At 40.0% G+C, this 57,671-nt stretch carries 53 protein-coding genes, 1 tRNA gene, 1 pseudogene and 1 CRISPR repeat array (1 of these 56 only partly in view); of the genes and pseudogenes, 7 read left to right on the forward strand and 48 right to left on the reverse strand.

Going from position 1 to position 57,671, the window contains the following annotated elements; genetic code table 11:
* A CRISPR array of direct repeats spans positions 1-5,683; the repeat unit is 30 nt; unit sequence ATTCACATTCCACCATGTATCTATTAAAAC.
* Positions 5,684-5,851: 168 nt separating this feature from the next.
* The 17 genes and pseudogenes from cas2 to GT641_RS07735 all read right to left on the reverse strand — a co-directional run bounded on the left by cas2 (position 5,852) and on the right by GT641_RS07735 (position 19,164).
* Positions 5,852-6,130 (reverse strand): CRISPR-associated endonuclease Cas2, encoded by a 279-nt coding sequence (cas2, locus tag GT641_RS07655; protein WP_008401184.1) that lies wholly within the window; start codon positions 6,128-6,130, stop codon positions 5,852-5,854.
* Between the two features lie 3 nt (positions 6,131-6,133).
* Complete coding sequence (cas1b, locus tag GT641_RS07660; RefSeq protein WP_008401183.1) at positions 6,134-7,126, reverse strand: type I-B CRISPR-associated endonuclease Cas1b; 993 nt, start codon at positions 7,124-7,126, stop codon at positions 6,134-6,136.
* Positions 7,127-7,138: 12 nt separating this feature from the next.
* Positions 7,139-7,633, reverse strand: a complete 495-nt coding sequence (locus GT641_RS07665; RefSeq protein WP_044945175.1) for a CRISPR-associated protein Cas4 — start codon at positions 7,631-7,633, stop codon at positions 7,139-7,141.
* A gap of 9 nt (positions 7,634-7,642) precedes the next feature.
* Entirely contained in the window at positions 7,643-10,012 is a 2,370-nt protein-coding gene (gene cas3, locus GT641_RS07670) for a CRISPR-associated helicase Cas3' (protein ID WP_161117228.1), read from the reverse strand.
* A gap of 29 nt (positions 10,013-10,041) precedes the next feature.
* Positions 10,042-10,749: a type I-B CRISPR-associated protein Cas5b gene (gene cas5b, locus GT641_RS07675; protein ID WP_243000418.1), complete on the reverse strand. Its 708-nt coding sequence runs from the start codon at positions 10,747-10,749 to the stop codon at positions 10,042-10,044.
* Entirely contained in the window at positions 10,733-11,611 is an 879-nt protein-coding gene (cas7i, locus tag GT641_RS07680; RefSeq protein ID WP_161117229.1) for a type I-B CRISPR-associated protein Cas7/Cst2/DevR, read from the reverse strand. The genes cas5b and cas7i overlap by 17 nt, the downstream gene beginning before the upstream one ends.
* Positions 11,604-13,286 carry a type I-B CRISPR-associated protein Cas8b1/Cst1 gene (gene cas8a1, locus GT641_RS07685; RefSeq protein ID WP_243143717.1) on the reverse strand — a complete coding sequence of 561 codons (1,683 nt, stop codon included), beginning with the start codon at positions 13,284-13,286 and terminating at the stop codon, positions 11,604-11,606. Before cas8a1 ends, cas7i begins: the two co-directional genes overlap by 8 nt.
* 19 nt (positions 13,287-13,305) lie before the next feature.
* Positions 13,306-14,028, reverse strand: a complete 723-nt coding sequence (cas6, locus tag GT641_RS07690) for a CRISPR-associated endoribonuclease Cas6 (RefSeq protein ID WP_119962634.1) — start codon at positions 14,026-14,028, stop codon at positions 13,306-13,308.
* Positions 14,029-14,580: 552 nt separating this feature from the next.
* A complete protein-coding gene (locus tag GT641_RS07695) occupies positions 14,581-14,973 on the reverse strand; it encodes a pyridoxamine 5'-phosphate oxidase family protein (RefSeq protein WP_117785333.1) in 393 nt (130 codons plus the stop codon).
* Between the two features lie 35 nt (positions 14,974-15,008).
* Entirely contained in the window at positions 15,009-15,629 is a 621-nt protein-coding gene (locus GT641_RS07700) for a flavin reductase (RefSeq protein ID WP_008401174.1), read from the reverse strand.
* A gap of 239 nt (positions 15,630-15,868) precedes the next feature.
* Positions 15,869-16,498 carry a manganese catalase family protein gene (locus GT641_RS07705; RefSeq protein WP_021943636.1) on the reverse strand — a complete coding sequence of 210 codons (630 nt, stop codon included), beginning with the start codon at positions 16,496-16,498 and terminating at the stop codon, positions 15,869-15,871.
* A complete protein-coding gene (locus tag GT641_RS07710; protein WP_008401169.1) occupies positions 16,499-16,762 on the reverse strand; it encodes a spore coat protein CotJB in 264 nt (87 codons plus the stop codon).
* 3 nt (positions 16,763-16,765) lie between these two features.
* Positions 16,766-17,089: a spore coat associated protein CotJA gene (locus tag GT641_RS13185; RefSeq protein ID WP_243143718.1), complete on the reverse strand. Its 324-nt coding sequence runs from the start codon at positions 17,087-17,089 to the stop codon at positions 16,766-16,768.
* Between the two features lie 231 nt (positions 17,090-17,320).
* Positions 17,321-17,780, reverse strand: a pseudogene (gene tnpA / locus GT641_RS07720) (IS200/IS605 family transposase).
* Positions 17,781-17,995: 215 nt separating this feature from the next.
* Positions 17,996-18,421 (reverse strand): hypothetical protein, encoded by a 426-nt coding sequence (locus GT641_RS07725; protein ID WP_161117230.1) that lies wholly within the window; start codon positions 18,419-18,421, stop codon positions 17,996-17,998.
* Positions 18,422-18,596: 175 nt separating this feature from the next.
* Positions 18,597-18,914 carry a type II toxin-antitoxin system RelE/ParE family toxin gene (locus tag GT641_RS07730; RefSeq protein WP_021943634.1) on the reverse strand — a complete coding sequence of 106 codons (318 nt, stop codon included), beginning with the start codon at positions 18,912-18,914 and terminating at the stop codon, positions 18,597-18,599.
* Entirely contained in the window at positions 18,904-19,164 is a 261-nt protein-coding gene (locus tag GT641_RS07735) for a type II toxin-antitoxin system prevent-host-death family antitoxin (protein WP_117785330.1), read from the reverse strand. Before GT641_RS07735 ends, GT641_RS07730 begins: the two co-directional genes overlap by 11 nt.
* 195 nt (positions 19,165-19,359) lie before the next feature.
* Between GT641_RS07735 and GT641_RS07740 the strand changes: the two genes are divergently transcribed.
* Complete coding sequence (locus GT641_RS07740; RefSeq protein ID WP_119962630.1) at positions 19,360-19,938, forward strand: nucleoside recognition domain-containing protein; 579 nt, start codon at positions 19,360-19,362, stop codon at positions 19,936-19,938.
* Between the two features lie 295 nt (positions 19,939-20,233).
* Complete coding sequence (locus GT641_RS07745; RefSeq protein WP_161117231.1) at positions 20,234-20,758, forward strand: nucleoside recognition domain-containing protein; 525 nt, start codon at positions 20,234-20,236, stop codon at positions 20,756-20,758.
* A gap of 31 nt (positions 20,759-20,789) precedes the next feature.
* Here the strand turns inward: GT641_RS07745 and GT641_RS07750 are convergent, their stop codons facing one another.
* The gene (locus tag GT641_RS07750; protein ID WP_161117232.1) at positions 20,790-22,595 is read right to left on the reverse strand and encodes a metallophosphoesterase; all 1,806 of its coding nucleotides are present in this window, start codon (positions 22,593-22,595) and stop codon (positions 20,790-20,792) included.
* A 260-nt stretch (positions 22,596-22,855) separates the two neighbouring features.
* On the opposite strand from GT641_RS07750, the gene GT641_RS07755 reads away from it, so the two are divergent.
* Positions 22,856-24,472 carry a CTP synthase gene (locus GT641_RS07755; RefSeq protein WP_119962627.1) on the forward strand — a complete coding sequence of 539 codons (1,617 nt, stop codon included), beginning with the start codon at positions 22,856-22,858 and terminating at the stop codon, positions 24,470-24,472.
* A 487-nt stretch (positions 24,473-24,959) separates the two neighbouring features.
* Here the strand turns inward: GT641_RS07755 and GT641_RS07760 are convergent, their stop codons facing one another.
* The 3 genes from GT641_RS07760 to GT641_RS07770 form a co-directional block, all read right to left on the reverse strand.
* Complete coding sequence (locus tag GT641_RS07760) at positions 24,960-26,831, reverse strand: heavy metal translocating P-type ATPase (RefSeq protein WP_161117233.1); 1,872 nt, start codon at positions 26,829-26,831, stop codon at positions 24,960-24,962.
* 103 nt (positions 26,832-26,934) lie between these two features.
* Positions 26,935-27,153 carry a heavy-metal-associated domain-containing protein gene (locus tag GT641_RS07765; RefSeq protein ID WP_161117234.1) on the reverse strand — a complete coding sequence of 73 codons (219 nt, stop codon included), beginning with the start codon at positions 27,151-27,153 and terminating at the stop codon, positions 26,935-26,937.
* Between the two features lie 24 nt (positions 27,154-27,177).
* On the reverse strand, positions 27,178-27,540 hold the full coding sequence (locus GT641_RS07770) for a metalloregulator ArsR/SmtB family transcription factor (RefSeq protein ID WP_347562869.1): 363 nt from the start codon (positions 27,538-27,540) through the stop codon (positions 27,178-27,180).
* Positions 27,541-27,841: 301 nt separating this feature from the next.
* Between GT641_RS07770 and GT641_RS07775 the strand changes: the two genes are divergently transcribed.
* On the forward strand, positions 27,842-28,042 hold the full coding sequence (locus GT641_RS07775) for a DUF378 domain-containing protein (RefSeq protein ID WP_008401155.1): 201 nt from the start codon (positions 27,842-27,844) through the stop codon (positions 28,040-28,042).
* A 641-nt stretch (positions 28,043-28,683) separates the two neighbouring features.
* Here the strand turns inward: GT641_RS07775 and GT641_RS07780 are convergent.
* The 5 genes from GT641_RS07780 to GT641_RS07800 all read right to left on the reverse strand — a co-directional run bounded on the left by GT641_RS07780 (position 28,684) and on the right by GT641_RS07800 (position 32,942).
* Positions 28,684-29,625 (reverse strand): type II CAAX endopeptidase family protein, encoded by a 942-nt coding sequence (locus GT641_RS07780; protein ID WP_161117236.1) that lies wholly within the window; start codon positions 29,623-29,625, stop codon positions 28,684-28,686.
* Between the two features lie 69 nt (positions 29,626-29,694).
* Positions 29,695-30,075 (reverse strand): RidA family protein, encoded by a 381-nt coding sequence (locus GT641_RS07785; RefSeq protein ID WP_008401150.1) that lies wholly within the window; start codon positions 30,073-30,075, stop codon positions 29,695-29,697.
* Positions 30,076-30,176: 101 nt separating this feature from the next.
* The gene (gene aroB, locus GT641_RS07790; RefSeq protein WP_161117270.1) at positions 30,177-31,289 is read right to left on the reverse strand and encodes a 3-dehydroquinate synthase; all 1,113 of its coding nucleotides are present in this window, start codon (positions 31,287-31,289) and stop codon (positions 30,177-30,179) included.
* A 94-nt stretch (positions 31,290-31,383) separates the two neighbouring features.
* Positions 31,384-32,217, reverse strand: coding sequence for a S1-like domain-containing RNA-binding protein (locus GT641_RS07795; RefSeq protein ID WP_161117237.1), 834 nt, complete (start codon positions 32,215-32,217; stop codon positions 31,384-31,386).
* Positions 32,214-32,942, reverse strand: coding sequence for an acyl-ACP thioesterase domain-containing protein (locus tag GT641_RS07800; RefSeq protein WP_008401147.1), 729 nt, complete (start codon positions 32,940-32,942; stop codon positions 32,214-32,216). The genes GT641_RS07795 and GT641_RS07800 overlap by 4 nt, the downstream gene beginning before the upstream one ends.
* A 214-nt stretch (positions 32,943-33,156) precedes the next feature.
* Between GT641_RS07800 and GT641_RS07805 the strand changes: the two genes are divergently transcribed.
* Positions 33,157-33,229 (forward strand) — tRNA-Gln (locus GT641_RS07805).
* A gap of 447 nt (positions 33,230-33,676) precedes the next feature.
* On the opposite strand, the gene GT641_RS07810 is transcribed toward GT641_RS07805, so the two are convergent.
* Positions 33,677-34,528, reverse strand: coding sequence for an amidohydrolase family protein (locus tag GT641_RS07810; RefSeq protein WP_008401146.1), 852 nt, complete (start codon positions 34,526-34,528; stop codon positions 33,677-33,679).
* 284 nt (positions 34,529-34,812) lie between these two features.
* Between GT641_RS07810 and GT641_RS07815 the strand changes: the two genes are divergently transcribed.
* Positions 34,813-35,547, forward strand: coding sequence for an N-acetylmuramoyl-L-alanine amidase (locus tag GT641_RS07815; protein WP_161117238.1), 735 nt, complete (start codon positions 34,813-34,815; stop codon positions 35,545-35,547).
* Positions 35,548-35,773: 226 nt separating this feature from the next.
* Here the strand turns inward: GT641_RS07815 and GT641_RS07820 are convergent, their stop codons facing one another.
* The 21 genes from GT641_RS07820 to GT641_RS07920 form a co-directional block, all read right to left on the reverse strand.
* Positions 35,774-38,044: a glycoside hydrolase family 3 C-terminal domain-containing protein gene (locus GT641_RS07820; protein ID WP_161117239.1), complete on the reverse strand. Its 2,271-nt coding sequence runs from the start codon at positions 38,042-38,044 to the stop codon at positions 35,774-35,776.
* Positions 38,045-38,182: 138 nt separating this feature from the next.
* Positions 38,183-38,743, reverse strand: coding sequence for an NUDIX hydrolase (locus GT641_RS07825; RefSeq protein WP_161117240.1), 561 nt, complete (start codon positions 38,741-38,743; stop codon positions 38,183-38,185).
* Between the two features lie 94 nt (positions 38,744-38,837).
* Positions 38,838-39,572 carry a GntR family transcriptional regulator gene (locus GT641_RS07830; RefSeq protein WP_119962619.1) on the reverse strand — a complete coding sequence of 245 codons (735 nt, stop codon included), beginning with the start codon at positions 39,570-39,572 and terminating at the stop codon, positions 38,838-38,840.
* Positions 39,562-40,323 (reverse strand): GntR family transcriptional regulator, encoded by a 762-nt coding sequence (locus GT641_RS07835; protein WP_161117241.1) that lies wholly within the window; start codon positions 40,321-40,323, stop codon positions 39,562-39,564. The genes GT641_RS07830 and GT641_RS07835 overlap by 11 nt, the downstream gene beginning before the upstream one ends.
* Before the next feature lie 123 nt (positions 40,324-40,446).
* Positions 40,447-42,066, reverse strand: coding sequence for a phosphoenolpyruvate--protein phosphotransferase (ptsP, locus tag GT641_RS07840; protein ID WP_161117242.1), 1,620 nt, complete (start codon positions 42,064-42,066; stop codon positions 40,447-40,449).
* 28 nt (positions 42,067-42,094) lie between these two features.
* Positions 42,095-42,352 (reverse strand): HPr family phosphocarrier protein, encoded by a 258-nt coding sequence (locus tag GT641_RS07845; RefSeq protein WP_117785315.1) that lies wholly within the window; start codon positions 42,350-42,352, stop codon positions 42,095-42,097.
* Between the two features lie 18 nt (positions 42,353-42,370).
* On the reverse strand, positions 42,371-43,384 hold the full coding sequence (locus GT641_RS07850; RefSeq protein ID WP_008401137.1) for an SIS domain-containing protein: 1,014 nt from the start codon (positions 43,382-43,384) through the stop codon (positions 42,371-42,373).
* A gap of 22 nt (positions 43,385-43,406) precedes the next feature.
* Positions 43,407-43,838, reverse strand: coding sequence for a secondary thiamine-phosphate synthase enzyme YjbQ (locus tag GT641_RS07855; RefSeq protein ID WP_119962616.1), 432 nt, complete (start codon positions 43,836-43,838; stop codon positions 43,407-43,409).
* Entirely contained in the window at positions 43,835-44,695 is an 861-nt protein-coding gene (locus tag GT641_RS07860; protein WP_347562871.1) for an amidohydrolase family protein, read from the reverse strand. Before GT641_RS07860 ends, GT641_RS07855 begins: the two co-directional genes overlap by 4 nt.
* 18 nt (positions 44,696-44,713) lie before the next feature.
* Positions 44,714-45,544, reverse strand: coding sequence for a PTS system mannose/fructose/sorbose family transporter subunit IID (locus GT641_RS07865; protein WP_161117243.1), 831 nt, complete (start codon positions 45,542-45,544; stop codon positions 44,714-44,716).
* Positions 45,534-46,328 (reverse strand): PTS sugar transporter subunit IIC, encoded by a 795-nt coding sequence (locus tag GT641_RS07870; protein ID WP_044945156.1) that lies wholly within the window; start codon positions 46,326-46,328, stop codon positions 45,534-45,536. Before GT641_RS07870 ends, GT641_RS07865 begins: the two co-directional genes overlap by 11 nt.
* Positions 46,329-46,350: 22 nt before the next feature.
* Positions 46,351-46,818 (reverse strand): PTS sugar transporter subunit IIB, encoded by a 468-nt coding sequence (locus GT641_RS07875; protein ID WP_008401131.1) that lies wholly within the window; start codon positions 46,816-46,818, stop codon positions 46,351-46,353.
* Between the two features lie 36 nt (positions 46,819-46,854).
* Complete coding sequence (locus tag GT641_RS07880; protein ID WP_117785312.1) at positions 46,855-47,265, reverse strand: PTS mannose transporter subunit IIC; 411 nt, start codon at positions 47,263-47,265, stop codon at positions 46,855-46,857.
* A complete protein-coding gene (locus GT641_RS07885; RefSeq protein WP_161117244.1) occupies positions 47,262-48,389 on the reverse strand; it encodes an SIS domain-containing protein in 1,128 nt (375 codons plus the stop codon). The genes GT641_RS07880 and GT641_RS07885 overlap by 4 nt, the downstream gene beginning before the upstream one ends.
* A 210-nt stretch (positions 48,390-48,599) precedes the next feature.
* Positions 48,600-49,691, reverse strand: a complete 1,092-nt coding sequence (locus GT641_RS07890) for a GGDEF domain-containing protein (protein WP_161117245.1) — start codon at positions 49,689-49,691, stop codon at positions 48,600-48,602.
* A 266-nt stretch (positions 49,692-49,957) separates the two neighbouring features.
* Positions 49,958-50,527: an indolepyruvate oxidoreductase subunit beta gene (locus GT641_RS07895; protein WP_008401121.1), complete on the reverse strand. Its 570-nt coding sequence runs from the start codon at positions 50,525-50,527 to the stop codon at positions 49,958-49,960.
* Positions 50,527-52,266, reverse strand: a complete 1,740-nt coding sequence (gene iorA, locus GT641_RS07900) for an indolepyruvate ferredoxin oxidoreductase subunit alpha (protein ID WP_161117246.1) — start codon at positions 52,264-52,266, stop codon at positions 50,527-50,529. The genes GT641_RS07895 and iorA overlap by 1 nt, the downstream gene beginning before the upstream one ends.
* A 188-nt stretch (positions 52,267-52,454) precedes the next feature.
* Entirely contained in the window at positions 52,455-54,290 is a 1,836-nt protein-coding gene (locus GT641_RS07905) for a VWA domain-containing protein (RefSeq protein WP_243143719.1), read from the reverse strand.
* A gap of 176 nt (positions 54,291-54,466) precedes the next feature.
* Positions 54,467-55,282 carry a hypothetical protein gene (locus GT641_RS07910; RefSeq protein WP_161117247.1) on the reverse strand — a complete coding sequence of 272 codons (816 nt, stop codon included), beginning with the start codon at positions 55,280-55,282 and terminating at the stop codon, positions 54,467-54,469.
* Entirely contained in the window at positions 55,279-55,797 is a 519-nt protein-coding gene (locus GT641_RS07915; protein ID WP_161117248.1) for an RNA polymerase sigma factor, read from the reverse strand. Before GT641_RS07915 ends, GT641_RS07910 begins: the two co-directional genes overlap by 4 nt.
* A 130-nt stretch (positions 55,798-55,927) precedes the next feature.
* Entirely contained in the window at positions 55,928-56,776 is an 849-nt protein-coding gene (locus GT641_RS07920) for a hypothetical protein (protein WP_161117249.1), read from the reverse strand.
* Between the two features lie 188 nt (positions 56,777-56,964).
* Here GT641_RS07920 and GT641_RS07925 point away from each other — a divergent pair, with 188 nt between their 5' ends.
* Positions 56,965-57,671: the 5' portion of a GTP pyrophosphokinase family protein gene (locus GT641_RS07925; protein WP_347562872.1), read on the forward strand. 34 nt of this gene lie beyond the right edge of the window; only the first 707 of its 741 coding nucleotides appear in the window; it begins with the start codon at positions 56,965-56,967; the stop codon falls past the right edge of the window.

Below are 57,671 nucleotides of genomic sequence, written 5' to 3' on the forward strand. Positions count from 1 at the left end.
ATTCACATTCCACCATGTATCTATTAAAACAAACACCGTGCGCCCCGGTGCGTTCGTGATTAACTCATTCACATTCCACCATGTATCTATTAAAACGTGTTGGATACCTCCGTAGATGGTCGAATTGTACAAATTCACATTCCACCATGTATCTATTAAAACGGCGTTCGATTCACTCCTTTGGAATTGTTTCTTGTTGATTCACATTCCACCATGTATCTATTAAAACGCAAAAAAATTTGCGTACCGAAATATGTCAAAATCATTCACATTCCACCATGTATCTATTAAAACAAAACGACACGATCATAACTATACCGCTCACCTCAACATTCACATTCCACCATGTATCTATTAAAACGAATTAGGACACAATGCTTTTTCAGGTGCTTATTCGCAATTCACATTCCACCATGTATCTATTAAAACGCTGTTCCGTTTTTTAAAGATTTTGAGATTTTTTTATTCACATTCCACCATGTATCTATTAAAACTGTAGCCACAAAACCAAAACAGTATGAACAGGACTAATTCACATTCCACCATGTATCTATTAAAACTAAATGACACAACATACGCAAACGGTTTTTTGCCTATTCACATTCCACCATGTATCTATTAAAACAAAAAAAGGCAATATGCGGGGATTTGCTGGGTTGAATTCACATTCCACCATGTATCTATTAAAACTAGGAACTACCAATATCATAATCGGTGGTCTGGACATATTCACATTCCACCATGTATCTATTAAAACCAAAAAGATTTGCATACCGAAATATGTCAAAATCATTCACATTCCACCATGTATCTATTAAAACTTAAATGACACAACATACTCAAACGGTTTTTTGCCAATTCACATTCCACCATGTATCTATTAAAACAATATGAACCTGCAAGCCCATACTGTTTATACCATTATTCACATTCCACCATGTATCTATTAAAACCTGTTGCACTTTCAGTTTCTGAACCAGTGCGTGTATATTCACATTCCACCATGTATCTATTAAAACTATATGAACCAGAAAACTTGTCTGCATTAATGTCGATTCACATTCCACCATGTATCTATTAAAACTCAAGTTCCTGCTGTGTTATGTAGCCACGTTTTAAATTCACATTCCACCATGTATCTATTAAAACCAAGGTTGTTGCATTTATGTATGATGATCTTGCTATATTCACATTCCACCATGTATCTATTAAAACAGTTATGCAAACTTAAAATTTTAACTCCGGATTTTATTCACATTCCACCATGTATCTATTAAAACATCGTCATCTGTTGCGCCTGCAGATAAAAGTCCGTATTCACATTCCACCATGTATCTATTAAAACCAACCGCCATACACATCAGGTGAAAACTCAATAGGTATTCACATTCCACCATGTATCTATTAAAACCACTAGGTACGCAGTGTGAATTATACTTGCCTTACGTATTCACATTCCACCATGTATCTATTAAAACAAAGATTATGTACATAAATCACTATTTTTTCATTCATTCACATTCCACCATGTATCTATTAAAACTAAAATTCGGTGATTTTGTTTTAGATAATTTTGTTATTCACATTCCACCATGTATCTATTAAAACTGGCTTGCCCTCTTCAAATACCTTTGCCCTGACTTTATTCACATTCCACCATGTATCTATTAAAACTTTCATAACCGATTGCCCCACGACAATATATTCAGATTCACATTCCACCATGTATCTATTAAAACTCAGATATTTTTAAAAGTGAATCAACAAATTCCTGATTCACATTCCACCATGTATCTATTAAAACCGGTTGTATACCAAACCACTTACATATAGAGTCAGTATTCACATTCCACCATGTATCTATTAAAACCTGACCTTTCTTAAGTACACCACCTTCTGCAAGCTGATTCACATTCCACCATGTATCTATTAAAACTAAAATCTCTGATAACTGTTGCGCGGTTAATATTGATTCACATTCCACCATGTATCTATTAAAACGATTATAAAAGAGACGAAAGGATATTTTATGAATAATTCACATTCCACCATGTATCTATTAAAACTAAGTGTATCCCGGCGGTATGTAAAAGCATTATCTAATTCACATTCCACCATGTATCTATTAAAACTTGATTTGCAAAATCAAATATAATCTCGTCACGAAATTCACATTCCACCATGTATCTATTAAAACTTTTTCATTGTTTTGTCCTCCTTAATTTGTTTCACTATTCACATTCCACCATGTATCTATTAAAACCACTCGGTACGCAGTGCGAATTATATTTGCCTTACGTATTCACATTCCACCATGTATCTATTAAAACAGAATTGGGAATGAGTGAGGAACAGTTGTATAATCATTCACATTCCACCATGTATCTATTAAAACGACGTTCAGTCAGATGGAAGTCCAGCCGCTGCACATATTCACATTCCACCATGTATCTATTAAAACTGAAAGGAGATCAAAATGACATTTTTAGCAACATCATTCACATTCCACCATGTATCTATTAAAACTATGACCCTCGTGATGCATGGATGTATTCCTCATTCATTCACATTCCACCATGTATCTATTAAAACCCGGTTCGGGAGATCGAGCACAACTTAATTCGTTAATTCACATTCCACCATGTATCTATTAAAACTAGAGCAGCCAAAACAGGACGTAACTATCTTTGTTAATTCACATTCCACCATGTATCTATTAAAACCTATAATAGCTGTTTTTTTGCTGTTAAGAAAAACTATATTCACATTCCACCATGTATCTATTAAAACTTTAATTCCTCATATTCCTTTTTCCAGATATCATTATATTCACATTCCACCATGTATCTATTAAAACGATTACATTCTTTGGAACAGTGATCGTATAACTATATTCACATTCCACCATGTATCTATTAAAACGAGATTTCACTACATTGTCATTTCCGAGACTGGATAAATTCACATTCCACCATGTATCTATTAAAATGTTATCTGATGTGTGACTTGTGCCAAAACCACCATTATTCACATTCCACCATGTATCTATTAAAACCGAAGCGGTCATAGACAAGTCCGATAACATTAGTTAATTCACATTCCACCATGTATCTATTAAAACAGTGGTCATTTGTGCCATTTTCCCGCTAAAATTAATATTCACATTCCACCATGTATCTATTAAAACAAAGAAGAAAAGAAAGAAGAAAAAGAAAAGTTTTTATTCACATTCCACCATGTATCTATTAAAACCAATGTGCAAGCAATGTATTTCCACCAAGCAAGATTCATTCACATTCCACCATGTATCTATTAAAACCTGCATGACCTCCAATCCCGTTTATCTCAAAAAAATAATTCACATTCCACCATGTATCTATTAAAACCAGGAGCTGCTGAAGCCTTTAAAGGTGTCATATGAGATTCACATTCCACCATGTATCTATTAAAACTAATCTGATGTGTGACTTGTGCCAAAACCACCATTATTCACATTCCACCATGTATCTATTAAAACAAAGCGACCTGCGGAGATTTCAAAACGTACTACTTTATTCACATTCCACCATGTATCTATTAAAACATTATAGCTGTACTTAAGTGTATACCTGCTTCGTTTATTCACATTCCACCATGTATCTATTAAAACTAACTGTTTGATGTAAAGAAAGGGGATGAAATCTGATTCACATTCCACCATGTATCTATTAAAACGCGAAGCGGTCGTATACAAGACCGATAACATTAGTTAATTCACATTCCACCATGTATCTATTAAAACACATTCGTCACATAAAGCGATACAATGTTTTCAAGATTCACATTCCACCATGTATCTATTAAAACAATAATTTCCATAAAAATTCACAAATTCGGAGAGCAATTCACATTCCACCATGTATCTATTAAAACAATTTACGATCATTACCCGAAGCAAATATACCTGAAATTCACATTCCACCATGTATCTATTAAAACTTTTTTCACAAGTGAAATAGAAAATCTCTTGAACGGATTCACATTCCACCATGTATCTATTAAAACGGTGTCGGGATATGACACACGAAGAACCGGCAAATACATTCACATTCCACCATGTATCTATTAAAACCTGTTCCCAAAAGACCATATTTTTTATACCATTCATTCACATTCCACCATGTATCTATTAAAACCAGATAATATTGTAGAAAAGTCACAGAACATTTGATTCACATTCCACCATGTATCTATTAAAACAAAAAATCTCCATAAATGCAAGATTGGCGTTTTCATTCACATTCCACCATGTATCTATTAAAACTATATGATGTAACGCTATGCGTTTCCGTGTTTGTGTATTCACATTCCACCATGTATCTATTAAAACTCGAGTGCTTCAAAAGAAAGAAATGCTTCTTTTAACATTCACATTCCACCATGTATCTATTAAAACTTCGATCTTGACATATCCTGTCTGATCAGCATCTCCATTCACATTCCACCATGTATCTATTAAAACTCGAGTGCTTCAAAAGAAAGAAACGCCTCTTTTAACATTCACATTCCACCATGTATCTATTAAAACAGTTGACATCTGCGCCATTTTCCCGCTAAAATTAATATTCACATTCCACCATGTATCTATTAAAACCAAAGCCTTTTTCTTTCCAAAATTTTTGTGACTTGTTTATTCACATTCCACCATGTATCTATTAAAACAGCAATCACATACTCGTCTGGTACAACCTGATTCCAATTCACATTCCACCATGTATCTATTAAAAGGTTACTTCTTCCACACCTGCGCCGAGCTTGTTTGTATTCACATTCCACCATGTATCTATTAAAACGCATATCCGCAACAGGATATATACAAATTTCCACATTCACATTCCACCATGTATCTATTAAAACTAATTAAAACCATTCGTTTCAAATTCTTGTGCATCATTCACATTCCACCATGTATCTATTAAAACCATTTCCAATTCGGGTAATGTTCGTAAATTCAACAAATTCACATTCCACCATGTATCTATTAAAACCACTCACATATACGGTAGCCGTGCCATCACTTGAAAATTCACATTCCACCATGTATCTATTAAAACAACCAACCCCAGTCTACTGTATCAACAAAGATTGAATTCACATTCCACCATGTATCTATTAAAACTAAGAGAGAGTAACAAGATCGCTTATAAGTGGTATAATTCACATTCCACCATGTATCTATTAAAACTAACACAGAAGGCGCGGATTCGCTCACATATACGGATTCACATTCCACCATGTATCTATTAAAACGACATTGAACAGCAGACAAAAGACATTAAAACGTAATTCACATTCCACCATGTATCTATTAAAACGATCTGAACAATTTTTTTGAAGGGATCATAAGTGAATTCACATTCCACCATGTATCTATTAAAACGGCGGGAAATGAATTTACATTTATCGTGCAGCATCTATTCACATTCCACCATGTATCTATTAAAACGGCTTTAAACCAAAAGCCTGAAAACCTAGTGAAATCAATTCACATTCCACCATGTATCTATTAAAACTCGCTGCGCTTTTTTCTTACTCTGATTTGATACGCTATTCACATTCCACCATGTATCTATTAAAACTTAGCAAGAAAACAGCATCTAACTACATAAATCTCATTCACATTCCACCATGTATCTATTAAAACCGCACTATAAAAAAGCAATATTTTACAATGCTTTCACATCCTCTTTTTGTCGACCTTGCTTCAATAATCGGACTACACATTCTATTTTTAAATAGTATATTCCTTTTTTCTATATTTTTTCCCATTGTCGACCGGCGGCAGATTTTACAATATTTATGGTCGACAATTTCAAATAAAGAAACTGGCTTTGTCATCTTCCTTACCCCAGAACTCTTTATTCAACCATTTTTCCTGCCTGCTTTTAAATATAATAACGGAATCCAATTCATGATCAATATATTCATCCAGCTCCTGTTTCAGCTTCACAAGTTGTACTTTTGTGATATCTCCCTCAAAAACAGAATTTTGTATATGGGATAAATACCTTTTACAAATCTTAAAAATATGATTCCATCGTTTTTGTCCATTATTTTCTTTATTTATGTCATATACTAATACTACATACATATTTCACCACCATATTCTGAATCCTTCATATTCTTTTTCCCCAATCAGATGCTTGATCAGCTTGTATAACTCTAAACGCATCAGATACTGATATGTAACGGGGCGACCTAAATCTTTATGCATAATTGTCTGCTGTAATTTTTTCTCCAACTCCTGTGCAATCAATCTGGATGCATCCCTATTCAAGTGCAAATAATTCAGCTCCTTCGTAAAACTTTTTTCGGTTATCTGATTACGGTTTAATAATGAAAAAAGAAGTCGATCTCCTATCAACGGTTTGAAAATTTCTGCCACATCCAGACATAGAGAAAATCTTCTAACACCAGGTTCATGGAGATAACTTATCGTAGGATTCAATTGTGTATGATATACCTCACTAAGAACCTTTGAATAAATCAACGAATTAACAAAAGAAATCAACGAATTAATCATGTTATCAGGCGGATGCATAACTCTTTTATCAAACTCTATTTCCTGATCAATGATAACATTCCATGTAGCATAATAATGCCTTCTTATATTTCCCTCTATTCCCATTAGCTCTTGGATCGTTGATGTTTTTGGTAATTCTTTTCTCAACGAATCAATTTCTGACATATAGAAAGATACATCCTTGCCTCGTCCGTTATAATACCGGAGATTTCGGTAAATATTATCGGCAGCCGCTTCTATAAATTTTTTTGCAATGGTCAATCTCTTTCCATAATCTGTATAATGTTCAACCTGTTTTACCAATAATTGACCTGCCAGCAGCTTTTCTTTTGGATAAAAGCTACCTGTATAAAAATTATAATAATTGAAGAAATGTATCGGGATTCCATATTGAGAAATGTAACTCAAAAATGTTGTATTAAATGACATCTCTGACATGACATAAATATCATCAATTCGTTCAATCGGAATATCTCTTTTTTCTCCACCTGAAGATATAAATTGAAGTGTATTATCTTTTCTTTTTAAATCTCCACTATTGTAAATATAAAAACTTTGTCCCATTATCCCTCCATGTTAGATAAAACACAAATCATGATATGCGCACTTCCCACATATTTTTTGTTTTTCAAATGCTGGTGGTTGTTCCTGCATTTTTAACTTTTCTATATCTGCAATTATCTTCTGCAACTGTACTTCATCATCCTCTGACAGTTCTACAACAATATTTTTTTTGATCATAGGATAATCAATCTTTGCCGTTAAGCCCTTAACTCCACGTTGTTTCAAATAATATAGATAATATTTTACCTGCCAGATTCCTGCCTCTTCTATTGCTTTACTCTTTTTTATCTCATGTAATTCCTGATGCTCTTTTATAAAATCAATATTTATTACATTATCGATATTAATGTGTTTATCATCACGCCGGTAACTGTTCTCATCAAGTAGTTTACCCAACATAACATTTTCATTATCGGATTCCATGTTTATTTCATTTATGAAATACCATAATTTTCTTTTACACACAAAATAATAATAAATCATTACACCAGTAACTCGATTTTCCACAATTCCTCCTTATATAAAATTCCACTCATCATCATACTTCGTTAACGATAAGCCCATACCCCGTCCTGTCATTTCATCAAAATCATATAATAAGCATGTCCTGTGAATATCTAATCTGTCATTTATACAATTCAAATCCACACCATCTAATTTTCTCCGATCCGAATACAGATTCAGATTAAGAGTTATATCTGCCAGTTTTGCTTTCAATATCCTTCGTATATTACTGTCAACATATGGTGTATCTAAAACACTCGTTATTGCCTCTATCAGATACTGATTTTCCTGATATATTCTATCTGGAATTACTGTAATACTTTTTATTCCACGAAAATCCTCATCGATATCTTTCTTAGATGTATAATCTAACGGCTGCAACGATTTAAATTTAGCCAGATTTCTTTTTATCATTTGGAAGTATGCCGTATTCTTTAATGCGTCTACATCATAAACTTCATTCATATACTGAACTTTATCTTTTTCGGAAAAAAGCTTTCCATTATATGCCTCTAATAATTGTACAGATCTATCATATATATCACTGTCATATATTCCTTTTCCATTCTTCATACATCCTGAATAATTAACATAAATTAATACATTTGCATCGGTTATATCCTTTTTCCCTGCTCTATTACACCGTCCCATTCTTTGCAATAAGCTATCAGCTGTACACATCTCCGTATAAAGAACATCAAAATCAATATCAAGACTTGCTTCTACGATCTGTGTTGTTACCCATATACCTGTCATCTCATCATTACTGGAAAAATCCATTATCATCTTTTCCAACTGATCCCGATGTTTTCGAATATATCTGGAATGAAGCAGGAATACCTCATCTGTTCTTTGGGATAATTCTTCATATACCTTCTGTGCCTTTGATACTGTATTGCATATAACGAGAACTTTTTTCTTGTATCCATCTTCCGCAATTCTGTCAAAATCAAATTCTTCATGAAATAATGCGATCTTATGTCTGTCTGTTCCCATTGTAGCGGAAAAATCTATAAAAATATAATCTCTATCCTTTATCAACCGATATTTTCGCATAAAAAATTCTAAAACCGGCGGAAATGTTGCTGTTATGATTGCGAATTTTCCTTCCATTTGTTTTAGTTCTGACAAGCCGTAAATTAATGCTGCTACTATCTTAGGAGAATATGACTGAATCTCATCTATAATTAATTTTGAATATTTCAGTGTCGCTGCAAAAATCTCAGTGCCCGGGGCTTTATAAACAAATTTAAATAATTGATCTACCGTGCAGACAGTAAGCGGATACGAGAACAATTTTGCCTGCTCATATCTGGTATTCCCATCTGTAAATTGCCCATCTGTTCCATCAAAATAACTGCTTAGGCTATCAGAATGAAGCAATGCTACATCCTTATACATATACCTGTCCTTTATTCTGCTATATATGGCATTAGAAGAAACTTTTAACGGTAATGTATAAAAACCTTTCTCGCCATTTGCCCATAATAAAGCTGCCTCTGTTTTTCCTGATCCAGTAGGTGCTATAACTACAACATTATCATCACTATGTTCCTGCATAAAAACCTGCAACTCACGCAATGAATTTGAAAAGTAATCGCGAATCGTGCTGCATAATTTTTTCTCAGCAATGTCACTGTGTAATTCTGCTTCTTCATATCCTGCACTTACCGTCCAGTCAAACTTATTCAACAAGCCCTTTATCAACATATATTCACACCATGTTTGCTCATCTACACTTCTCAATTTCATTGTAGGATTATTCGAATACAACAGTTGATTACGATTTGCGGCAGAAAATTTCACATCTTCCTTTTCCAAATATTCCTGCAAATATTTTTTATACCATTTATCGTAATAGTCATAAAAATCCTTATCAGAAAAACTATCCTTCCGATCATGATGATAATAGACTGCTGTCAATAACACAGAAAAGTCATCGCCTGTACATTCTGGTATTTCCTGCTTAACCTGTTTCTCTGATAAACTAAGTGCACTAAGAAAACCATGTGGTATCTGCCTTTCAGCCATCCTTGTAAGTTGAGGATTGACAATTGTCTGGAAAATATAATTAGCTTTTCCAAGGTCATGCACTCGGCATGCCTCTAAAACCAGATTCTTTTCCTTTTCTGTAAAATACATATCAAAAATCTCAAAGAATTTTCCTGCACAGTTAACAATATCCTTCTCATGTTCTCTTAAAGTTTTTTGCTCCTGAACAGTTTGCTGTTTCAAAGAATCCAAGTAAGAAATGATCATCTTCGACTCATTTTCATTCAATTTATCCATCTGGCTGTCCAAAAGATAAATCAATATGTTTCTGATGTCATTTACATTTTTAACTTCCTTCTTGGTGTCATTTGACTTTGCATAATATTCCATATCGTATTGTCAATCCCTCTCTTATCTTGTTATGCGAACGCAACAACATCCCCATAGGTATCGATATATGCATTCACTACCGAAGTATCCTTCGGCATATAATGCGCTTTTATCTTTCCACCATCCGGTTTCCATCTGCGATATCCCTGCGGTGTTATCTCGTATTCCTTTGTTAACATGTAAGTCGTGCTTGTACGTCGTCCAATATCCAGTTCTGATTGAAATGGAATATAGATATTATTTCGAATCGTTGCTGATTCAACTTTCTGTAATTCAACAATTTCTACATTTTGAATATCCAGCAAATCTTCATACCGCCCTAATGATGGATAAATAATCGGACACTTCAGTGCCTGATAAATCTTATCAAAATCTTCCTCCTCAGGTATAATATGTAAAACCATCCGATTATCACAGATCAGTTCTACATGTGCAATCCCCTTAAACACACCATAATCTTTGTCTTCACCTTTGATACAGAGCTGATGTCTGCCTTCTTCATACTTTGTATCGAATTTGAATGAATATCTTGTATACAATTCTGATACAGAACCTGCGTTTTCTCCCTGGATACTTACCTGCATCTTGTGATAACTGTCAAATCCACTGATTGCGTGAATCATACCAATAACAGTTGAATATGGTGGCAACGGATAAGATTCTTTTATAATGAAACTACTTGGTTTTCTGTAGTTCGCAAGGTTTTGAAAACAATCAATTCTAATTGCTCGCTCCATAATATTCATCAACTTCCTTTTTCAACTGTTTAAATACATCTGCAACTGTCTTTGTGTTCAATGTATCTTTTAATTCTGCATCATTCTGGAAAATACCTGTCACAACTCCAACACTGGTATTGTTCTTTATATCCTCATCACTTTCAATAATTTCTCCAAGCATCTTCGTGTTTATGGCTCCATTTTCCAAAGATACTCTATTTTCAAAGAACGGATTTTTTCTTATATATCGACCACCGATTGCAAATACAGGACTAAGGTTCTCTCTTCTTCCCTTTATATCACGATATAAATACTGGATCGTATCAAGAAATTTTTTTACTCGATCTGCTTTTTCTTCTGCAGATATCTCAAGATCTCCATCCACACCAATACGATCAAGATCTATAGTGATCGTATATGAGTAGAATGACTTCTGTATCTCCCTCTGTGCGATCGCATTATCAAGATCCTGGCGTCTTGCCAATCCAATATTGGTTAAAAATTCCAAATCGCTCTGATAAGGCTCTAATGATACCGCATTACTCAGTCGAACAACTGCACTTCTGGTATCAGCTCCGCCTTTTTTATCCTCTCCTTTTGCACTGGTCTTCATATAACCAAAAAAGTCAATTTCCGGATAATCTTTTATATTAGCAGTTGGTGCAAACTGAACGACTCCACTCTTTCCATCAACAGGTGTTGTATCCCATCCTAACTGCTGAATAATATTGTATCTCAATGCCTGTCTTGATATATAAGAATATTGCTCATATGTTCCTCGTGATAATTTTTTGAGTGTAGTAATATTACCTACGCCCTCTCCATAATTTGCACTTTCTGCAAGAAATACCATTGTAAGTGTTAAACCATTCCTAATCATTAACCTTTTCCTCCTTTTTTTCATAATGACTTCCTTCTAATCCCATAAGGAATGCATATCCATACTCTCTAAACTTCTCCCGATTATCCAGACACTCTATGAATGCATCCGGAACTGTCAGATTTACAGAACAATAGATACGCATTATAATTTCCATAAAATGGGAAACATCTCCAACTGCAACTGCATTCAGTAATCGATATACCGTACCTCTGATTCTTGAATCATCACTTGTGCCTTTCGCTGCTAACAGTTTATTTCTTAATTCATATCCACACTCTCTAACTTTGTATCGATTCACTATTGCACCTCCTATCTTATTCTTATCTTCATTATCTTTCTTCAATAAACTTACACGAATCTGAATATCATATACCCAATAAGCATCTACCAAATATGTCTTTACATCCATAGACTGCCTTAACAAGATATTTAATAATGGATATTGATTTCTATACCGAAGAATATTCAATATAACTGTTTCATGTATATTTATATATTCAGTCCCCTTTTTTATATATGGGTATTTACTTAATACATCAAGTCCAGCCCTTACTTTCTCATCATTTAATATTGCAAGGATATTTTTATTGATAATATCAAATGTATAACGTTCGCTTTCATCCCTGCCTCTGGTTATGATCTGAATATTACCTAGTTCTTCCGTCTTCATCTTCAATAACAGATTCAATGTTCTGGAAATCCATGAAGTATATCGTTCTCCATCTTCTCTTTCCACATCCAGCATAATGCCATCCTTACGATTTACCTCTAATAATTCCTGAATGTTCTGATCCGTATTAATAAACAGGAATCGATTTCCCATCAGATAAAAACCAAGAGGAGATAATGCATATACAAATGCACACACCGGACATAAGAAAGCATCTACTTTACAATTCCAGAAAGCTGATTGTTTTCTTGCCAGATCATCTGCCTGATCCTTCATAAATGCAAGTGATACTTTCGTCTTCGAATCAATCATTGCACTACAATCAATGCATATCTCCTTTGCCTTCTTTTGATCAATTGCTATATAAGTCCGAAATGGTTCTGAAAAATCATTTTCAAAAACCTCTCGCATATTTTTCGCTGCATTTGCACGTAATAGAAAACATTTTCCATCCCAGAAACGATTGATGTAATTATATATGGCACTCTTCATGATCAAGGTTTCTGCACAAATGGGCTGAATAAGAAATTCATGTAACTGAACCAATCGATCCCGCAACAGTTCCGGTTCCATAGATTCTTTCAGTTTTACCGCCTTAAGCATCTCATATGCTTCTGTGGTATCAACCTCATCCTTTATACTGGCAATGCCCGATTTATAACTGTTAGACAAAAGTTTATCGTTAATGAATTTGATATCATCTTTCCACTTTTTACCATCCCATTCCGGCAAATCCAGTACAGCTAACAAATTCTTAATCTTATCCAATATTGTTTGATATACACTATGTGACCTGTAATATGTCGTGATCCCACGAAAGTATAAATCCGTCCAGTCCGTTTCCTGACAGAAATCTGTATCAAGCCATAATTGCTGATTATCTTCCGTATAGCCATAATCCAAATCTTCCGATGCAGCAGCAATTTCGTCCAGTATATAATGCATACCTACGATTCCCGCATTTTTCAGAAAATCACCCATTGGTATATAGATTCTACCCAACTTATAATCCTCCTTTCTTCTAACCTAATACTTCAAACTTTCCATTTCCTGTCGACCTGCGTACTCCAATTCCGGATCTCTGCAGAACATTTAATAAAGCAACAGAGCCTTTTAATTTGAAAATACCAAGCGAAGCATCTGTATTTCTTCCAAACACTGGTATTATAACCTTTTTTCCTTTGATCGCCTGAATAGAAAAATCATCTGTCTCAACCGGAATATTCATTCTTTGAATAAAGATCTTAACATTCTCTTTCACAACGTCTGAAAACTCATCCTTATCAAACGTATAATAACTGTCTGAATTGGTATCATTATCATGGTATCTTGCCAGTAATGGGCTCTGCATTTTTATGATGATTTCATCATCTGTGATATCATTTATATTCTGAATATACACAGATATTAATTGCATGGAATTCTTGTTCATCGAATAATGCCGAAATTTCATAGTCTGAAACGCATTAAACAAATATAAAAATTCCTTATCATCAGCATCTGTAAAAAATACCATGAATTCGTTCTTATCAAGAAGTATCTTATCGTCTGTAAACTTAGCACCGGGAAGATAATACGAATATGTAAACGCCTTCATGATTGATCTGCTCTTATCATATAAACGCTGATACAAATCTTCGGAAATATTCTTCGTCGCAGCCTTTAAAAAACTTGTAAACAAACGATCCATCTCCTTCGGAAGAAAAGGAAATTCCAATTTAAAACGCAGTTTAATCTGATACATTTTTTCACCTCCTTGTTAATTTATTTTTCTTTGTATTATCAAAATAGCATATATTTATTCTCATGTCAATACCAACAACTTAAAAATAATTTAGTTGGTATTGTTTTTATAAAAATCATCCTGTTGTAATTTTCTATCATTCCATATATAATTTTAAATACATTGTGGAATGTAAATACTAATTTATTATTAAGATATTTAGTAATAGCCACATATTGGAACGTGCCTTATATTCCACAATGTATTTTTTATTACAATCAATCATTAATATGAATATACTAATCTATACCATGTACAAAAAATCGTCCATCATATCAATTTCACTTCATAATTATAGGGATTTCTTATTAGAGAAAATAGAAAACTAAAAAGCCTCTATCTCAGACCCGCCCCCTTTTATTATGGAAATATTATACCTTTATTTGTCATAATGTGCAATAATATACGCATATTTTGTCAAATTTTAGAAAATACACTTTCAAATACCAATAACCCAAATACAAACGCCCCCGCTTATACAAGCGAGGGCGTTTGTCAAACCATGTAATACATTTAAAACTTCACAACTTCCGGTTCGTGTGTAAATGATGAAAAAGTTGCTGTTGCATTCTTAAAATAAAATACCTCGGTGTTACCATCATCTGCGGAATACATCTTCTGTAATGAAGGGTATGCATCCAGCATAGACTGTCTTGCTTCTCTGCGGTCATCTTCCACCAATTCTCCTGCTACACGAAGCCATTCTCCATTCATAAAAGCACAGATCTCAACCTTCGGATTTGCATGGATCTGCTTTGATACATCTTTTACTTTGCCTGTCTGTATGTATAACTTGCCTTCAAAAATATGGGCAGTTCCAAATGGTCTGACTCTTGGCTGGTCACCCTCTACAGTTGCTAAATAATAAGTTTCTGCGTCCTTTAAAAATTTTGCTACTCGTTCCATAGCATTGTCCTCCTGTTTATAAGCTTTTTAATAGCTTACGCCTCATACACCGGCTCAAAATCCTCTACCCCATGTCCACATATCGGGCAGGTGAAGTCTGCCGGCAGCTCGCTTCCTTCATATACATAATTACAGATACGACAGCGCCAGCCTACAATCTTCTTGTCCTGGGCTTTCGGTTCTGCTTTTGGTTTTACCTTTGTCTGATAATCCGCATAAGTCAGCGGTGCATTTTCATTGATCAGCTTGGCATCTACGACTTCTGCGATAAATAACGTATGTGTGCCAAGGTCGTGCTGTTCTACTACTTTTCCGCTGATCACGGCACAGGCATTCCATCCCATATACGGAATGTCATTGCAGTCCTTTGGCATTTGCAGATCTGCGAATTTATCCACATCTCTGCCGGACTGGAACCCGAAATGTTTTATCGTCGCAAATGAGCAGGTCTGATCCAGAATACTCAAAGCAAATATCCCGCTCTCTTTCAACAGGTCGCATGTATAATTCGTGTTTAATACAGATATCGCAACCCGAACCGGATTGCCTGCCACCTGCATACATGTATTTGTGATGCAGCCGTTTACCTTCTCCCCCGATCTGGTGGATAACATGAATACACCATAGGATAAATTATAGATTGCTTTTTTGTCCATATGCTTGTACCTCCCTTTCATAACATTTCATCCGTTTTTTCTATATCTCTACAAGCAAATAATTTTATGTTCATTATACCACAAAACGAATAAATTTATAATTCTTTTCAAGAATTATTCTCAATAATATACATTGTGAAAAAATCAGGCAGCTTGATATCCCCGATTCAGGATTGCTGCCTGATTTTTCTGCTTCTGTCACTACTATATAATAATAAACAACCGGTAGCTGCTATCTTCTACTTCCCGCATTTCTCCACGCAAGGAGCACTTGTGTCAAATGCTGAGTTAAATGCATAGAAGTTTTTTGTATCCATCTTGTCACGGACAATGCCAAGGCTTTCACCGAAACGCTGGAAATGTGCGACCTCACGTTCGCGAAGGAATTTGATCGGCTCATATACATCCGGATAGTCCTTGCAGAGACGCAGGATATTATCATAAGTCGACCGGGCTTTCTGCTCTGCTGCCATATCTTCGAAAAGATCCGTGATCGGATCACCCTTGCTCTGGAATTCGCAGGCGTTAAATGGAATGCCGCCTGCTGCCTGCGGCCAGATTCCTAAGGTGTGATCGATGTAATATTTGTCAAATCCCGATGCCTTAATCTCCTCGATTGATAACCGGCAGGTAAGCTGGTAAATGATCGTGGCAACGATCTCCAGATGTCCCAGCTCCTCTGTACCGATATCGGTAAGAATCGCTTTCACCTTATTGTCCGGCATCGCATAACGCTGGGACAGGTATCGCATAGATGCACCCATTTCACCATCCGGTCCGCCGTATTGTGAGATTATCGCCTGCGCAAGCTGCGCATTTGTCTCTTTGATATTTACCGGAAACTGTAATCTTTTTTCATAGATCCACATTTAACAACCACACTCCCTTTCCCATGGCCAAGGTTTGTCAACCCAGTCAAAATAATTGTCGTCATTTACCTGATATCGGTTCAATGGACCATAGGCGGTCGTGTATTCGCGGACTGCCTGCTGCCGCATTGCTTTATAATTGCTGTATGCTGCCAGTGCCTTTGGACATTCCGGGTGAGTGTCCAGATACAGGGAAATGTCATCCAACGCGAAGGACACTTCTGTTATAAAGGCAAAGAGCTGCTGTTTGTTCATATTATTCATTGCCTATTTCCCCCTTACACCACAAAAGATCAGATTCAGATCTGGGAACATGGTTCCTTCGCGCAGACCCTTTTTCGCATCATAGAGTTCCCCAAATTCCTGACTTGGCACATACGCCATACCAATCGGATGCGGACTGAATCTGCCACAGGTCTCTACATCCTTTCTTGTTGTTTCGCAATGATCCTGTCTGGAAGGACAGCCGCCTGTACCCTGACGGTTTCCATTGCAGGAAGAGGCATTGCGGTTATTTGCATATTGCATCATGAGATTTGGCTGAGCAGGATATCTGCCGCCATTTCTGTTGCAGTTTCTATACTGTTCCAAATGAATATACCTCCTGAATTTGCATATTATTCATCTCTCTATACTTTATGGGGAAAATGTGAAAATGTGACATATTATAGAATTATTGAAATCATAACACCCGTCCAACGGGTGGTTCGCTCTAGCCCTATAAGGGCTTGTTACCGGTCAGCGCCTAAAGACGCTGACTTTCACTTTGTTCAAGCCATCTTGCCTTTGCCGCTTTTGCCACCCCTTGAAAGGATATTTGTATTACTTGCCATCCCCAAAAGAGGCCTCATATTCTCTTACACTCAACTTATCCAATGCAATATCGTGACTCTCTTGTTTCTGAATGTATTTTTGATTGTTGCTTCATTTAAACCTACTGTACTTACATAATATCCTTCCGCCCCAAAATGTCTGTTTCCAATCTTATATTTAAATTTGCATGTTTATCGAATATCATCAATGCACTCTTACCTTTTAGATATCCCTTAAATGACGATACACTTATCTTTGGCGGAATACTCACTAACATGTGGATATGATCCGGTATTAGATGCCCCTCTATTATCTCAACTCCTTCGTACGCATGTAATTGTTTTATTATATCTTGAATACTTTCCTTGTATTGATTATAAATTATTTTTCGTCTATACTTTTGAGTGAACACAATATGGTATTTACATACCCACTTTGTGTGTGCTAAATTATTTGCCTTATTGTCCATATGAATCACCTTTCTTATAAGATAGCCTGAACAACTACATTATAAGAAAGGAAAGGTGATTTTTTTGTATAACACTCGTTGCACACCTGCATAGCAGGTGGTTTATGTTTTACACGCTTCACGAGTCTAGCAGGATCACAACCCATAAAACAAAATAAACTCAATAGTATTTGCTACTGAGTTTATTTATTCATTTTATATTAAATTTCTCATTATTATTTGCACTGATTTTTTATATCTTCTATTGATACTTTTAATTCGCGTATCTTTGCAATAATTTCAAAATTTTCACCACTTAATTCCCAAATATTTAATGATCCAATCGTCTCTGCTATTTCTTTCTCTACTTGACTTAACATGTTATAAATCTTATTCTTCATTGTTTTTTCTTTTTCATTATTTGATGCAATTCTCGATATTGCCTTTGCTGATTTTGCATCTTTAGCATATAAGCCTCTTTCTACCCGAATAATGTCTTTTGTATCTACCAACTGAGCTAAAGCCCCCGATATTTGACCCCTAGTAAAATCTTTATCACTATTTAATCTTATATACTCCGAAAAATCTGCTCCTGTATACATTCCCGGTGTTTTTACACAATCTAATATCATAAGTTTTATCTCAGCTGTTGATATCCTCATCTTCCATCCTCCATTTTGTTCAAATTCACTAATTATTATTATCTTTGTTCAATTTCATTAAGCTTTATATTTTTGAGTATAAATCATTTTACCAATAAATTCAATATTTCATTATAAATTAATATATATAAAAAGAGCAGTAAATCTGATAATTTTACTGCTCTTTTTATATGTATTAATTTAACAAATTTTCTATATTTCTTGCACCATACAATAACCGTCGTACTTCCATAACATCATCAATTACCACATAATAAATCACATAATTTCTTACATAGATCCGGTAATATGGATATTCACGTTTTTTTCTGGAATGATATGGTTCAAACGCTACCGGATTGTTTAATCTGGCTAATATTGCTGTTTCAACATCATTTATCAGGCGCATTGCAGCTTCTTCATTTTTTAAAACCTTCGAAATATAATTCACTGTATCCAGCAAATCCTGTTCAAAAAGTGGCAAATATCTTAGCTTGTAGATTTTATCTTGCATCCATCACACTCCTTGCTTTGCTAAATACTTCTTCATGTGAAAGTCTTTTATCTGTCGCTTTTGCCTGTCTGTCAGCTTCATCAAGTTTCATTTCAACATTCTCTGTAAGATTAGCATACTCTTCCATACTTAAAACAACCATCGCCCCATATCCATTTTTCGTTAAATATACAGGCTTTCCACTATTCACAATTGTTTCAATTTCAGGGAACTTATTTCTAAGATCTGAAACCGGTCTAATCTGTATCATTTTTATCACTCCTTTTTATTTCATGCTTCTTGTCGTTAATATATTATCATTATTTTATCGTTATTCTGATATTATTTCAATATAGAATATATAAAATTCATATCATATAAATTATTAAATTGATAATACTATAGCATACTTTCCCTGTTCCTCTGCATATATTCATTATGTAACAGCAAAATCAAAGGGGCTTCTATGATTAATCTGATCTGGGCTGCCATGATCTTAGTCGGTATTATCACCGCACTTCTGACCGGGCATATGGAAGATGTGAATGCCGGTATCATTGATGCCGGGAGTGACGCCGTTTCACTCTGTATCACCATGCTTGGAATTGTTACGATGTGGTGTGGGATTATGAAGATCGCAGAACGCACCGGTCTGATGAAGAAATGGTCATCGAAAATGTCCCCTGTCATGAGATTCTTGTTTCCGAGACTTTCCCCGGAGCATCCGGCATATGAATATATGTGTACGAACATCATTGCAAATATTGTAGGGCTTGGGTGGGCCGCAACACCACCGGCACTAAAGGCGATGCAGGAACTGGCTAAGGACAACAAGGGAAGCAAATCTGCCAGTCGAGAAATGTGCGTCTTCCTGATCCTGAATATTTCTTCGCTGCAACTGATCCCGGTAAATATCATTGCCTATCGTGCAACCTATGGTTCTGAACATCCTACCGCCATTATCCTGCCCGGCATCATCGCAACGGTCTGCTCCACCGCCGTCGCCGTCCTTCTGACTGTCATTATAAACAAACGAGGAAAATGAAGCGGCGAGTTCGCGTAGAAAACTCATAATAGACAACGCAGTTGACTTTCATAATACAGAATATATCTGTATATATATTTCGTCTTGGCAGGTTATTTATCGCAGACGTATGTCTGATTTTGGAAAAGTCAACGAGCATCGTTTGAGTTTTCGAAGCATGTTTGAGCCTGTTTACAGGCGAGTTCGCGTAGAAAACTCATAATTAACAGCGCAGTTGACTTTCAAAATCGACATATCTGCTAAATAACCTGCCAAGACGAAATAAACATACACAAAATCTTAATGGAGGCTTGTCATGCTGACAACAATCTCAAACAGTATCATCCCACTGGTCATATTTGCTGTTGTGTTATACGGCTGTATTAAAAAGACGAATGTTTATGAAGATTTTATTGACGGAGCATTTGACGGAATGAAGATCGTAGTCGAATTAGTTCCAACATTGATCGGCCTATTTGTGGCTGTACGAATCCTGAATGATTCCGGCGCCCTTGGCCTGATCACAACCGCTCTGAAGCCGATTGCTTCTCTCATACATACCCCGGATTGTGTGATCCCCGTCATTATAACGAAGCTGTTCTCCTCCGGGTCTGCCACCAGTCTGATGCTAAATATCTTTAACGACTATGGACCTGATTCCAGAGAAGGACTCACCGCTGCCATTATCCTTAGCTGTACGGAATCTTTATTCTATACGATGTCTGTATATCTGATGGCTGCCAAAGTCCGCAAATCCCGATATATCATCCCCTTCGCCCTGTTGTCTCTCGGTGCAGGGATCGTCGTAAGTATCCTGCTGGCAAATATGTTAGTATCCTAGGGCACCTGTTTTTCAAGTGCCCTTTTTCTTTTTATTCTAACATCCGCATCGCTTCTTCCATCACCTGAAGCTTATAGATCGTCTGCGCCACAAGATCTTCTCTGGCATTCACATCCGACTGGATCTCCCGCCGCTTTGTATCCTGTAACTGATATCCGGTTCTGACTTCGTGAAGCTGCTCGCCTTTTGCAGCCAGCTCGCGTTCAAGCCGTTCTGCATCTGCACGTTCTTTTCGTATTCCGTCTGCCTTATTCTGATCGATCAGTCGTGCAAATACGTAACCGATCACAAAGCAGAGCACGATCGCAAGTATTGATGTAACCAGAAAACGAACCACATCTGTACCATTCATACGCTCTGACATTTGAATGTACGCCCGTGGCATCAGGAACAATGCCATGATACAGAATATGACAAATGGCACAATGGCGGCACGGATACCGGTTCGTATCCATCTGCTTCTGTGTCTTGGTACGATCTGTGCCTGATTGTTCCGGGCAGTCAGGAGCTCCAGTTTGTTCTTCCGTTCCATCGCCCATGCCTCGTTTAAGCGATCCAGTACATCCGGACTTTCTGCCAGTCGTTCCTTTGCCTGTTCATATGCCTGAATATCCTTTGAGGTGCGGAGTTTATCCATATCATGTTTCAGATTCTCAAGCACTACCCGGATCGTTTCCTCATAAAGCCGGTCATTCAATTTGCGGCTGCTTCTGGTGTATATCTTTGATCGTTCTATAACAAGGTCAACTGCCAGCTTCGCCCCATCCTCCCGGATTGGAGAGTCGGCATCCAGTTTATCAAGCAATCGCCCAAATGCATTTCCTCGGTTTGCTTTTCTGTATTCATCATAATCCTCACGCTGATACACTTCTCCGCTCAGCGCGGCAATCCGGTAAGTGGCCAGTGCCTCATGCAAATGAAAGGACTTCTCACATTTTTCCGGTCGTACCAGGTAGATCGAATAAATGTTTTTTTCTCCTTCTCTTGCAATGATACGATGCAATTCATCTGCCAGTTCTTCATCTGACATATAATTACTGACCGGATAGCGTATCGTCTTATATTCCTTTTGTGATGCAGGCACAAGCCGTACCGATACCACGCCATCTGATAACTTTCCCTGCACATAGCCATGCGGTCCGGTCTCCCTGTTATTGTCCGGTTCCAATACACCCGGATAACAAATCCTGCCATTGTACATATTCTTATAGGAAGCTTCATGTCCTAATCCGATATAATCAAATCCTGCTTTCCGGATCGTCGAATAATCGATCGGTATCGCGCCATGATTTCCGGCATGAGCCAGCAGGATATTTGTCATCTCATCATCCGCCGGTGTCAGTTCATCTAAAACTGCCATCTGCGCTCCGGCACTATAATAGCCGGCACAATAAAGTACCGCATTTTTTTTCGGAAACCGAATAACATCAATCATGGCAGTTGCGTTTTCATGCTTTACTCCATATATTGCAGAGCCTGCCGGAACCGGATTCCGATACTCGCTGCAGCCTGCCACATAAATATTTGACCGGAAAGAATAGTTTGCAAGCACCCCATCTGATTTCATGTAATCATGATCTCCCTGACAATAAATGACCGCCGTCTTATCAAGCGGCAGAAATATCTCATCAATCCACGCAAGATCTTCTTCTGTTGCCGGATGGTCAAAGAGATCCCCTGTGATAAATACAAAATCAGCCTGTAATTTTCCTGCATCAGAAACAACCTGTTTCAAGGTCGTTATCCCGTCCTTTTCACCGGTCTGCCCGAACAGTAATTTGTCTGATTTTCGTCCGATATTCACATCACTGATATGGATAAACTGAATTGCTCCCATCGAGATCTCCCGTCTTCTCACTTCATTTTCCTGTCAAATGTATATTTTTCGCTTTATTTTCTAAAGTTTATGAATATTTTTCCATAATTTTATTAAGTTTGACTTCTTATATACTATCATACCATATTTTTATGCCGGATACATCCTGTTTTTCGATACGGCTGATTGACTTTTGAAAAATGCTCTCGTATAATAATGAGTGTTTTTTTAATGAGAGCGTATGTCTATGCGTTTTTAGAATATATCAGGAGGAAATTATTATGCCTATTAAGTACGTGTTTGTCACAGGCGGTGTCGTATCCGGTCTTGGTAAAGGTATCACTGCTGCCTCCCTTGGTCGTCTGCTCAAAATGAGAGGCTACAAGGTTACCAGCCAGAAATTCGATCCATACATCAACATGGATCCGGGTACTATGAACCCGATCCAGCATGGTGAAGTATTCGTAACCGATGATGGTGCGGAGACTGATCTGGATCTTGGTCATTATGAGCGTTTTATCGATGAAAGTCTGAATAAGAATTCGAATGTTACGACCGGTAAGATCTACTGGAGTATCTTACAGAAAGAACGCCACGGCGACTTCGGCGGACACACCGTACAGGTAGTTCCACATATAACAAATGAAATTAAAGATCGCTTCTATCGGAATCCGGATGCAAAGGATACCGAAGTAGCGATCATCGAAATTGGCGGTACAGTCGGCGATATCGAGAGCCAGCCTTTCTTAGAGGCGATCCGTCAGTTCACACATGACGTCGGACATGAGAATTGCATTATGATCCACGTTACTCTGATTCCTTATCTGAAAGCTTCCGGCGAATTAAAGACAAAGCCGACTCAGGCGAGTGTTAAGAACCTGCAGGGAATGGGTATCCAGCCAGATATTCTGGTCTGCCGTTCTGATTATCCACTGGATCAGGGCTTAAAGGATAAGATCGCATTATTCTGTAATGTACCTAGCCAGAATGTTATCCAGAATCTGGATGTAGATGTATTATACGAAGTTCCTCTCGCTATGGAGAAAGAGCATCTCGCTGATGTTGTGTGCAAATGCTTACACATGGATTGTCCTGCTCCGGAACCACATGCATGGAAGGAATGGAATGATATGATCACTGCATGGAAGAATCCGGAAAAAAAGGTTCGTGTTGCTCTCGTCGGCAAATATGTCTCACTGCATGATGCATACATTTCCGTTGTTGAATCCTTAAAGCATGCCGGTGTTGCAAACGATGCCGAGGTCGAGATCAAATGGGTAGATTCCGAACTTGTAACTCCTGAAAATGTGGAAGAAACACTGGGTGACGTCGATGGAATCCTCGTTCCGGGCGGTTTTGGTGACAGAGGTATCGAAGGCATGATCACCGCGATCCAGTATGCAAGAGAGAAAAAGGTTCCTTACCTTGGTCTGTGTCTCGGTATGCAGCTCACGATCGTTGAATTTGCAAGACATGTCCTTGGTTATGCAGATGCACACAGCTCAGAATTCAATCCAAACTCTTTCCATCAGGTTATTCATATCATGCCGAATCAGCATGATGTAACAGACCTCGGCGGAACATTAAGACTTGGTTCTTACCCATGTGTACTCAGCAAAGATTCCAAATCCTATGAGCTCTATGGCACAGAATACATCCACGAGCGTCACAGACATAGATATGAAGTCAACAATGACTACCGTAAGGCTTTAACAGATAATGGCATGGAACTGGTTGGTCTCTCTCCTGACGGTCATATCGTTGAGATGATCGAGATTCCGGATCATCCTTGGTTCATCGGAACTCAGGCACATCCGGAATTCAAGTCCAGACCAAATAAAGCACATCCGCTTTTCAAAGGCTTTGTTGCTGCGGCACTTGCCCACGAAGAGCAGTAGTTTATGCGAACACTTTACAACTGGTGTGTTTGCATAAATCTATGAAAAAAAGAAGATCGTCTTACCTATTATTGCGCAAGTCGTTTGCACTCTATTTCAACGCAACGGTTCTAAGTTCCTCGCCTTTGGCGACTCACTAAGAACCGGCGTTGAAACAGGCTTGCTTCATAATAGTAAGACGATCTTCTCTTTTTATTCAAATTCTCAATATGCAAACACACCAGTTATAAAGTATTCGCTTTCGAATCATCTTGATTTATTCATAGATCTATAGTTTGAAACGCTCTCGTCACAAACAACAAATTAAAAATACCATATAAAAGAAATGAGACATCTATATTTTATGTAGCAGACCTATTCGAACGCCGGTTCTTAGTGAACTGCCATAGGCAGTGAGGTTAAAACCGCTGCGTGAGAATAGAACGAAAGTGTTCTGCGTAATAAAGATATAGATGTCTCATGCTTATATGGTATTTTTATTTATACATCATAGCTTCAGCGCGCGGGTTGCGTTGATGATCGCGAGGAAGGCAACACCGACATCGGCGAATACCGCTGCCCACATATTTGCAAAACCAAGGGCACCGAGTACCATAACAATGATCTTGACAGCAAGTGCAAACACAATGTTCTGCTGCACGATACGAACCGTCTTTCTGGCAATTGCATATGCTACGGCAATCTTGCCCGGATCATCATCGATCAGAACGATGTCTGCTGCTTCGATCGCAGCATCCTGACCCATAGCTCCCATTGCGATACCGACATCGGCACGCATTAAAACAGGCGCATCATTTATTCCGTCACCGGTGAAGATCAATGTACTGTCTTCATCCTTCTCGCGGAGAAGCTGTTCTACTTTATCTACCTTATCACCCGGCATCAGTTCTGCACATACAGTATCAATGCCAAGCTCTTTTGCTACACTGTCAGCAACCTCTTTTTTATCACCGGTCAGCATAACAACATTATCAATCCCACATTTCTTGATTGATGCAATCGCATCCTTAACACCATCCTTGATCTCATCAGCGATCGTGATACATCCCTTATATGCACCATTTTCCGCTACGAAAAGGACTGTTCCAACCTTGGATGGCTGTTTTGCTCCTGCCATGGATATCTTCCTGGAATCCAAAAGCTTTTTATTTCCGACTAACACTTCTTTTCCATCTTTTAAGACCTTGATACCCATTCCGGAGATTTCCTCATATCCATCGAGGTGGTCGATCTGTACCGTTCCCTTATATGCAGCCTTGATCGATGCTGCGATCGGATGGTTGGAGTAATACTCGCCATATGCTGCAAGCTCCAGAAGATCATCTTCACTGATTCCATTTGCGCATGTCTCTACAACCTTGAATACACCCTTTGTCAGAGTTCCGGTCTTATCAAATACGGCAATCTTTGCTTTACCCAGAAGTTCCAGATAGTTACTTCCTTTTACAAGGATACCTGCCTTGGATGCTCCGCCGATTCCACTGAAGAAACTAAGTGGAATGGAGATGACCAATGCACATGGACAGGATACTACCAGAAAGATCAATGCACGGTGGAACCATTTGCCAAATTCACCTACAAAGATCGGCGGAATGATCGCTACTGCAAGTGCAAGGAAACACACGATCGGTGTATAGTATTTTGCAAATCTGGTAATGAACTGCTCGTACTGTGCTTTTCTCGTACTTGCATTTTCCACCAGTTCCAAAATCTTCGATACGGTCGAATCGTCAAATTCCTTTGATACCTTGACACGGATCACACCATTCTGGTTAATCACGCCACTTAACACTTCGTCACCAACAGACAGCTTTCTAGGTACGGATTCACCGGTAAGCGCTGCTGTATCTACAAATGTTTCACCTTCGATAACAGTACCATCGAGAGGAACTTTTTCACCCGGCTGCACGATGATGATATCACCGATCGCAACTGTCTCCGGTTCTACCTGAACGATCTGTCCGTCTTTTTCAATATTTGCATATTCCGGCATAATGTTCATCAAATCTGTGATACTGGCTCTTGATCTGTTGACTGCATATTTCTGGAACCATTCTCCGACCTGATAGAACAGCATAACGGCTGCCGCCTCGCCAAATTCTCCGGTTCCGTATGCGCCTACAGTTGCAACTGCCATCAGGAAGTTTTCGTCAAATACATGACCCTTGCTGATATTCTTGATCGCCTTTAAAAGGACATCATATCCTGCCATCAGATATGGTACTGCGAACATCGCAGCCTTTACAACTGTATCCCACACTCCATTCAAATGGATGAGCTTCTCTGCAATCTCGCATGCGATAAATACCACCAGTGCAACGATGATTCGAATTAACATCTTTTTCTGCTTCTTACTCATAATCCATCACCTTTTTTCTGCTATCTGCGATAATTTTCTTATTTTATCTTCTCTTTCAGCTTATGTAAATCTGTAACGTCTTAATGTTCAGATCTGCATTTTTCTAATATTCGATCGTAGCTTCCTCATCAATGCTCTTGATGATCTTTTCTGCCTGCTTTAAGATCTTGTCTAATTTGTCTTCATCTGCGTCTAATGTAAGTTTCTGTGCCATGAAGCTGATAGATGCGCTGTTAACACCCGGTAACTTGCTGATCTGCTCCTCCATCTTTGCTGCACAATTTGCGCAATCTACATCACTTAAATTATATCTCTTCTTCATAATATCCACCTTTAACCTTTCTTATTATTCAAATATATGCTCAAGTCCCATTCGCATGATCACTGCTACATGGTCGTCGGCAAGCTCATAAAATATATTCTTTCCTGCTCTGCGGTTCTTGATCAGCTTCGCCTGTTTTAACACTCTTAATTGATGAGAAATGGCAGATGCATTCATTCCAAGCTCTTCTGCAATGTCACCAACACTTTTTTCGTGATCCAGCAGTGTGTATAAGATCTGGATTCTGGTAGAATCGCCAAATACTTTAAACAACTCGGCCAGATCATACAGATTCTCTTCGTCCGGCATCATCTCATTAATCTCAGCGGTGATCTCAGCAATATCGTTCTCTTTGCATTCACATGCTTCCCTGCTGTCCGTATTCATTCTGTTCCTCCTCTCGCTGTTTTTATTGAACATTTGAATATCTGTTCATATGTTGTTTTTAATATAACATTATGTTTGCACCCTGTCAACTGATTTTTATATTTGCTTCAAATAAATTTCTGCCGCCAGATCCACTATATTATATTTTTCATTTTATACCTTCATCCTGTTTATACATTTTTCCTTATAATGGCAGTATATTTTTTCCATGTTCGCACAAACTAGAGATATGGAACCATTAATTTTGCGACACCTTGCCAAAAACTAATGTCCAAATAACTAGAAATCAGAGAGGAATGCCATGAAAGTATTTAATGTTATTTGTCTTACTCTTGTGATCGTTGGGGCGATCGTTTGGGGTATCATCGGAATCTTTAATTTTAATCTTGTAGATGCTTTATTCGGAACCGGCTCCGCCTTTTCCAGAATCATCTACACACTCGTTGGTATCGCCGGACTGTACCTGATCTCCTTCTACGGTCTGATCTGCAACGAGGACTAGCCGAACACGCAAAAAATCCCCCTTATGGTTGTGTGCCCTCTTCATATGCTGGTTCTTCCACTAACAATGACCTGCTGCGTTTTCTGCATGTTGCACATGCCTGACCCGTAAATACTCCTGTGCCAACTCGCCTTCGGCTCAGACAGGCACCCGTATTTACTGGCAATGTGCACCATACAACGAAAGCCTCGCATATGTCATATTTTAGTGAAAGAACCAGCATACAAAGAGGGATTTACGATCCACAATGGGAGATTTTTTCTGCTATTGATATTTCCACTATGATAAACTCGCGAATGTTTTTTCATAGTGAAAACACCAACACTCGAAACTGGATAAATCCCTGTATATCGAATGGTGTATTTTTCTGTTTATCTTTTTATTACTCATTTACATATAGCAACAAAACGCCCACCAAACAAATCTGATCTGGTACCTGCTCTATTATAATATGACATTAGCGAGGATTTCTTGATGAATTGCACATTGTCAGCGAATGTGGGTGCTTGTCTGAGTCCGAAGGACGAGTTAGCACAAGAGCATGAGCGGATAAGACATGTGCAATGAATAGAAACCGCAGCAAGTCATTTATAATAGGGTAGGTACCAGATCAGATTCATTTGGTTGGCATTTTGCCATCGTTAAAATAAAAATTCTTCGACAACGCAGCGGATCAGGCAGTAGATGATGACCACGATCATAAGCGGGGTAAGCAGGCGAAGCTTTTTGCCATTTTCATCGTACCGATTAAAAGGTTCCGTGAATACAGAGGTGAAACTCTCCATTCTGCCATTTATAGTCGCAAGCAGATAAATAATTCCTGCTGATATTACAGTGCCAACCAGCGCCATAGGTATATATGCCCGGATGGTGCTGAGCAGCATCGTCTGTGTTACTTCTGTATTTTCCGCCTGATCTTTTAACATCGGAATGATATTTGCAATATGCTTTATAACAACAGAAAAACCATTGATCAGAAAATGCATGATCATTGTTGGAATAATGCTTCCGGTTGCTTCTACGACAAAACCGAAGACCAAACCGATCATGATCGCATATGCCATCTGATTAAAATTCATATGCATCAGTCCAAATAAAAAGCCTGACATCAATATTGCCTTTAATCTGCCGGCTTCATGAAAGCTTCCGAACATGACGCCACGATACGCCAGTTCCTCTATCACACACGGCAAAAATGCCATGAAAAAAAGCGAAGTTCCAAGTGTATTATGATCAACCAGTGCTGAAGCTGCATGGCTGATCTCATTTCGCACAAATAACATTGAGATTGCATTTAACAATGTAATAAGTGGCTCCATAAACAGAACCAGCGGTGGAAGCAGCAGGAGTGTCAACGGATGAAATCTCCTAAACCAGATGATATCCTTTACGTGCTTTCTCATGATGAACAAATATAACACCGTTGGTACAAATATCAGACTCTGACTGAATAATATGTTTTGTTTTATCGTGATGCCGGAAAACAGATCTGTAAATAACGCCAGCACCGTTACGATCTCATACACTACGATCAATGCTGTAAACAAACATTCAGCTCCAAAAATTTTCTTTCTTGTCTCCATATACCCTCTTATAATAATGCGGCAGATATCATTCATATATCTGCCACACCATCATTTTAAAATCTTTATTTATACAACTGCTACTGCTTCGATCTCAATCAGTACGTCTTTTGGAAGTCTTGCAACTTCTACACAGGAACGTGCAGGGAAATCTTTGTTGAAATATTCTTTGTAAATATCGTTGATAATTGAGAACTGGTTCATATCCTTAATAAATACTGTAGTCTTTACAACCTTGTCACAGGATGAACCGGATGCCTCGATCAGATTCTTCAGATTTGAGATTGCCTGTTTTGCCTGAACTGTGATATCTCCTTCTACTAACTGATTCGTTGCAGGATCGATTGGAACCATTCCTGACGTAAATAAAAATCCATTAGCAACGATTGCCTGTGAATATGGTCCGATTGCCTGCGGTGCTTTCTCTGTGCTGATTATCTTCTTATCCATTTTTACATCCTCCTGAAATCTTATATATTGAATATTTTATCGTGTAATTCTACTTCGCATATTCTATGAATTGTGAAAAATCATCCCTTGTAAGCAAATGCCTACATCTCCATAATGATCTCTCTTGCCAGACTCTCCGGTATGGCTTTTGCGTACTGATCACCATCAAATACCTCGATTGCGCCGATTCCATGCTGTAAAACGAAACGCAAATGTCCGTCTCTGACCTTCTTATCGGTATACAGCTTCTTAACCAGAGCGTCACGGTCAATATAATCCGGAATCTCCGTTGGAAGATCTGCCTGCTTCAACATGGCAATCATAGCTGCTTCATCCTCTGCTGTACAGTAGCCAAAATGTTCTGCCATCTTCACCTCTGCAACCAGACCGATCGCAACGGCCTCTCCATGCAACAGCTTATAATCACTGACTGTCTCGATGGCTCTTCCAACCGTATGTCCAAGGTTCAAGACCTCACGCAAGCCGCTTTCCCGCTCGTCCTTCATAACGACCTGATATTTGATCTCGCAGTTCTTCTCCGCGATATGTCTGCATACCTCATCCTTTACTGCAAGCACATCTTTGATATGCTCTGACAGATAATCGAAGAATTCCCTGTCTGCAAGGCAGGCATGCTTGATCGTCTCTGCAAGACCTGAAGATAACTGCCGCTGTGGAAGTGTCTTCCATGTTGCGATATCCAGATATACCTTCTGCGGCTGATTAAACAGTCCGATCAGATTGGTTGCAAGCGGTGTATCGACCGCTGTCTTTCCTCCCACAGATGCATCCGCTGCCGCAAGTAATGTCGTTGCATAATTGATAAATGGAATTCCTCTACCATAGGTTCCGGCTACAAATCCTGCAAGGTCTGTTACCACGCCACCGCCAACGGCGATAATGCAGCAATCTCTCCGATATCCCTTTGCAAGCATGGTATCTTCTACATACTCCTTTGTCGCTCTGGTCTTGCTCAGTTCTCCTGCCGGAAAACTTATAAGATCTGTCTTGTATCCTGCTTCTTCAAGCATCTTATAAATCTTGTCCGCATATAGCTCTTTTACATTACTGTCTGTGACTACTACGAATTTGGATATTTTTCCAACCAGACCAGCCTTCAGATCATCGATCAGCTTCTGTTCCAACTCATATCCGATCTCGATCTCATAGCTGTCGTCTACTACTTTTTTTAATTCAACCTTGAAATTACTCATATTCATCCTTTCATTTCCTGGTACTTTTCAGCCATATAACATGCATAGCTGTCTTTTTGGTTCTCCTGAACATTCCTGCTCATTTATGAATCCGTTATTTGATGATAATGTTTTTCTCTGTGATCTGAATCTTACCCTCTTTTAACAAATGTCCGACCGCACGCTTAAATGCATTCTTGCTGAGTCCGAACTCTTTCTCGATCACTTCTTTATCTGCCTTGTCATTAAATGGTAAAGTTCCTCCATAGCTTTCGATGATATTGTATACCATCTCGCTGTCATTGTTGATCTGCTCACGGATCGGCTTCTGTAAACTCAGATTGAGTTTGCCGTCTTCTCTGACATTTGCCACACGGGCTTCTACTGTCTCACCCACATTGATCCGGGAATGGATCTCCTTCATCGGAATCAGGGCTGAATAACGATTATCAACCGCAACAAAGGCTCCAAGATTCTGATTAAATTCAAATACCGTTCCGCTTACCGCATCTCCTGCCTTATATGGGGACTGTGTCTCCAGATAGGCATATACTTTCATGCTGACGCACAAACGCTTGGAACGATCCTCATACATCCGGACCAGATACGACTGACCTTCCCTTACCTTGCTTGTCTGCTCTTTAAAAGGAAGCAGGATATCTTTTTCCAGTCCCCAGTCCATAAATGCACCGATGCCTGTCACATTGACACATTTTAATACTGCAAGTTCTCCCATCGTTATGATCGGATGATTTGTTGTTGCGATCAGACGATCTGCGGAATCACGATAAATAAATACATCTAACTGATCTCCCATTCTTGTTCCCGCAGGTACCTGTTTCTTCGGAAGCAGAACTTCCTCGTCATCGTATTTTTTCTCGGCAAGGTAAATGCCGAAATCTTTCTCTTTTACAACCTCTAAATGGTTCCATTCGCCAATCTTGATCATGCTGTCTGTCTCCCCGTTCTCTTTGTTTTAAATTCTACTATACATCTGGTCTGATCTTCCTCATCTGCAAATACAAACTGTATCAGATCATCTCTTTCTGCTTTCTTTATTACGATACATTCATCTTTTACAAACTGCCGCTTATACTCGCTTCTGATCTGACAGATCATGTCATCCGAATCGATATATTCCAACGCCAGCGCAATATATGCTTCATTATTCATGTGGTTATTCGAATCAATCTGATAAGGCAGAACAACCCTTCTGTCTGTCTCTTCCATGCCTTCGATCAGCCGGATCTTTCTCGGAGCATATTCCATCGGAAGCTTTTCTGCAAGAGGATATGCTTCTCCTACTTCAGGCTCAATTCTTACAGGACGAAGCGTATCAGTATCAATATAACTCCACTGAGAAGCTGCCTGTACAATATTCGCTCCATTCTCATCCCGAATAACTATATTACGATATCCCATGGAACCTTTAAAATCATATGCCCAGGTTCCAACCCTGATCTTCTCCTGTAACACCGGATACCGCTCCACATCGATCTGCCATGAGATCAGAAACCATGCCCGGTTATGGTCCTTCAGATATTCAATTCCAATTCCTGCCTGTTCTGAATCAAAGATCGCACAATCCTGAAAGTAATTTGCTATCGTTGCCGCATTTGCTTCCGGTCTTCCATGCGTTTCGCTGTATCTTACGATCGCATCAAAACTGTACATATGTATTCTCCATTTCCTATTATAATGTCATCTCCACAAGTGCTCCCATTATACAACAGCCGGGCTATTATTTCTACCTGGATTTTCTATTTCCATTGATTTTTATTCTCAAATTTTACGTATACATTGCGTATAAATAACTTTTTGTAATTTTTTTAAAAAAGTGCTTGCTTTTTTCAAACTGTTATAATATAATATCATCTGTTGACAGCAATGGGCTATCGCCAAATGGTAAGGCACTGGACTCTGACTCCAGCATTTTCAAGGTTCGAATCCTTGTAGCCCAGCTCTTAAGAACCAGATGTGATCTGGTTCTTTTTTTGTTATGGCGACGAGTCAAGTGCGGCATGCTTGCATGGCTGCATTTGACGACCGCTAATCATTGAGTCGTTAGACGAGAGGAACCTGATTGCACAAAATTGTTTTCAATTTGACGACCGCTAATCATCGAGTCGTTAGACGAGAGGTACCTGATTGCAATTAAAGGGAAAGGGACCGCCGTCTTACAGGCAGTCCCTTGTATTTATGAATATTTTTTTGTGAAAAAAACAACAACTTAAATTTCGGATGTCTTAGGAGCTATCTTCTCTCCCTTTCTTATTGTAACAAAATTGTAACACATTTTTAATTTTTGTGCAATGTCCATTTTTACTAATTTATCGGGAATTTATTTTACTTTTATGTATGAATCCTCTAATGCTTTCAAATATATTGTATATTTCATTTTATATTTTCTATTCTGCATCCGGCAGTCCCAAAAGCTGCAATGCATTTTCTCCAAGGATCTTTTTCTTGTCTTCATCTGATAACGGAAGTGCCTGTATGTCCTTTATGGCTCGCTTCTGATCTGTCCACGGACTGTCTGTTCCAAATACGATCCGGTCTGCTCCATGTGCTCTGATCAGTTTCAGGAACATCTCCTCCGATGCCAGCTTCCAACGATGTTCAGCACCCGAAAGCCATGCAATCTCTCCATAAGAAAATGCTGTATCCATATATACATTTCTTCCGCACAGCTTAGCAAGTACCTCGTCCCAGAGATTCCAGCCACCCATATGTGCAAGAACGAGCCGCTCCGGCTGAACCTCATCTAATACTTCACACACCATGTCCGGTGTACAATGTGTTACAGAGGGAAGTCCGATATCTACTCCGGCATGAACCACAACGACCAAACCAAGCTCTGTTGCATAACTGATGATCCGTTTATAACGGATATCATTGAACATGGCATCCTGATAATCCGGATGCAGCTTAATTCCCTTTAATCCGGCAGACTTGATACCATTTAAAATCTCTTTATAGTTATCATTTCCGGGATGGATTCCGCCAAATGACCAGACGCCACTACCCGTAAACTGGGCTGTTACTGTCTTTGCCACGGCATTGATCCGCTCCACCTGATGTGGTGCAGTTACAACAGGAAGGACAACAGAGATATCAACACCGCTTTGCGTCATTGAATGCTGCAAGCCTGCAAGTGTACCATCTGATGCCGGCTTTGTCTTTGATCTACTTACTAACAGTTCAAGTGTCTTTGAAGCTATTTTATCCGGATATGTGTGAGTATGAAAATCTACGATCATCTTTTATTCCTTTTCTTATCTTCTCCCTGCCACCCTGTATTTAGGGTAACACCCACGTTTTCATTTGACAATATTAAATTTTTCAGAAAATTATTAATTTCTTTCGCACTTTTCTATATAAAATGCCAAATTATATCGCCTGCCGGTTCCATGTTACACCGCATTTCACCGATATATGTAAATATTAAATCTTTTCTATCGTATTGAAAATCCGATCATTTTAGAGTATCTTAGTTGAGAATAAACTAGAAACAGAAAGGGCTGCTCCGGCAGTTTTATACATTATGGCTGGAAAAACAAAAAAGAAACTGACCGTTACACAGATGCGGTCTGTCATAAAATTCCTGATCGGTGTTAACATCGTCCTGCTCATCGCCGTTATCGTTCTGTCCGTCCTGTTGGCGGTCAGTCGGTCAAAAAGCAGCAAGGATGCTGTCTCGATCATAAAACCGGACGGAAAATACACAGTCTGTCTGGATCCGGGACATGGCGGTTCCGACATCGGGGCAACCGGAATTAATAATATTCATGAAAAAGACGGAAACCTGAAGCTTTCCTTAAAGGTTGCAAAACTATTAAAGAAAAACGGAGTAAAAGTTGTCATGACGCGTGATGATGATTCTACCGTTTCTTCCGAAGAACGTGCTACGATTGCAAATGACTGCGACGCTGATCTCTATCTGGCACTCCACAGGAACTACGCAGCAAATCCTGAGGCCTGTGGTGTAGAAGCATGGATCTACAGCTCCGGTTCCGAAAAGAACCATGCGATCGCAGAAACCATCCTGTCCAATCTGGAAAAGGTCGGAATCTCCGATAACCGTGGTGTCCGTACCGGAACACAGTTTGACAGTGACAACGATTACATCGTTATCAAACAGACAAATATGACAAGTCTGATCATCGAGATGGGCTTTATCAGCAACGAAAAAGACGTAGAGCTTTACGATGATAACATGGACGATTACGCTGCCGCGATCGCAAACGGCATAATAGAATGGCTCAACGAATATCAATAAAACAATATGTATATAAAAGCCGGTATGAACAATCTGCCTGCCGGTACTATGAACATCACGTTTGCCTGCCTTCTTTCATGCAATTTTATATGCATATGTCTCCGCTGCGATAAAGTCGTTTGCAGCTCCGACATAGCACAAAATTGCATAAAAATCAGTCGGCCGCTCTATGGATGTTTCATAGCACCGGCAGACAGACCGTTCATACCGGCATTTTATCTATTAATTATTTTATTGTTATGGTTGTTACCGACCGAATATCAGAAACAGAACTTCCGATATAGATCGTATAACTTCCTGCTATGACCTTCCACGCATCCGTCTTATCATCAAAATGACGGAATGCATCGGCTGTCAATTCAAATTCCGCATACTTTGTTTCTCCCGGTGCAAGTGATAACTTGCAGAAGCCCTTCAACTCCTTCACAGGATTCTCCGGACTTACTTCCGTTTCTCCGACATACAGCTCTACCGTCTCTTTTCCGGCAAGCTTTCCGGTATTTGTTACCGGGATCTGTACCTTGAATGTCTGACCATCCGACTCTTTTACCTGCATATCCCCATAGGAAAATGCCGTATAAGATAATCCATGGCCAAATGGGAACTGTACCGGGATCTGATATTTGTCATAATACCGATATCCGACAAATACACCTTCTCTGTATGTCTCCGTCAATTTCGCATTCATTCTTTCATGCTCTTCTTCCGTTAAGGTTCTTCCGGGGAAATCTCCAAAAACCATCGCCGGTATCTGATCAAGAGATTTCGGCATGGTCATCACAAGTTTACCGGATGGATTAACTTCACCAAACAGGATTTCACCGAGTGCTCTGCCACCTTCCATTCCTGCATAACTCATCCATACAATCGACTTTGCATCATCAATCCATGCACTCATATCGACCGGATTTCCCGCCATCATGACAATGATCATATTCGGATTCACTTTTAAAAGTTCCGTGATCAGTTCATCCTGATGATATGGAAGCTTCAGATCCGGTCTGTCGTATCCTTCTTCATCTGTATCATGATTTAAACCGCCAACAAAGATCACATCATCATATTCAGAAGCAAGTGCAACCGCCTCTTCACGAAGTGCCTTCTGGATCTTCTGTCCTTCCGGATCATTTCCTTCATAAGCCCCCTGCTCCGATGCCAGTTCATCCAGACTTACCTCCTGCCAGTTCAGTACCTGCTGTCTGTTCTTATCCGGCACATAATAACCTTCTGCATAGGTCACTTCGCAATTACCGCCAAGCTCCATCTTAATACCAAGCAGTGGATTGATCTCATAAAGTGCCGCAATCTCCGCACTTCCGCCACCATTTGAATGAAGCTTTGTTGCATTATGTCCGATCACCAGAAGCCGATGTGTCTTCTCAGGTGCTAGCGGCAGTCTCTGTTCTTCATTCTTTAACAGTACAATTGATTCTCTGGCTGTCTCTAACACTGCATCCTGATGTGCTGAAGTATCATAACTTCCTTTCTTCCGGCTCCGGTCACGAACCGCATAGACAGCCGGCTTCTGTTCCGTGCAGCCAGCGGATATAGCCGTCTGTTCATTGTCCCCACTTTCGACTTCTACAATATCTATCATCTTGACACGAAGCATGAATCGGAGAATACTCTTTACTTTTTCATCAACTCTTTCCTCTTCGATCTCACCATTTCTTACCGCATTTAACAATGGATCTGCCATGCAGTATTCATCGAAGTTTGCATAGATTGACATCTCTACATCGATCGGGCTTTCTGCTGCGGCCTTTGTATCGTGGATGCCACCCCAATCCGAAACGATCAGGCCGTCATAATTCCATTCTTTCCGCAGTATCTCACCGAGCAGTTCATTATTTTCACAGCAATGAACCCCACGGAACAGATTATAAGCACCCATAATAGATCTTACCTTTGCTTTCTTTACTGCTGCTTCAAATGCAGGCAAGTATATCTCACGGAGCGTTCGTTCATCGATCTCGACATTCACCCAGTTCCGCTCTGTTTCCTGATTATTAACAGCAAAATGTTTCACACAGGCACCCACATCAGAACTCTCGATCCCTTCGATCACCGGAACCGCCATCTCTGATATCAGATATGGATCTTCACTGAAATACTCAAAATTTCTTCCACAAAGTGGCGTCCGCATGACATTGACACCCGGCGCAAGTATGATATCCTTGCCACGTCCTCTGGCTTCCTCTCCAAGTACCGTTCCTGATTTTCCTGCCAGTTCCCGGTTCCAGGTTGCAGCGATCGCACTGTTACTCGGACAATATGTAACTCCATCATCATTATGTCCGGCTCTGCCCCAGTTATCATTAAAGAATTCGAACCGCACCCCTGTCGGGCCGTCCGACATCACGATTGGGGGGATTCCAAGTCTTTCTACTGCCCCGGTGCGGAACAGACCCGCACCATGGATCATCTTTATTTTCTCTTCTAATGTCAGTTCATTTACTAACTGATCGATCTTTCTTTCATAATCTTTGTGAAACATCGTATTTTTCCTTTCTGTCCAGATATTTACAACCCTTATCTGCAAACGATACGGTTGCTGCAGACTGTAAGAACCGTTGTGCCGGCTTTCACTTCAAGTTTCGTCCCTTGTGCTCCTCTAGATTCTACTTTTTATCCTCTATTCTCTGCTCCACACATAGCAGTATGCCTGTGTTCTCGCTGCAAATTTCGCTTTCTTAAGAAGTTCTCTGACTTCTGCCTTTGTATACCAGTCGGCTTCGATCTCTTCTAATGTAGAGGTACTCTTATGGAACTCTCCCCGTGCCTTTCCAACAACGCAGACATTTGTTTCATTTGAAAAACCGACCGCACTGTAGCTGGTTCCGATGAAATCATCGATCTCATATAATTCCAGCCCTGTCTCCTCACGAAGCTCACGCTTCGCACTCTCCTGCGGCGTCTCACCCGGATCGATCAGACCTGCCGGGAAGTTATATACCCATTCTCCCGGCGCAAGACGGAATTCCTTATCGATCAGTATCTTCTCGCCGGTCTCATCCGTAGCAATGATCACAACTGCATCTGCCATTTTGCCATGCAGTCCTTCAAAATCCGTAATGTCACCATTCCGGCTGATCATCTCATATACCTTCTTCTGATGATCCACTGTCTCATATGTTATATCATAGCGGGTAATAAATTTACCTTCGCATTTCTTTTCTACTTTTTTGAATTGCATTTTCAAATAACACCTTTCAAGTACTAATATTATAAACCGAAGCCGGCATAACAAGATCCATATGATCCGTAACAGAAGCGCTTATGTCTTTCCTTTAAGGAACCTCAACATCAAATCGGAATTTTGTATAAGCAGGATTCAGATAACTCATGGTAAACTCTACAATATTATAATCTGCATCCGCACCCTGATAATCGATCTTATAAATCGCAGTTCCACGTTCCACCTGCAGCAGCTCTGCGAGCCGTTCATTTGCCTCACATATGACCAGCTTCTGTACAAAATGGCATGGCATATGTCCTTTTGCTTCCATATAATCATATAAAGACACTTTGGCGAAATCAAATTCATCCAAATCATCAAAATATTTTATCGGTACATATGTATACTCCACTGCAAATGGTATATCACCCTCTGATCGTACCCGGTAAATTCCATATATCATCTCATCATCCGAAATTCCAAGCTTATATCCCAGATATTTACTTCCTGTGATCTCACCGGTTCCGAGAAGGCGGTTTTTTACCTCCATTCCACCCTTACGGAGCGTCGCTGTGATGCCGGTATTTCCTGCTTCATTTGAATTATCCAGATCGATCTTTTTCTTATCTCTTTGTGCAACATACGTTCCGGAACCCGGTTTACAAACCAGATATCCTTCTTCTACAAGCTTACTGATCGCACGTTTTACGGTCATACGGTTCACACCATAGGCTTCCGCCATTTTTCTCTCACTTGGTATTGCTTCACCCGGCAGATATTTTTTTTCATCTATTTTCTTGATAATAGAATCCTGTAATTGAATATATAATGGCATTCTATAATCCATGGAGCACCTCCTCCATCTTTTGCTTAATGACAGGATCTTCTTTTTCAAATGCGACCCATTCTTTATTGATCACCGATTGCAGATATTCCAGAACCTCACCTTTCTCGTCATATGTGATTCCCTCTTTTTTTACAAGAGCAGTCAGCTTGTCAACATTCAAGGCTTTGGCTTCATTTTCATCAGCATATACAATTCCGATTGTTAATTCCTGTTTTTTGGGAATATGATGATATTCCTGAATCAAAATATCAAATAACGAATTATCTTCCAGATCAAACCGCATCAGCTTAGGAGCCTTGCTTTCCGGTATATATGAATATTCTATGGTGATCGGAACAGCCCTGTCTTCTTCTACGACCATACGGATACGGGTAATTTTGAATAACGGAGTTCCTAACGGAAGCTTAATACTTTTATTCAGTTCCTTATCTACTTCCACACGCTCAAACGCCAACAGTCTGCTTCTTGTTTGTGCCCCCATCTTTTCCAGTTTTTCACTGAATGATCGAATTCGGTCAAGATTGGATATCATTCTTCTGTGGGCTATGTAGTTGCCGCTCCGTTCCCTGCATTCTATGATCCCTTCATCCTCTAATAATTTATATGCAGATCTGACGGTAGCTCTCTGTACCCCAAACTGTTCAGCCAGATCCCGTTCAGATGGGAGTTTTTCTCCTTCTTTCAGTTTATTTTTCATAAAGTAAAATTTTAATTCATACGCAATAAGCTCATCTTTATTCATCAATTTCATGGCAAACTCCCTCCTGTACTCTATTAAGTATAGCAACTTTTCCAAACGCAAACAAGCAGGAAATGTCAGTTTATAAGACCAAAAACAGACCCGTACATGTGCGGATCTGTCTCTGTATACTTTTTATAACTCTCTTATTTTTTTCCTTAACGGAAGTATCATACCCGGTGCAACTGATAACTCATCAATGTTCATCTGTAAAAACCTTTCTGTCAGACTTAGATCGGCTGCAAGTTCACCGCATATTCCAATCCACTTTCCTTCTGCATGAGCATTCTCTGCTGCCATTTGGATCATAGATAACACCGCCGGATGGTGTGAATCATAGAAGGAATCCAGATTCCGGTTCTGACGATCAATTGCCAGAGTGTACTGCGTCAGATCATTTGTTCCGACACTAAAGAAATCCACTTCCTTTGCCAGCTCTCTGCTGATCATAACCGCAGCCGGAGTCTCAATCATTATACCTGTTTCAATCTGATCGGAAAATGCTATTCCATCTGCACGAAGTCCGGTCTTCACCTCGTCCATTATCTCTTTAATACGACGAACCTCTGATACCGAAATGATCATCGGAAACATGATCGCAATCTGGCCATACGCGGATGCTCTGAAAATAGCTCTAAGCTGGGTCTTAAATAATTCGGGTCTGGTCAGACATATCCTGATCGCACGGAACCCCATTGCCGGATTATCCTCTTTTTCCAGATTAAAATATCCAACCTGTTTATCTGCTCCGATATCCAACGTACGGATGATCACCCTTTTTCCGGCCATCATTTCCGCTACCTGTCTATAAGCTGCAAACTGCTGTTCCTCTGTTGGATAAGTTTCATTTTCCAGATATAAGAATTCGCTTCTGAATAACCCGATACCACCGGCATCATTTCGGAGTGCCGCTCCTACATCTGATACATTGGCAATATTGGCATAAAGGTTAATCTTCTGCCCGGATCTGGTTACATTTTCTTTGCCCTTCAATGTCTCCAGAAGCTCACGCTGTTCCTGTTCGACAGCTTGCTTTTTTCTCATGGCAACAAGGATTTCTTCATCCGGATCAATATAGATCTTTCCTTCCTGACCGTCTACGATTGCAAGTCTTCCGTCATATTTCGGTGTTAATGTATCACCGATTCCTATAACAGCCGGAATATTCATGGTTCTGGCAAGAATCGCTGTATGGGAATTTGCCGAGCCTTCCACTGTAATAAATGCCAGCACCTTATCTTTATCAAGCTGAACAGTCTCGCTTGGTGCCAGATCATCTGCCGCGATGATTACCTGCTCCGTCATTTCAAATGAAGCATTCTGTTTTTTTGCAAACTGGGAAAGGAGCCTGTTCGATACATCCTTTACATCTGCTGCCCTTCCCTGCATATAGGCATCATCCATCGCTTCAAAGATTGCTGCATAATTATCAGATGTGACACCTATTGCATATTCAGCATTTACCTTTTGTGTATTTATAATATTCTCTACAGAATCATTATAATCCGGATCCTCAAGCATTAACTGATGTGCTTCAAAGATCATGGCATTTGCTTCTCCCACATCAGTAAGTGCCTTGTCATATAACTGCTGCAATTCAGAAAGTGCTTTTTCCTTTGCAGTCCGGAAGCGGCGTATTTCCGCCTCCGGATCATCGACATGACGTCGTTTTATCTGGATTTCGTTCCTTTTAAAGAATTGTATCTTCCCGATAGCAACTCCGCCAAATACACTTTTACCCTGTAATATTACCATATTGTCACCTCTTTAAAATCCGATCCTTTTACAGATGTTCCTGAACGAACGCTTTCAGGTTTGCTGCATCTTCTGCCTCGTTTTCACCTTCTACTTTTATCAGGATCTCCTGACCTTTTTTTGCTCCCAGACTCATAACTGCCATAACTCCTTTTGCGTTTACGGTTCTGGATCCAAATGTTACGGATACTGTGCTCTTACATTTTGCAGCAGCCATAACAAACTGTGAAGCCGGTCTGGCATGAAGTCCCTGCTCATCTGTAATTACATATGTGAATTCAACCATAATAACCGCCTGACCTTTTTAATATTCAAACTGACGATAGTAACGTCTGAATTCCAGACTATGTCCTGTATTCTGCTCATAATGAATAGCAAGTCGTTCTGTTAATATCGCGGTAATGATCATCGGAGAGCAGATTACACGGAACTCATCATCGATACCATCCAGAATGTAATCCTTGGTATCAATAATAACAGCTTTCTTTGTATGTTCTTTTACAAATCGTTCTACTCTTTCATCTAATGGTCGATATTCGTCCTCACCTTTTATTACAAATACCGGAACTCTGTCATCAACTAACTCCAATGGTCCATGGAAGAAATCAGCAGATGAAACAGTCTTTGTACGAACCCACTGCATCTCCTCTAAGATACACATTGTAAAGAGATAGGTCTCACCCCAAAGGACACCGGAGCCTGTAAACATTGTATATGGTTCATGTGCATATGTCTTTGCGATCTCGATCGCTCTTGGCTCAAATTTTTCTCTTACCGCAAGGAGATCCTTAAACAGATTTTCCATCTGATCTGCCCATCTGTCATAATGTGGAAATTCTCCTCTGTTCTTTAAGATACGGAGCATTACAAAATAGTATAATAAGTAAGAATGCTCACAGTCACCACATGCATTATAAATCGGGTCTGTCAGCAGATTTGCTAAAGGAGTTGTCTCATCCTTTGTAAATCCATATACATTGATTCCCTGATCCTTACAATATTTTACTGCCTTCAAGATCTCCATAGTATTGCCTGATGCAGAAGAGGTAAATACAAGAGTCTTATCTGTAATATGTTTTTTATTTTTTACCAGAAACTCACCTGCATTTTCAAGATAGATTGGAAGATCTGTATATTTCTTGGCTACTTCTACAACCGGATACCATTCTGCCCATGTTCCACCGATACCAATCATACATACGCTGTCATATTCCTTTGCCGTGATCCGGTCAATCAATGCCTCAACCTCTCCTCTTAATGAGTATGTCTTTGCTCCGTCCTTTAAATATTTCTCTGCGTCAAATTTTTTTAATGCCATAGTTCTTTCCTCCTGTTATTTTTTATTCCCCTATAATAGTTATATAAATTGTTCTATATTGCGGTCCATCATATTCACACAGATATATGTCCTGTGCACTTCCACTTTTCAGCTTTCCATCTATAACCGGGAATACACAATGATTTCCGGTCAGATGGGCTTTTAAATGTCCGGTCGGATTGCCTGCCATCGCACCGTAGGTATCTAACAGCCTTCCATGGGCATATTCTCCGTCCTCAGGAACAAGTCTTTCCATCAGATGCCCAATATCATATTCCAGGCACTCCAGTCCTTCATTAACTGCAATTCCTGTTGTCGTATGTGCTGTTATAACATATACAACACCATTTCTGATTTTGCTTTTTTCTACAACCTGCCTGATATCATCTGTAATTTTCACCAGACAGTTATATTCTTTTGTCAGCACCTCTATACTGCTATGTGTTACCATCATACCTCCAATCCCAGAAACTCAATCGCGTTCTGTCCAAATATCAGATCCTTGGTAGATTCTCTTATATCCATAGCTTCTATAGCCTTTTTCATTCTCCGCATCTCTAACCGCGGATCATCAGAGCCAAACATGATCTGATGTCTGAAGCTTCGATCGATCCAGTGCGGTCCCATATCCACTTCGAATACCTTGTGATAAAACTCCGGGGCTGTATCAAAATACAGGAATGCTGTATCCGCATAAACATTTCTGTATTTGAGCATCAGCATACAAGTTTCCTGCACCCATGGCCATCCGCAATGTGCAAGACAGATTCGAAGCTTTGGATGTCTGTATGCTGTTTCTTCAAACTCAACCGGCCTCGCATATTTAGATAAGGTATCCGGCTCTACCGACATTCCGCAATGAAACACGATCGGTTTATTATACTTCTCGCATATCTGATATATCGGCTCCATGTATTCATCTCCCGGATAGAACTTCTGCTTTGACGGATGAAGCTTCAGGCCTGCCAGATGATACTCTGCAAATGCTGTTTCAAGTATCTCTGTCGCATCCGGCCTGTGAGGATCTACACTGGCAAATCCGATAAAACGATCCGGATATGTTGCTGTCAATTCCTTTATCTGGTCATTTGTTCCTAGTATGCCTCCATATTCCGTAGTCAGATCCAGTGGAAGCAAAACCGCTTTATCCACTCCGGAACAATCCATCAAGGTTAACAGTGCATCAACCGGGATCTGATCCGTCTTGTATAAGCCATACATCTTTTTTGCAAATTCATTCTGATATTCCGTTTTGCATACCGGCTCTAAAAATGCAGGATGTACATGCATATCAATTACTATTTTTTTCACCTTACTACTACCTCCTTTTTAACCAAGGAAGCCAAAGAATGCTCCTGCTATTCCAAGTACAAGCATGATCAACATAATAAGCAACGGATTAACCTTCTTCTTCAATAACCAGTAAGTAACTCCAAATAGCAACAGCACCGGAAGGCCCGGGACAATGCCATTTAACAGATCCTGAATTGTACTTGCTTCTTCGCCGCTTCCGATCTTCGTTACAAAATTAATCGACGTCATATCCATCGTCATGCCGCCAACTACCATGATACCCATGATAGAGGCTACTTCCATAACTACCTTCATCAAACCGGATTCAACAATCTTTGCCATGGATTCACGACCCATTTTATATCCAAGGAATACTCCAAACCATCTGCAGAGATATGCCGGAATGTTAAAGATCAAAAGGAAGAGAATAGGTCCGAGAATGTTCCCCTGCAAGGCAAGTGAACATCCGATTCCTGTTGCGATTACCTTGATCGTGCCCCAGAACAGAGAATCGCCGATTCCTGCTATAGGTCCCATTAATGCTGTTTTTACTGCGCCAATCGAATCTGTATCAAAATCTGCATCCTGTGCATTTTCCTCTTCCATTGCGGCTGTGATACCCATCTGAAATGTTGCAAGATAATGGCTGGTCTGATATAACGTCAGATGACGCTTCATAGCAGCTGCCAGATCCTTCTTATCCGGATACAGTTTCTTTAAAACCGGATACATGGAAAAACAAAATCCTACATTTCCCATTCGTTCATAATTCCATGTATGTTCATATGTGATCTCTCTTAAAAACACCTTTGTGAGATCTTTTTTCGTAACTACCTTATCGTAGTCTGCATGTATCTTAGAACTCATCAAAATCACCTCCGTTATCTGCGTTTTCAACTACCGGTACTTCCCCCTGTTGCTTGTCTCCGAATATGCCGAATGTTACTCCGATTATCACAATAAGTACGGCAAAAATCGCAACTCCTGTTGTGGATATTCCAAGGTATGATACCAGGAAAAAGCCAAGGAAGAAAAATGGTGCAACCTTGCGATTCATCATCTGCTGTGCAAGCATTGCAAAACCAAGTGCAGGAAGCAGTGCTGCTGTTATATCCATACCGGACTGAACAAATTCAGGTATTTTACCAAGAAGTGCTGTTACTGCATCACTGCCAAAATAAAATGCAAGTGGGATGCAGACAATACCAAAAAGATTCTGAAGATATCCTGCGATCAGATAATCTCTGTTAAATGCCCGTATATTACCTTTTTCAGCATCACGGTCACATTTGTGGATCATAACAAGCATCAACGGCTGGCAGATACCGGTATTTGCCGCAAGCATTACGGTTGCGATCGGAATACCAAGTACTAAAGCTGTTTCCGCTCCGGCTCCTGACTGAATCGCAAGTGAAACACCGAGCACAGTGCCTGCGATCAGATCCGGCGGATTATATGCACCGATCGATACGGCTCCTACAAGTGCAAGTTCCATAGTTGCACCCATAATAATACCGGCCGGAAGGTTTCCCATTACCAGACCTACTAACGGTCCAAGAACGATCGGCCGCTGCAGGCAGCTTGTACCAAGCAGCCATTCTGAATAACCAAGCAGGCCGATCAGAAAAATAAGTATTGTTTTTAATATCATAATCTGTCCCTCCATTCATCCGTTAAAACAGCGATTTGCATTTAATTACTTTATCAGCCGGGATCATCTGAATAAATACATCAACGCCATCATCAACCATCTCTTTTACCAGAGCCAGCTCGGCTGCATCCATATATGCGCTTCTACCATATAATTTTGCATTTTCATGGTATGCAATGTTGCCGATATTTAATGTCTTTTCTCCTGTAGCTTCAATGATTGCTTTGGCTATTTCTACCGTTTCACAGATGATAAATAATTTATATTTATCAGTTACCCCGCTTTTCAATGCCTCTACAGCTTCCGCTGTATTTTTTACTACAACCTTTGTTCCGGATGGTTTCGCCATCTTTAGTGCGTTTAATCTCAGCGGATCATTTTTAACCGTGTCACTTACCAGCAGCAGGCAATCTGCCCCTAATGATGCTGTCCATGATACTGCTACCTGTCCATGTAAGAGACGATAATCAACGCGAATTGATTTAATCATATAAACCTTCTCCTTTCTTTTCTGTCAATACACAGATTAAAAATCTTCATCATCATACGTTGCATTTACTGTATTACAATAAACCATCATATCTTTAGCCTCTGCAACCGCACTTTCAATTACAGATGCCGTATCCTGATCCTCTGCACTCAGCAGGATACCGATCACTGCAGCCAGATTCACACCGGCAACAACATGTATCCTTGGATCAGACAATAATGCGGATGCATTATTATTCACACTTCCGCCTAAAAGATCTGTCATTATCACAATCTCTGCCTCTGAATTCGCTTCAACAATTCTCTTTAATTCCGGAAGCGGATCCGGGCATTCATCTGTATAAGCATTGATACAGGTCAGATTTTCCTGTGTACCTGCCAGCATTTCAATCGTTGTCAACATTCCTTCGGCCATCTTTCCGTGTGTTGCTAAGACATATTTTCTCATCCGTTCTCCTCCCTTCTGCTCCTTTCAAGCTTTTCTTTCATAATCCTGTCATAGTCTTCTGTTTTTGGCGAAACAGCCTGTTCCATCTGGGAAAACAGCGGATGACAAGTAAAATTATTTTTTTCTTTTGTTACATGAGCCGCTATATATTGAAACAATGCAGCTGTATATAACGGTGTGATCTCTGCCGGAAGCCGGCATGGTATCCGAATCTGTCCATCTCGTTTATCGTGAACCTGATCCGTAATCACATAGCAACGTTCCGTGATCAACGATGTTGCTTTATAAATATCATACAGTCGATCAGAGGTTTTACCACAGTCTATAAAGAAAACCGAATAATCCGGAGTTAGCTGCATATCCGGTCCATGTATAAATTCTTCGCTCTCATAATATACCGTCGAGACTTTCAGAGTTTCCTGAAATTTCAACGCTCCCTCTCTGACCGTTGCCAGATTGGCTCCATCGCCGACCAGTATTGCTTTTTCCATACACAACAGATCCTGATATCGTTTTTGTACCAATTCTTTCGCCTGTATCAGGCAAAGCTCCTGCATTTCACAAGCTTTCCGGATCTGGCTTACTGCAGTTTCATATTCCTGATCACTGATTTCTTTTTTTTGAAAACCTATCTCCAGTATCATAAGCATCAGGAACTCGATCAAAGTAGAATATCCAAGAGTTACATAATCAATCGTTTCATTCCCAACTCCATACTCCACAAGACGATCTGTGTATCTGCTTGCACTGCCATTCTCATTCCCTGTTAACAAAACAAATGGTTGATGCTCTTTATCCAGCTCCTTCATAATTTCAATTATGTTTGTACTGCATCCACTCTGGGATATTAAAATCGTAAACCGGTTCTTTTCTCTCTCCCGGTAAACATCCAGATATTCCACTGTACTTAATACACTGATATCAAATTTACTGTATTTTAAAAGAAATGGTCGAGCTGCATATGCTGCATTCAGGGACGATCCGGATGCGATCAGACATATATCTTCTTTGTCCTGATCCAGATACCAGTCGCATATCTTTTGGGTAAGAGACTTTCTTTTATCAAGATTATCTTTCATGATACGACCGGAAACCTGAATATAATATTCCATATCCTTCTCCATTTTCATCTCCTTTTGTGGTTCTTTTTTGTGAACCACTTTGTAAACATAATATACCACCTATCAACTGGTTTTGCAATACCAATTTTATATTTTTTTATACCAATTTGAAAACATGTAAAAAAACAGAGAAACTGGCATACTTGTAGTACCAATTTCTCTGTTTTTTAGATATCACTGTTTTTAAATTACTGATTTCTTTTTTTTATTATCTTATTCGCTCACAACGGTTCGGTTACGTCCGGCTTCCTTCGCCTGATACAGCGAATTATCTGCCCGATTGAACCATGCCTTTGCACTCTCTCCTTTGGAATATTCCGCAACACCACAGCTACAGGTGATTCCACTGTTATTCATGAACTGGAAGTAGTAGCATCGGAATTCTGTTCTTACATCCTCTACTACATTGATAACCTTCGGCAGTTCAATATTATTGAACAGTATAACAAATTCCTCGCCACCGTAACGAAATGCAAGACCATAGTCTTTGGATTTCTCCTTTAGCATCTTACAAAGTGCCTTGATAACCACATCACCATTGCTATGTCCGTATGTATCATTTACATTCTTGAAATGATCGATATCAAAAATCGCAATATATGCTTTCTCTCCGGTTTCTTCTGTACGCTGGATTTCTTTTTCCAGGCTCTCCTCAAAGGAACGTCTGTTATATAATCCTGTCAACGGATCTTTACGAAGCTCTGTCATAAGATTCATCTGACGAACTGTGAAGTTACCGATGGATTCCATCAGCTCTTTCGTATGCATATTCAACAAGAAGGTTACCACGCTCAAAACTAAAACCAACCCAAATGAAGCTGTTACATATGCCCCAAAGCTAATCTCCTTCCACTCAAACAGGCTATACAGACGGATATCATTAATGATCAGACTGCAGAATGTCAGAAGCGTCATCACCAGTGTAATATTCTGATTCGCAAATACGGCTGTGATCACGATTGAAACCATAGGCAACAGCGCCAGTACGATCGCATTATAATGCTCAAATGCCGGAACAATAAAGATCACAAACATCATCATGGATACCAGCCAGTCAGCTCCGTTCTCGGTCAGCTTGTTTTTTTTCAAAACATATACGGTTCCGGACAACACCCCTGCATATATGACAAGAGGAATTGCTACATATAACCCCATATACGCTCCTCGCGTCATTCCCAAATCTTTTTTTACCAGACATATGACTACTTCCACAACCATGAACATGATCGCAGCCGACAGAAATACCTTCCACAACAACAACTGCCATTTTTTACTGATATCAACATTTATTGTATCATTATTCATTACGAATTCTCCTTATACGTTCCCACCAATTTTCTTTTCGCATGAAAGCACCCGCATTTTTGATTTTACACTATATAAGCCATATCGTCCACTATTTTTTTGTCAAAAGTACCTAAAAATCGACATTTTTTGCTCCAATTATTATACATAATGTAAAAATACCTTCTGTACATATCTGCATGAACTGTTTCTTATGTACAAAAGGTATTTTCCCTGACGGTTTTCACAGATGCTTCTGTAATAAACCATTTATTTAATTTTAATCTTTATAATGCATATCCGACTTCAAATGCCTTCAGGTTCATCTCAACTGTCTTTGGAGGAACCGTTGCCTTGATAACCTCTACCCATTTGTCATGGTCAAAATCCATATGTTTTGCAGCAACACCGATAATGATCGTATTAAATACTTTTGGATTGCCAAGCTTCTTTGCCTCTGCCATCGCATCGATGGAGATCACCTTATGCTTCTCTGACAATGTCTCTAAGATGTGTTCCGGATATTCTGCCTGACCGGTTACAACCGTGATCGGATCGATTCTCTGATCATTTGCAATAATCACGCCGTCCTTCTTCAGAAAATGAGCATAACGCATAGCCTCAAGCTTCTCAAATGCGATCAGAACATCTGCATGACCTTCTTCTACGATCGGTTCCGCAACCTTCTCACCATATCTTACATATGTAACAACACTACCGCCTCTCTGGCTCATACCATGAACCTCGGAGAGCTTTACATCATAACCTGCTGCTGTCGTGATACCACCGAGGATACGGCTTGTAAGAAGAGTTCCCTGTCCACCGACACCAACTATCATAATATTCTTTACAGCCATTAGAATTCCTCCTTTTCGATCGCATCAAACTTACAACGCTTCATACACAGTCCGCAACCATTACACATGGTCTCATCGATCTGGATCGTTCCATCCGGCTGCTTGATAACTGCCGGACATCCCGGCTTTAAGCACATACCGCACTTCTTACATTTCTCCGGGATAGCTCTGCATACACCTGTTACCTTGGTTGTCTTTAAAAGAACACAAGGAGACTTGGTGATAATAACAGAGATCTCATCCTTTGCAACTTCCTCTTTGATCAGCTTCTTTAAACCATCAATGTCAAATGCATTGATCTCATGTACACTGTCAATACCGATTGCCTTACACAATTTATAAATGTTGATCGCATATGTAAGTTCACCCTGCAAGGTCTTACCGGTCGCTGCATGATCCTGATGTCCTGTCATACCGGTTGTTGAGTTATCAAGGATGATAACGGTTCCTGTACCCTTGTTGTAAACCATGTTCATCAGAGAGTTTACACCTGTATGCATAAATGTGGAATCACCGATAACCGCAACCCAGTTCTTGATGTAATCTTTTCCTTTTGCTTTTTCCATACCATGTAATGTAGAAATGGAAGATCCCATACATACGGTTGTATCAATTACGCTAAGCGGCGCAACTGCTCCCAGTGTATAGCATCCGATATCTCCTGCTGCATGGATCTTCAGTTCGTTTAATACTGAAAATACACTTCTATGCGGGCATCCCGGACAAAGGATAGGTGGTCTAGGTGCAACCTTTGCAGGTTCTTCCTGCTCAACCTTCTCGCCGAGGATCTTCTCTCTTAACATATTTGCACTGTATTCACCCTGAACGGTCAAAAGCTCCTTACCTACTGCATCGATGCCCCAGGCTCTTACCTGTGTCTCGATATGAGGCTCTAACTCCTCAATAACATACAGCTTATCAACCTTTGCCGCAAAGTCTTCGATCAACTTTCTAGGAAGCGGATTTACCATACCAAGCTTTAATACGGAGGCATTTGGCATTGCTTCCTTTACGTACTGATATGGAATACCGCTGGTGATAACACCAACGCTGGTATCATTCATCTCTACACGATTGATCGGCATATCCGCACCGTCTGCTGCCATGTCCTTTAATCTCTGTTCTACAAATACATGACGAGGGATCGCATTACCCGGCATCATAACCATCTTCTTAATGTCTCTCTCGTATGGCTTGTCTTCTACTTCTACTCTGTCATTTAATTCAACAACGCCCTGTGAATGTGCCAGTCTGGTTGTTGTACGGAGCATGATCGGAGTATCGTACTTCTCGCTGCATTCAAATGCATACTTTGTGAACTCCTTTGCTTCCATACTGTCAGATGGTTCAAACACCGGAATCATCGCTGTCCTTGCTACCAGTCTGGAATCCTGTTCATTCTGTGATGAATACATACCCGGATCATCGGCTGCTACCAAAACCATACCACCCTTTACACCGGTATATGCTGCTGTAAATAATGGATCTGAAGCTACGTTCACACCTACATGCTTCATTGATACGATTGAACGGACACCGGCAAATGATGCTCCGATCGCAACCTCTGTTGCAACTTTTTCATTTGGAGACCATTCTGCATATATCTCAGGATATTTTACAATATTCTCACTGATCTCTGTACTTGGAGTACCCGGATATGCTGCTGATACCTTTACACCGGCCTCATATGCGCCTCTGGCGATCGCTGCATTACCGAGCATTATCTTTTTTTCACCCATTAATTTATCCTTCCTGTCATTTCTTATATTTGCCTTTTGGCAACTCTAATACTTTATTATACAAGAATTATCAATAAAAGGGAAGTGCTTCTATACGTTTAAAAATAAAAAAGCATATATCAGAGAAAAAAACACCTTTTACGGCTTATATTTATTATGAATTTCGAATATAAACAACCGGCCGTCTGTTAATCGCACTGCCACATCTGTGCTGCCGGTTCACGTTGAGGTATTTTCTCCGTCTTCCGCACCAGTTCAAGGAACTGGCTCCGGTATAACTGGTCGTTGCTTGCCTGAGCCATGTTCCTTTCATCTGTCTGAACCGTGATTCCTGCTTCCGCAAGTTCTTCCACCATCTTATACGTCGCTGTTCCTTTATATGTGCTGTCCGTAAGCAGCATTCCATATGCCGCAACCGCCGATGCAAAGCTCAGGTCATGAGACATTCCCTTTTGACCGCTTTCTGCCTTTATAACGTCTGTTTCCAGTGTACTCTTATCTCCATCCGGTTCTTTGTAACGGATATTCACGGTTGCCAGTTCGCCGAAATAATCTGTACTTTGCTTTTTCGATGTATATTTTGTCTCTGCCTCCGGCACGTCAAATTCCGAATCGACCGGAACCACCTCATAGAGTGCAGTCACCACATGACCGGCTCCGATCTCGCCGCCATCCACCGTATCATCTGCAAAATCTTCTGCGGAAAGCGTACGGTTCTCATATCCGATCTGCCGATAGCCTTTCACCTGCTCCGGATTGAATTCAATCTGCATTTTGACATCCTTTGCAACCGTATATAAACTTCCACCCATTTCGTCAACCAGAACCTTCTTTGCTTCATAGACAGAATCCAGATACGAGTAATTACCGTTTCCGTGATCTGCCAATGCTTCTAATTTGTTATCTTTCAGATTATCAGAACCAAATCCCAGAACACTCAAGAATATACCGCTGTCCTTCTCCTCAGTGATCAATCCTACCAGATCACTCTCGCTTGTCAGCCCGACATTCAGATCCCCGTCCGTCGCAAGGATCACCCGATTATTTCCGTCTTTTATAAACTGCTGCTCTGCGATCTCATATGCCGTGATCAGTCCCGCACTTCCATTTGTGCTGCCGGATGCTTCCAGCGAATCCAGTGCCTCGCATATCGTATAGGCCTCCGAACCTGCCACGCCATTTAGAACAACCGTATCCGAACCCGCATATGTAACAATACTGATCCTGTCGTTCTCATCCAGATTCTCTGCCAGCATTTTAAATGCTTTCTGTGCCAGCGGCAGTTTATTTTCCTCATACATAGAACCGGATGTATCGATCAGGAATACCAGATTGGATGCTTTCTTCTCACTCATATCGATCGCGGCCGTATTCAGTCCTACCATCATCAGCTTTGTATCTTTATTCCATGGACAATCCGCATATTCCGTATATACTGCAAACTTCTTCCCAGCCTCCGGGTCTGATACATAGTCATAATCAAAATAATTGATCATTTCTTCGACCCGGACTGCTCCTGCCGGCGGCAGCGTTCCTTCTTCGATATAACTTCTGATATTGCTGTAGGAAGCTGTATCACAGTCTGCCGCAAATGTTGAAAGCGGGGAATCTTTCGTAGACACAAACCGATGTTCTTCCTGATAGTCATACTCTCTGGTATCATAACCGGATTCTCCATATCCGATTTTTACATATTCAGAATTTGATGCACTATCCATTACCGAATTACATGTATCGGCAGCCGAAACCACACTATCACAAGCCTCTTCTTCTATACCTTCCGGCACAGCCATATTTTGCTGTGACTGTCCGGATTCCGCTATATTTTCTTCAAATTCCTCTTTTACGGCTTCCTGTCTGTATCTTTCTGCGATGCTCTCCCGCTCCGTACCTGACCGGCTTTCCGTTCCCTGTCGTTCTCCATGCGTGCCTCCTGTTTTTTTCCCGCTTCCGCAGCCTGCAAGACAGCCCGCCATCATGCAGGAGATCATAACCACACTTACCATCCGTCTGATTTTTCTCATAAAAAATACCCTCCTTATCTTAGTCACTATCCGATAGCTGCATAATTTCTGCTCTGATCACCTCCGACGTTATCAATCGTCGAATGTGAAAACAAAATTTTACAGCTATCTATTCTCTTTATGACTAAGATACGGATGGGTATCCTCTTTTTATGGAATTTTTTCCTACAGATCAACTACTGTCTGCTTAAGATCCATGCCTGTCGTTCAGAATCATATCGGAGAAGTGTACCTGTTACTTCTTCCCCTACCAAAAATGTCTCTGCTTCTTCCGGCTGCAATACAATGTCCTGACCGATTATTAATTTCCCGGATGCATCAGATACCTGCAAGAGTTTTGCGACATATTTTTGTACCGCATCCGGCTCTGCTGTTACAATCTCTGTGATCTGAAGTGTAACTGCTATATTACTCATTTCCTGCCATGCATCCATATCAGCTGATTCCGACACCTGAAGATCTGTACATCCCGCATTTTCCTGTGCATCTGTCTGACTCTTTGTATGGCCTGCTTCCGCCTGAACATCGGACGAATCTCCACCGGCTCCATTCATCTGTATAGCTTCTGTTGTATTCTGTGTCGGTCTGTTGGCAGTTTCATTCTGTACTGTCTCCGGTATGGAATCCGCTGTTTCATCCACATAATCTTCCGCCCGATCGGATATATTTGAATTCTCTGCTGCATCCAGCCCATCATTTGAAACATCCGTTGTCCTGCCTGCATTTATTTCTTTCGAATGTCGCTTAGAATCAGACAGCAACGGTGTCGCAATCACTGCGGCCAGAAGAACCGCTGCGATCGCAAGAACCGGAATTACATATTTTACCTTAGAGGTTTTCTTTTGTTTTTCTTCTACATCCTTTGCTTCACGGTCAAGCCCTGCTTCGATCCGATCCCACAGATCCGGTGCATCTGCATCGATCCGGTTCAGATAAGCTTCTATGAATCTGTCTTCTTCCGTCTGTCTGTTCTTATTCTGTTCATCTCTCACAGCCTGCACCTCCTTAATTTTTGTATAGCCTGATTATAGATCCATGTGATCGTTCCGATCGGTCGCCCTTTCATTTCCGCGATCTCTTTAAATGTAAATCCTCCGACTACCTTCAGATCCAGAATCTCCTGCTCCTCCGGCTTTAACGTGGCAACTGCCTGCTTCAATGTCAGGCTCTCCACTACCTGACTCTCCATCGTCTTTCCTTCGTCTCGCTCCGGCATTTCATCCACCAGCATTTCACGATCGATCTTTCGTATCCGGTCGATCGCCATATTCTTTGCGATCGTCACAAGCCATCTCTTATGACCGGTTCCCTTCTTATAACTGTCTGCGATCCGATAAAGCTTGATGAAGAACTCCGATGTCACATCCTCCGCTTCCTCTCTCTGCCGGATCGTATCATAGACCACCGCAAAGATCAGCTTCAGATATTCGTCATACACTGCCCGAAGGCTCTCCCTGTCTCCCTGTGCGATCGCAGACATATATTTTCCAAATTCTCTGTCTGTCATTTGTCTCTCCCTATAACCGCTATACGTTTTTACCCCTGTTTTTTATGGAATTTTTCCGATTTTCTATTACTGTTCATTCCACTTCAATTTGCTAATATTCTGTCCGGCTTCGTATAGGCCCAATTCTCTATTATTCAAGAGGCTGTACTGCCAGCAATTCCATCACATACCCCTTCTTTCGCTCCTTCCATGCAAATGGCCAGAACAACCGCCGCTCCGCTTCAATCCGGATATCAAAATCCTTATGCATTCCGATGTCATGACGAAGCTGCAATGCTCCTTCAATTTCTTCAGGGACAAGATTCTCCCACTGATCCATAGCGGATTCATTTACAACTGCCCATTCTAACCCGAACACCATTAATTTCTCCGTCAGCATATAGATCACATCATTTGTCCGGGTAACCGCAACTTCGTTTAATGCCCGGATCGCATTCTCGATCATCTGCAATTCTTCCTCGTCATAATTCTCCCGATACATATATAACAGGCCTGCAAATCTCGCATTCAACTGACTGTGAAGTCCTACGCAGACGCTGTAGTCAAACCTTCGTCCGATCTCCGGCAATACCCTGTGGCTGTTGTCAAATGCAACCTGTTTCAAATGCTCGATCACGATCTCTGCTTCTTCACCCTCTGCAAGCAATGCTTCAAACATTTCATAAGTCTCAAGCTCTACATTCCAGAAAGGAAGATCCACACAAATAGCATCTGTTTCCTCCAATCCATAGGTCTTACACGCCTGTGCAAGTCCCTCTGCATCCCGGTCGATCAAAACCAGCTTAAATCTCTCTGCAAGTCTTGCCAGATCGATGTCATTTGACCGTCCTGCTCCCCATATAGCAAGAACAGGCTTACACCCTCCTTCGGCCACACAATTTTCTTCTATAAAGTCTGTCAGCTTCTGTCGGTATCCCCGCCACTCTTTATAAGCATTCGGAAGAACCTCTGATGCAATCAGCCGATCCAAATATCTCATATAATTCACTTCTTTCTCGCATTATGCCGGTATGTGCAAGCACACCCGTCGCAATGCTCATTTTATCACGTTTTTATAGTATACTCTACCTTCAAAATGTAGTAGAATGATAGGGACAATGATTTTTTGTCTATTCATGCAAATTGATAAAATAAAGATTGCCTAAAACAGAAACGGAGATTATGAATATGTCTGCTAAAGATAATAATACAAATACAAATATATACAGAAGCTATATCGATGCACTTCTATATCCGGAGCAGAATCCTTTTATAGAAGACATGAAACGATTCGAGGAGCTTATGATGATGTACTCCTGTGCGATCAAGGAAGTTCAGACCAAGCTGGATGTATTAAATACAGATTTCAGCGTCCGCTATAACCGAAATCCGATTGAATTTATCCAATCACGCATCAAGAAACCGGTCAGTATCGCAACAAAGCTGTCTTCAAGAGGATGTCAGGTATCCGTAGAAAATATCGTATATAATTTGAATGATGTTGCGGGGGTTCGTGTTATCTGCTCCTTTATCGATGACATCTACGCCGTTGCAGAGAAGCTCATCAGTCAGAATGATATTACTCTGATCGAGGCAAAAGACTATATCAGCCATCCAAAGCCAAATGGTTACCGCAGTCTTCACCTGATCATAGAAGTTCCTGTCTTCTTTGCCGACCATACAAGAAATATGCGGGTAGAAGTTCAGATCCGTACCATCGCGATGGACTTCTGGGCAAGTCTTGACCACCAGCTCCGTTATAAAAAGGATGTCGCCGATCCCGAACTTATCTCCGGTCGCTTAAAACATTGTGCTGATGTTATCTCTCAAACAGACCTCGAAATGCAGGAGATTAAAAATATGATCTATGGAGATGGTGCTCAGCCACAGATCAA

This window comes from Clostridium sp. BIOML-A1 (genome assembly GCF_009874105.1).
GTDB lineage: Bacteria > Bacillota > Clostridia > Lachnospirales > Lachnospiraceae > Coprococcus.

Coding starts and splice junctions, on each gene's coding strand:
- cas2 (WP_008401184.1), bottom strand. CDS start 6,130: ATGTATGTAGTATTAGTATATGACATAAATAAAGAAAATAATGGACAA.
- cas1b (WP_008401183.1), bottom strand. CDS start 7,126: ATGGGACAAAGTTTTTATATTTACAATAGTGGAGATTTAAAAAGAAAA.
- cas3 (WP_161117228.1), bottom strand. CDS start 10,012: ATGGAATATTATGCAAAGTCAAATGACACCAAGAAGGAAGTTAAAAAT.
- cas5b (WP_243000418.1), bottom strand. CDS start 10,749: ATGGAGCGAGCAATTAGAATTGATTGTTTTCAAAACCTTGCGAACTAC.
- cas7i (WP_161117229.1), bottom strand. CDS start 11,611: ATGATTAGGAATGGTTTAACACTTACAATGGTATTTCTTGCAGAAAGT.
- cas6 (WP_119962634.1), bottom strand. CDS start 14,028: ATGTATCAGATTAAACTGCGTTTTAAATTGGAATTTCCTTTTCTTCCG.
- GT641_RS07695 (WP_117785333.1), bottom strand. CDS start 14,973: ATGGAACGAGTAGCAAAATTTTTAAAGGACGCAGAAACTTATTATTTA.
- GT641_RS07700 (WP_008401174.1), bottom strand. CDS start 15,629: ATGGACAAAAAAGCAATCTATAATTTATCCTATGGTGTATTCATGTTA.
- GT641_RS07705 (WP_021943636.1), bottom strand. CDS start 16,498: ATGTGGATCTATGAAAAAAGATTACAGTTTCCGGTAAATATCAAAGAG.
- GT641_RS07710 (WP_008401169.1), bottom strand. CDS start 16,762: ATGAATAATATGAACAAACAGCAGCTCTTTGCCTTTATAACAGAAGTG.
- GT641_RS07725 (WP_161117230.1), bottom strand. CDS start 18,421: ATGAGGATATCAACAGCTGAGATAAAACTTATGATATTAGATTGTGTA.
- GT641_RS07730 (WP_021943634.1), bottom strand. CDS start 18,914: ATGCAAGATAAAATCTACAAGCTAAGATATTTGCCACTTTTTGAACAG.
- GT641_RS07735 (WP_117785330.1), bottom strand. CDS start 19,164: ATGATACAGATTAGACCGGTTTCAGATCTTAGAAATAAGTTCCCTGAA.
- GT641_RS07740 (WP_119962630.1), top strand. CDS start 19,360: ATGATTAATCTGATCTGGGCTGCCATGATCTTAGTCGGTATTATCACC.
- GT641_RS07745 (WP_161117231.1), top strand. CDS start 20,234: ATGCTGACAACAATCTCAAACAGTATCATCCCACTGGTCATATTTGCT.
- GT641_RS07750 (WP_161117232.1), bottom strand. CDS start 22,595: ATGGGAGCAATTCAGTTTATCCATATCAGTGATGTGAATATCGGACGA.
- GT641_RS07755 (WP_119962627.1), top strand. CDS start 22,856: ATGCCTATTAAGTACGTGTTTGTCACAGGCGGTGTCGTATCCGGTCTT.
- GT641_RS07760 (WP_161117233.1), bottom strand. CDS start 26,831: ATGAGTAAGAAGCAGAAAAAGATGTTAATTCGAATCATCGTTGCACTG.
- GT641_RS07765 (WP_161117234.1), bottom strand. CDS start 27,153: ATGAAGAAGAGATATAATTTAAGTGATGTAGATTGCGCAAATTGTGCA.
- GT641_RS07770 (WP_347562869.1), bottom strand. CDS start 27,540: ATGAATACGGACAGCAGGGAAGCATGTGAATGCAAAGAGAACGATATT.
- GT641_RS07775 (WP_008401155.1), top strand. CDS start 27,842: ATGAAAGTATTTAATGTTATTTGTCTTACTCTTGTGATCGTTGGGGCG.
- GT641_RS07780 (WP_161117236.1), bottom strand. CDS start 29,625: ATGGAGACAAGAAAGAAAATTTTTGGAGCTGAATGTTTGTTTACAGCA.
- GT641_RS07785 (WP_008401150.1), bottom strand. CDS start 30,075: ATGGATAAGAAGATAATCAGCACAGAGAAAGCACCGCAGGCAATCGGA.
- aroB (WP_161117270.1), bottom strand. CDS start 31,289: ATGAGTAATTTCAAGGTTGAATTAAAAAAAGTAGTAGACGACAGCTAT.
- GT641_RS07795 (WP_161117237.1), bottom strand. CDS start 32,217: ATGATCAAGATTGGCGAATGGAACCATTTAGAGGTTGTAAAAGAGAAA.
- GT641_RS07800 (WP_008401147.1), bottom strand. CDS start 32,942: ATGTACAGTTTTGATGCGATCGTAAGATACAGCGAAACGCATGGAAGA.
- GT641_RS07810 (WP_008401146.1), bottom strand. CDS start 34,528: ATGATCGTAGATTTTCATACTCACACATATCCGGATAAAATAGCTTCA.
- GT641_RS07815 (WP_161117238.1), top strand. CDS start 34,813: ATGGCTGGAAAAACAAAAAAGAAACTGACCGTTACACAGATGCGGTCT.
- GT641_RS07820 (WP_161117239.1), bottom strand. CDS start 38,044: ATGTTTCACAAAGATTATGAAAGAAAGATCGATCAGTTAGTAAATGAA.
- GT641_RS07825 (WP_161117240.1), bottom strand. CDS start 38,743: ATGCAATTCAAAAAAGTAGAAAAGAAATGCGAAGGTAAATTTATTACC.
- GT641_RS07830 (WP_119962619.1), bottom strand. CDS start 39,572: ATGGATTATAGAATGCCATTATATATTCAATTACAGGATTCTATTATC.
- GT641_RS07835 (WP_161117241.1), bottom strand. CDS start 40,323: ATGAAATTGATGAATAAAGATGAGCTTATTGCGTATGAATTAAAATTT.
- ptsP (WP_161117242.1), bottom strand. CDS start 42,066: ATGGTAATATTACAGGGTAAAAGTGTATTTGGCGGAGTTGCTATCGGG.
- GT641_RS07845 (WP_117785315.1), bottom strand. CDS start 42,352: ATGGTTGAATTCACATATGTAATTACAGATGAGCAGGGACTTCATGCC.
- GT641_RS07850 (WP_008401137.1), bottom strand. CDS start 43,384: ATGGCATTAAAAAAATTTGACGCAGAGAAATATTTAAAGGACGGAGCA.
- GT641_RS07855 (WP_119962616.1), bottom strand. CDS start 43,838: ATGATGGTAACACATAGCAGTATAGAGGTGCTGACAAAAGAATATAAC.
- GT641_RS07865 (WP_161117243.1), bottom strand. CDS start 45,544: ATGAGTTCTAAGATACATGCAGACTACGATAAGGTAGTTACGAAAAAA.
- GT641_RS07870 (WP_044945156.1), bottom strand. CDS start 46,328: ATGATATTAAAAACAATACTTATTTTTCTGATCGGCCTGCTTGGTTAT.
- GT641_RS07875 (WP_008401131.1), bottom strand. CDS start 46,818: ATGATTAAATCAATTCGCGTTGATTATCGTCTCTTACATGGACAGGTA.
- GT641_RS07880 (WP_117785312.1), bottom strand. CDS start 47,265: ATGAGAAAATATGTCTTAGCAACACACGGAAAGATGGCCGAAGGAATG.
- GT641_RS07885 (WP_161117244.1), bottom strand. CDS start 48,389: ATGGAGAAGGATATGGAATATTATATTCAGGTTTCCGGTCGTATCATG.
- GT641_RS07890 (WP_161117245.1), bottom strand. CDS start 49,691: ATGAATAATGATACAATAAATGTTGATATCAGTAAAAAATGGCAGTTG.
- GT641_RS07895 (WP_008401121.1), bottom strand. CDS start 50,527: ATGGCTGTAAAGAATATTATGATAGTTGGTGTCGGTGGACAGGGAACT.
- iorA (WP_161117246.1), bottom strand. CDS start 52,266: ATGGGTGAAAAAAAGATAATGCTCGGTAATGCAGCGATCGCCAGAGGC.
- GT641_RS07905 (WP_243143719.1), bottom strand. CDS start 54,290: ATGAGAAAAATCAGACGGATGGTAAGTGTGGTTATGATCTCCTGCATG.
- GT641_RS07915 (WP_161117248.1), bottom strand. CDS start 55,797: ATGACAGACAGAGAATTTGGAAAATATATGTCTGCGATCGCACAGGGA.
- GT641_RS07920 (WP_161117249.1), bottom strand. CDS start 56,776: ATGAGATATTTGGATCGGCTGATTGCATCAGAGGTTCTTCCGAATGCT.